Origin of the sequence: Thiobacillus sp. (assembly GCA_024235835.1) — a bacterium.
In the GTDB taxonomy this organism is placed as follows: domain Bacteria; phylum Pseudomonadota; class Gammaproteobacteria; order Burkholderiales; family Thiobacillaceae; genus PFJX01.
This window is the reverse complement of record JACKLQ010000002.1, coordinates 112,504-170,174: the sequence shown is the minus strand read 5'-3', so window position 1 is coordinate 170,174 and position 57,671 is coordinate 112,504. Positions and strand designations below refer to the sequence as shown.

Genomic DNA, 57,671 nt, shown 5'->3' with positions numbered 1-57,671 from the left:
ATGACCAGGTCCACCACCTTGAGGATGATGTAGGTCATGACGGCGGTGAAGACGATGGTGATCACCGTGCCTTCCAGCTGGGTCATGAACTGGCCCATGCTGCCGGCGGTGCCGCCGATGGCTTCCACCGCGAAGAAGCCGGTGAGCAGGGCGCCCACGATGCCGCCGATACCGTGTACACCGAAGGCGTCCAGGGAATCGTCATACTTCAGCATGCGCTTCAGAGAAGTGGCGCCCCAGAAGCAGGCTACGCCAGCCACCAGACCGATGATCAGGGCGCCCGTGGGATCCACGAAACCGGAGGCGGGGGTGATGGCCACCAGGCCGGCCACGGCACCGGAGGCGATGCCCAGGGCGCTGGGTTTGCCCTTACCGATCCATTCCGCGAACATCCAGGACAGGGCAGCGGCGGCAGTGGCGATCTGGGTCACAGCCATGGCCATGCCCGCACGGCCGTCAGCAGCCACGGCGGAACCGGCGTTGAAGCCGAACCAGCCCACCCACAGCATGGCCGTGCCGATCAGGGTCAGGGTCAGGTTGTGAGGCATGAGAGCATCCTTGCCGTAGCCGATGCGGGGGCCCAGCACGATGGCTGCCACCAGACCGGCCACGCCAGCGTTGATGTGCACCACGGTACCGCCGGCGAAGTCCAGCACGCCCATGTCCCAGAAGAATCCGCCGTCACCAGCCCAGACCATGTGGGTCATGGGGGCGTACACCAGCAGGGACCACAGGGCGGTGAACACCAGCATGGAGGAGAACTTCATGCGATCGGCGTAGGCGCCAGCGATCAGGGCCGGGGTGATGATGGCGAAGGTCATCTGGAAGGTCATGAAGACGGATTCCGGTATGGTGCCCGTGAGGCTGTCCAGGCCCATGCCCGCCAGGAAGGCCTTGTCCAGGCCGCCGATGAAGGAGGCCAGGTTGGTTACCCCCTTCTCCATGCCGGCGGTGCTGAAGGCCAGGCTGTAGCCGACGATCATCCACAGCACGGAGATCATGGCGGTGATGGCGAAGCTCTGCATCATGGTTGCCAGGACGTTCTTCTTGCGCACCATGCCGCCGTAGAACAGGGCCAGACCAGGGATGGTCATGAACAGCACCAGGGCAGTGGAGATGAGCATCCAAGCGGTGTTGCCGCTGTCAGCCTTGGGCGCTTCTTCCACAGCAGGCGCTTCCTCGGCTGGAGCGGCCTCCGCCGGCATGGCTTCGGCCGGCATGCCCGCGGCTTCCATTGCGGGTGCCGCACCTTCCATGACTGCGGGAGCCGCAGGCACGGGGTCTTCAGCCCAGGACACGCCGCCGAAGGCCAGCGAACCCACCAACATGAGACTTGTGATGAGGCGTTTCATGTTCATTCTCCTTAGATGGCCGATTCGCCGGCTTCGCCGGTGCGAATGCGCACGACCTGTTCCAGGTCCCAAACAAAAATCTTCCCGTCGCCGATCTTGCCGGTCTGGGCAGCCTTGGAAATGGCCTCGATGGCCTGGTCAAGCAGATCGCTGCGAATGGCCACTTCGATCTTCACCTTGGGCAGGAAGTCCACGACATATTCAGCGCCACGGTACAGTTCGGTGTGGCCCTTTTGGCGACCGAAACCCTTGACCTCGGTGACGGTGATGCCGGATACCCCCATGCCGGAAAGGGCCTCGCGGACCTCGTCCAGCTTGAAGGGCTTGATGATGGCGGTAACGAATTTCATGTTGTCTCCAATCAAGACAAGGAAAAGGGTGGAGCGACGTGGGAGCCGCTCCGGATCGTCAGCGAATTACAGAGCCTTGGAGATCCACACGATGAAGGTGTCCTCGCCCAGGTTCATGGCGTTAGGTGCCGCTTGGTTCCACGTGGGACCGGCGTCGGTGTCGGTGTATCCAACGCCAACGGTCATGCCGGAGGTCTTGCTGCTGAGCTTGCCCAGATCGTAGGTGACGCTGAGCTTCCAGTCGTCGTAATCCGCGCCACTGTTGTTCTCGAAGGAGAACGTGCCCCAGTGGGCGCCCAGGGTCAGGCCGGTATCGCCCAGGGGCAGGCTGGCGGAAACGTCAACGTAGTCGGAGCCGTCGGCATTGCCGAAACCGAAGACACCTTCGCTGATGTAATAGGAATACTTGAGGGTGAACCATTTCCATCCCAGGGCACCATAAACCTCGGTGGTATCTGCGGCGGTGACGGCTCCCCTGTAGCCGGGGTACATGTAGCGGATGCCACCCACGTCAAAGGTAACGGCGTCAGCAATGTTGCCGCGATAACCGCCGTAAAGGTCGATTTCCATGTTGCCGTTGTTGTAACCCTGGAAATCCTCGAGCCAGCCCACGTTGGAAGCCCAGGTGCCCAGGTAGAAGCCGCTGCTGTGTGTGTAGTCCAGACCGCCCTGGATGGCGGGATCACCACCCGTCTGGGTGATGCCGCGGAAGACGTAATCGGACGTAAGGGTGACGTTGCCGGACAATGTATGGGGGCTGTCCTCCGCGGCAGCCACCAGGGGCGCACCAACCAGACCAGCCAGAAGCATCAGATGGGTGAAGATTTTCATGAAGTTCTCCATTGCAGTAATGGTGCGGTATTGCACGCTGCTCAAATAGCACGTGCTGTGCCAAAAATTATTCCTATAATAAACAGATAGTTATGTAGAAAATGCTGGAATGGTGCGGTCTTTTGCATGATCTTGGTGCATGCGGTGGGGTGCGGTGCACCGTAATGGTTCCTTCAACCTGAACAGGGATCGAATGGGTTGTCCCCGCTTTGGTAAACTGCTTCGTCAATCTGAAAGGAGCCCAAGATGCTCAAGCAAAAGCTCGTGGCGGAAATGGCCGGCAAGGTCTCGGAGGTGTTGGCCGTGAGTCCGGCCCGGGACATGGAGAAGAACCTCAAGGCCTCCCTCTCCGCCTGGATGTCCAGGCTGGATCTGGTGACCCGTGAGGAATTCGACGTGCAGGCCCAGGTGCTGGCGCGTACCCGGGAAAAGCTCGCGGAGCTTGAAGCCCGGCTGACCAGTCTCGAAAAGGTGTCTGGCGCGGATTGACGGGCCAGGCATGAACCCAGGCAAGAAGACCGGCATCGCCGTTTTGTTCGCCATGCTGGCCCAGGGCGTCGTGGCGGTGGCCGCCGTGGACCCCAGCGACCGGCACCAGAATTCGCTGATGCTGGGGGGCGCGGACAACGTGCGCGACATCACCGCCGGTGGCAACACGCCATCTCCCAAGGCCCTGACGCTCATCCCCATCCCCTCCGGGGAAGCGGGTAAGGACAGCGCCGGAAAAGACTGCCGTTGAGCACGTCCCCTGGCATCGTGGAGGTGTCGGCCGCCGTGATCGAGCGGCCCGACGGCGCCTTCCTGATGGCGCGCCGTCCCGAAGGCAAGCCCTATGCAGGCTGGTGGGAGTTCCCGGGCGGGAAGGTAGAGCCGGGGGAGACCCCCCGTCATGCCCTGGATCGGGAACTGGCGGAGGAACTGGGCATCCGGGTGACCCAGGCCTGGCCCTGGCTCAACCGCGCCTTCGTCTATCCCCATGCCCACGTCATGCTGCGCTTCTTCCGGGTGACCGCCTGGGAAGGGGAACCCCATCCCCACGAGGGCCAGGTGCTGGCCTGGACCCATGCGGCGCGGCCGGAAGTGGAACCCATCCTGCCCGCCAACGGGCCCATCCTGAAAGGCCTGCGCCTGCCCCTGGAGTACGCCATTTCCGCCCTGTCCGACCTGGGCCGGGAGACTTTTCTGGAGCGACTGGAACAGCGACTGTCCCAAGGCCTGAGGTTCGTCCAGCTGCGGGAGAAATCCCTGTCCCGGGAGGACCTTGCCCTGCTCGCGCGGGAGGTGGCCGCCCTGTGCCGCAGGCATGGCGCGCTGCTGGCCTTGAACGGGGATGCCGCCCTGGCCGAAGTCCTGGGCGTGGGGCTCCATCTTCCTTCAGCCCAGCTCATGACCCTGGACCACCGTCCCGCACTGGAATGGGTGGGCGCGTCCTGCCACGGTCCGGGGGAACTGGCCCGGGCCGCCGAGCTGGGGCTGGACTGGGTGGTGCTGGGGCCAGTCCAGGCCACCTCCAGCCACCCTGGTGCCCAGCCACTGGGATGGCAGATCCTGGCTGAGTGGATCCGTGATTACCCCCTGCCCGTATTCGCGCTGGGAGGGCTCGTTCAGGAAGACCTGGCAACGGCAAGGCAACTGGGAGCCCACGGCCTGGCACTGCGCGGTGGCGCCTGGCTGCCTGATATGAAGAACGAGTGAACATGAAAACAAAACTCTGGCGACTGTTTCCCCTGCTGCTCCTGGTCCTGGTGGGGCTGGTGGTCTGGCAGGGTCATTCCCCACAAGGCGATGGCCGGCTGCACGTCATGAAGTGCCCCGATGTGCACAAGGGCTGCCGCATGGACCTGTCAGGCGCCAGCGTGGCGGTGTCCATGGTGGGGGAATTGAAGCCGCTTCAGGCCTTCCTGGTCCGGGTGGAAGCCCCCCATGCTGACAAGGTGGAAGCCCGTTTCACCATGGAGGGCATGGACATGGGATTCAATCTCTACACCCTGCGGGCCGATAAGGATGGTGTGTTTGAATCCAGCATCACCTTGCCCGTCTGTGTCACCGGGCGCCGGGACTGGATCATGGAACTCTCCCTTGACGGGGAACGCTTGGCGGTGCCTTTTGTCACCGACTTGTAATACATCGGTGGCCCGGCACCCCTATAATCGATTGAACCTGGTGGGGGTTCCCGCCGGAGTGGCGGTCAATATGAAGGATGAGAGATGAGCGAACATATCTATAAACAGTTCGATACCGACATGGAAGCCGTGCGGGCGCGCGTGCTGGAAATGGGCGGACTGGTGGAGGAGCAGGTCAACAAGGCGGTGGATGCCCTGATCACGGGCAACGCGGTCATGGCGGAAGAGGTCATTGCCAACGACCACCGGGTCAACGCCCTGGAAGTGGCCGTGGACGAGGCCTGCACCAACATCATCGCCCGTCGCCAGCCCACCGCCGGCGACCTGCGCATGATCCTCACCATCATCAAGACCATCACCGACCTGGAGCGCATCGGCGACGAGGCCTCCAAGATCGCCCGCTACGCGGTGAAAGTGTACGAGGCCGACCGCATGGTCACGCCCCGCTACAACGAGATCAAGTACATGTCCGGGCTGGCCATCAAGATGCTGCGGGAGTCCCTGGACGCCTTCGCCCGCCTGGACGTGTCCGGCGCGGCCAACGTGGCGCGCCAGGACATGGAGGTGGACGAGGAATTCCACCTCATCACCCGCCACCTCATCACCTTCATGATGGAAGACCCCCGCACCATCTCCACCTTCATCGACCTGCTGTTCGTGGTGAAGGCCATCGAGCGGATCGGCGACCATGCCAAGAACATGTCCGAGTACGTGGTGTTCATGGTGAAGGGCAAGGACGTGCGCCACACCACCATCGAGGAACTGGAACGGGAAATCCAGTAAGTCCGGTTTCTCCCAACAAAAAAGCCGGCTGAACTCGCCGGCTTTTTTGTTTCTGGGTGTGCTGTTTCAGTGGTGATGGGCCATGCCCCCGGCACGCATGGCCTGGGCTTCCACCTGCAACTGCTGCTCCTTGCCGGCGGCATTCTTCACGGTCAGGGTGACGGGCACCTTGTCGCCCTCCCTGATCCGCTGCTTCAGGTCGATGAACATGATGTGCAGCCCGCCGGGCTTCAGGCTCACCGTCTTGCCCTTGGGCAGAGCGATCTCCGGAATCTGGCGCATCTCCATCACCCCGCCATCCATCTTCATCATGTGCAGTTCCAGGGTGCTGGAAGCCGGGCTGCTGCCACCCACCAGTTTCATGTCCGCGTCGGCGGTCAGGTCCAGGAAGCCGCCGGCCACCTTCTGGCCGGGGGCCGTGGCCCGCACCCAGGCGTTGTCCACCTTGACGTTGTCCGCCAAGGCACTGGCCGAAAGGGTAAGGCCCAGCAGGGCAAGGATCAGTGTGCGTTGCATGGAAGTTCCTTTCTTGTGTCCAGGGGCCCAGGATACGCCCCTCAGAATTTCACGTTCAGGCCCGCGTAAACGGAGCGTCCTGGTCCGGGTACCGGGGTGCCCCATTGGGGCTGGTTGGGCGCGGGCGGAATGGTCATGGTCGTACCCTGGCCCACGTAGGCGCCACCCAGGGGCATATAGTAGAAACGGTCGAACAGGTTCTCGATGCCGAAGTCCACGTTCCAGTCCTTGCGTTCATAACGGCTACGCAGGTGGACGAGACCATATCCCGGGGTTTGCATTTCGTTGCGGACACTGGAGACATCATCCTTGCGGGCCACAAACTCGCCTTCCAGGGTGTTGCGCCAGGGGCCCATGCTTTGCGTCAGGGCCAGCTTTGCGTTGAGGGGCATGACGTTGTAAAGGTTATCGCCCGTATCGCGGTTTTCCCCCTTTGTGAAGTTCACCACGCCCTTCACGTTCAGGTCGCCGAAACCGGTGCCGGTCACCAAGATCGTGTGGGCAGAAAGGTCCACGCCATACAGCCGCGCGGACTGGTTGAAGTACTTGAGCACGGTGAAGTTGTTGGCTACGGGAACGGCGCGGGGGGCGTTGGTGGCAGGATCCCACTGCACCGCGTCGATGTAGTCCCGAACATGGGTGTAGTAGGGCGTAACCTTGACACCCCAGCGCTCCTTGCCCGCATCGTGCCAGTCCGCGCTCAGACTCAGGGTATGGGCTACTTCGGGCTTGAGGTCCAGATTGCCCACATAGCCGTTGCCATCGCCGACGAAGTTGTTCATCAGCGCTGCCATCTGCCAGGTGGACCAGGTATAGCGTTCATAGAGGTTGGGCGAACGGGTTTTTTGCGCAAGGCCAACTTCATAGGTTCGCGTGGCGTCCGGTACATACCGGGCCAGCCAACTGAGATCCCAGTTGTGGTCAGTCCTGTCATGGCTCAGCGCGTTGAAGGCGTTGGCGTCCCGCATCTGGAAATGGAACATGGGGGCCATGCCATTTGTGGTGGAGTCGTAGCCCTGCACGTTGCCCGCATCCATCTTCACGGTTTCATGACGCAGGCCCAGCAGGCTGGTCCAGGCAGGGGTCAGGCGGGCTTCCCATTCGCCGAAAACCGCATAGCGGTCACGCTGGCCGTCGCTGATGTTCCAGAAGGTGTTGGGCCACATGCCGGCCCCGGACGGGGTCCACCAGTCGTCCAGGCTGTAAGCCTGGTATTCGGCGCCGATGCGAAGGATGTCGCCCTGTTTTAGCCGGATGTCGGCGCCGATGTTGAGGCCGGTGTTCTTGCCATCGGTATACATGGGCATGCCCGCGGCGCACAAAGGACCAATGCCGCCGGCGGAACAGTCTATGCCATTGCCCCCGGGCGGATTGCTGCCGCCGGAGGCAGCGCCATACCAGTAACGCTTGTCGGCGCCGAAATCCATCTCATGTTCCGTGTGTTCGTAGTACGCACGGGCCTTAAGCGTTCCCCAATCCTGCTGGCCCGTATAGGCCAGGTTGAACTGATCGCTGACGTTGTCCGTCATGTCCATGCGTTGGTTGGGATAGTTCTCGTAGGGGATGTGCTGGCGGCCGTATTTGAAGGAAACCAGGTGGTCGTTATTCCTCCAGGCCAGGGACATGGACTGGTTGGTGGCCTCGTAGGCGGTGGAGCCCACTTCGTCAAGATCCAGCGTATGCCCGGAACGCCCGGTGAAAGTGTATGTCTTGAAATCATCGCCGGCCTTGTAATTCTCTGACTTGGCGTAGGCTCCGGTGTAATTGATGCTGGCGTATTCGTTGGCCAGTGTGGCCTTGAGGTTGGCCCCATAGGCATTGCCGTTGCTGCGATAGAACGCACCAGCTTCGCCCTGGATCACCTTTCCCTGGCCTGGTTGGGCAAATTCCGGCGGTGCCGATGCCACGACGATGCTGCCGCCGATGCTGTCGCCCCCCACGCTGACGGGGCTGATGCCTGCATAGATATGGGCCTCCTGCACCGCGCTAGGGTCGATATAAGACAACGGCGAGTTCATGTGGTTGGGACAGGCGGCAATGAGATCCATGCCATCTACCTTGATACGCAGTCGGTCGTCGGCCAGGCCGTGCATGACTGGCAGGCTGGAAACCCCGCCAGCACCGAAGGCGCTGACGCCTGGTACCTCCCGCAGCAGGCTCGCCGTATCGCTGGTGGAGGCCCGCTGGGGGGACATCTGCTGTGCTCCAAGACTGACTGCGCCAAGGTTGTCTGGACGAACGCGAGTGGCCGTGACGATGATTTCGTCCAGGGTAGTTGGAGTGGCGGAAAAAGCGGGGGAGACGGATGGGGGGAGGGCCAGGAACAGGGCCAGGGGCTTGAGTTTCATCTTTTCCGATGTGGCTGTCGTAAATCCTGGCCATGTTAGGAAAGCCCGGTACCCGCGTGAATGCGACAAATTGCCGCACTGATCATGAACCTTGGAGAAAAAACGGCCCGCGAACGCGGGCCGAGAATACGTTTGACCTGACAGCAGCCTGTGAAAAACGTATGGAAGCAGCTGCATCTTAGTTGGTGATGCCGGTCCGGAACATGCGACATGATGTCGCAGGGCACGGGACGGTCCCTGGATACAATTGCCGCCATGGGCTTCCGATTCATTCAGACATCTTCCCGTCCCGGCATGGCAGGCCGGGAGCGCCCCCCCGCCGAGGCCCTGGTCCTGTTGCTGGGGGGGCGCGGCGCCCTGATCCTGGGGGAGGCGCTGTTGCTGGCTCTGGCGGTGATACTGGTGGGTGCGCGCCTGCCCTGGTGGCCCCTGCTGGCCTTGATGGCCCTGCACCTGGCATTGCTGGCCTGGGGTTTCGGCCTGCGCCGCCTGGGGCTAACCTTCCCGGAGGCAGCCCTGCAACTGGGTACGGACGCTGCCCTGTTGGGGGGGCTGGTGTATTTCACCGGCGGATACGCCAATCCCTTCATTTCCCTGCTGCTGGTGCCCCTGATCCTCGGAGCCGTGGTGTTGCCGCCCCGCCTGGCCTGGGCCCTGGCCGCCTGGGTGGGGCTCATGTATACCCTGCTCATGGGCTATTACCAGCCCCTGGCCCTGCAGGTTTCTCCGGAAGCAGCAGTGCATCTGCACCTCCAGGGCATGTGGGTCAATTTCCTGCTTACCGCCGTGCTGGTGGCGGCCTTCACCGGCGCACTGGCGGCAGCCCTGCGGCGTCGAGACAGGGACCTGGCCCGGGCCCGGGAGCAGCGCCTGCGGGATGAACAGCTTTTCTCCCTGGGCCTCCAGGCCGCCGCCGCCGCCCACGACCTGGCCACGCCCCTGGCCTCGGTTCGCCTGACCCTGGACGACCTGCGCCAGGACTTTGCCGGGGACGAGGACCTGTCCCCGCCCCTGGAGCTGATGGCGGGCCAATTGCAGCGGGTGGAGGCGGTGCTGGCCCGCCTGGGCCGGGCCGCACGCTCCCGGGAGAACGTGGCGGGGCCCGCCATGCCGGCCAGGCAGTGGCTGGGGCGCGCCCTGGAGCGGTGGGGCCTGCTCCATCCCCACGCCAGCGTCGCAATGGACGTGGATGCGGAGCTGCCCGCCGTCGAAGACGATCCCGTGCTGGAAGCCGTGCTGATGACCCTGCTCAACAATGCGGAAGAGGCCTCCCCGGGAAGCGTGGCCGTGGCCGCCAGGGTGGAGGGCGGCTACCTGCGGGTGGAAGTGGCGGATGCGGGTACCGGCCTGGGGGGCAAGCCCGCGGGATGGGGGGTGGGCCTGGAACTGGCCAAGGCAGCCCTGGCCCGCCTGGGTGGGAGACTGGAACTGTTGGACCGGGGGGAGGGCGGCGTGCTGGCCCGTGCCGACCTGCCCCTGGCGGGGACCGGGCCATGACAGGGGGGTGGCGCATCCTGGTGGTGGACGACGATCCGGTCTATGCCCAGGCCCTGGCGGGCTCCCTGCGCCGCCGCGGCCATGGCGTGGAAATCGCGGCGGACGCGGTTTCTGCCCAGGCCGTCGTGGCTGGGATGCGCCTGGATGCCGTGATCCTGGACCTGCGCCTGGCAACGGAATCGGGCCTGCAACTCATCGCCCCCATGAAGGCCGCCAGTCCAGAACTGCGTATCCTGCTGCTGACGGGCTATGCCAGCATCGCCACAGCGGTGGAGGCCATCAAGCTGGGGGCCACCCATTACCTGGCCAAGCCGGCGGGGGTGGAGGAAATCCTCGCCGCCCTGGGGCGGGAGGAGGGCGATGCGGAGACGGAACTGCCGGAAGCCCCCCTGTCCGTGGACCGGCTGGAGTGGGAACACATCCACAAGGTGCTGGCGGAACACGACGGCAACCTGTCCGCCACGGCCCGGGCCCTGAAGATGCACCGCCGCACCCTCCAGCGCAAGCTGGCCAAGCGGCCCGTCAAGGAATAGATACAGGTTCAAGGGGCTAGGGCGGCACTGCGCGCCTGCAAGGAAAAAGGCAAACAAACAGGTGTTGTGGGATTGGTTAGACTTTGCTTGCCCCTTGCCCCTTGCCCCTTGCCCCTTGCCCCTTGCCCCTTGCCCCTTGCCCCTTGCCCCTTGCCCCAGCTACAGCTACAGCTACAGCTACAGCTACAGCGTCTCCAGGGTGAGGCTGCGGTTGGTGTAGATGCACAGGTCGGCGGCGATGCCCAGGGATTCCCGCACGATGGCTTCCGCCGGCAGCTCCGTGTGGTCCAGCAGGGCCCGGGCGGCGGACTGGGCGTAGGCGCCGCCGCTGCCGATGGCGGCGATGCCGTATTCCGGCTCCAGCACGTCGCCGTTGCCGGTGATGATCAGGGTGCTCTCCTTGTCCGCCACGATGAGCATGGCCTCCAGGCGGCGCAGCATGCGGTCCGTGCGCCAGTCCTTGGCCAGTTCCACGGCGCTGCGCACCAGATGGCCCTGGTGTTTCTCCAACTTGGCCTCAAAGCGTTCAAAGAGTGTGAAGGCATCCGCCGTGCCGCCGGCGAAGCCCGCCAGGATGCGTTCCTGGTACAGGCGGCGCACCTTGCGGGCGCTGGCCTTGATGACGATGTTGCCCAGGGTGACCTGGCCGTCGCCCCCCAAGGCCACGGACACGCCCCGGCGCACGGACAGAATGGTGGTGCCGTGGTATTGCTCCACGCTCATGCCCTCTTGCGCGGCTTCAGGGTGGAAAACTGGCTGACGCCGACGATCTGAAGCAGTGTATTCACAAGTTCGTTTCCGTCCCGGAAGGTGACACGGCAGCCCTTCTGGTTCAATTCGATGACCAGTTCCAGCAGCATGCCCACCACGGCGAAGTCGATACGGCTCAGGTCCGACATGTCCACGTCCACTTCCTGCTTGCCCTCGGCGAAGCGCCGGAATTCACGGATCTGGGCATCGGTGCCGGGCGCGATGGCACCTGTCAGGCGGAAAGTGTTTTCCTGGGTGGCGTCCTGTTCGTTGACAAAAGCTTCAGCCCGGCCGGGCAGCGGCAGGGGAGGCCTGTAGGCGGGGGGTGATACCTCGAAGGCCACGGCGTAGTCCACGGCCACGTTGTCGAAGTCCTCCTCCTTGCCCATGAGACGCAGGATCTCCAGCAGGAACAGCCAGGCCTCCGCCTTGAGCTGGTCCGCCTGGCGCGCGGCATCGAGGCGCACCGCGAAACCGGGGCCGCCGATGAGTTCGATGGGTTTGCCCATGGCATGAAGCCGGGTGATTTCGCCCAGGATGGCGGTGGCGGTTTCCTCGTCGGGGGTCTGGAGCCGGGTGATGTCCAGGCGCACATAGGGGGCGTTGGCGGCATCCTGGAAGAACTTGGGCTGCTTCACCCGCTCCATGCTGCCGTACTTTTCGCTATAGGCCATGAGCGGCGCGGGGGAGGAGGCCGTGGGGCCCTGGCGGCGGGGGTGCCATGTGGGAGGCGAGCGTTCGAACTTCACCGCGAAGTCCACCGCCGCGTCCTCGAAAGGGGCACGCTGGTTGCTGGCCTCGTAGAGGTCGAACAGCATGTACCAGGGCAGGGGGTCGCGATTGTCCGGATGGTCCAGCAGGTAGCGGTTCAGCAGGGTGGCAGTGTCGCCGACCTTGCCGTTGGCGAACAGAACCGCAGCCTCCTCGAATTCCGGCGCGAGGCCTCCTACGGCCTCCATCACCTCGATGCCGGTCTCCGCGGCGGCCTTGGGCTTTACGGCGGTATAGGCCGGACCCTCATTGGCACTGGGCAGGCCTTCCTTGAGATAGGCCATGAGGTCTTCGGTCTTGTTCTTGCGAAAGAAGGAGAACACGTACTTGCTCAGTCCCTGAAATGTTTATGCCTACCAACAATATACATTGTGAAATAGTTCAGCATATTGCCAAGGGGGACTATGAACTTGATCACGGTGGAGGTACAGGATCATGCCCGCCAGGGTGGAAGGGATGGCAGCGGCTGACCCGTCTGATGGCCATCCAGCTGCCCCTGAGGGCGCCATGCCTTTCCACCGCCTCCCTAGCGTATTGGGAACAGGTGGGGGTGAACCTGCACTGGTTGCCGATGAAGGGTGACAAAGCCAACTGATAGAGGCGGATGAGGGCGATGAGGAGGCGTTGGGCGGGGTTCACGTGCTGCTCCTGCGGTAACGTTTGGCCACCCGCTCGGCGGTCTTCAGGTCTTCCAGGGTGTTGATGTTCAGGAAGGAGTAGGGGTCTTCGCCGAAATACAGGGTTTCAACCGGGTGGTGTGCCTGCCATGTCTGGACCTGTCGCCCACCTCCGGCGACGTAGTTGGTCAGGTCGGGCATCAGGTCGCGGTGGACCAGCATGATGGCGTAGTGGGTGCCGGTTTCGTCTGCCACCCGCACCAGGGGAACCTGGCTGGCCAGGGCCTGGTCGTGCAGGCGCATGACCAGATCCAGGGGCAGGAAGGGCACATCGCAGGGCACGCTCAACAGCCATTCCTGCCTGGCCGTGCGGGCAGCAGCCAGGAGCCCGGCCAGGGGGCCCGGCTGGCCGGGCAGGTGGTCCGGCACCACGGTATGACCCAGGGTTGCGTAGGCTGCCAGGTTGCGGTTGGCGTTCAACAGGATCTCGTGGGCGTGGCCTTCCAGGCGCCCGGCCACCCAGGCCACCAGGGGGCGGTCGTCGAGGCTTAGCAGGCCCTTGTCCTCGCCGTTGAAGCGCCGGGCCTTGCCTCCCGCCAGGATGACGGCGGAAACGGGGCGTACGTCATTCATCACGCAGCCGTTCCAGGCGGTAGACCTGGTTCTTGTAGCGGGGCCTGGCGCCCTCCCAAACCACCCGGAGCGCCGAGGTATCCGGGGGCACCTGAACGACATCGCCCTTCCTGCGGGGTTCCAGGCTAAGGCGCCAGGCGCAACCCGCCGTGGGGGGAGCCTGGAGGCGGTCGGCTAGGTGGTAGCGCACCATGGCGTCCATGGCGGGATCCACCCGCGTTTCCATGCAGTCCGCAGCGGGGACCCTCCGCGCAATTTCCTCCACCAGGGGGCGGTAGCCCCAGCCCGCCTCCGCCCAGGGACGGAACAGGGCGGCCAGTAGCACCCAGACCAGTAACATGCCGGTGCTCCAGACCAGCACGGGCCGGGTCTGGGCCCTGGGAAAGAGGGGGATGGCGACGAGCCAGACCAGGGTGGTGACGGCTGCCAGCCAGATGGCGCTGCTGTCGACGCTGCCCTGGGCGTACAAGGGGGTCAGTTTGGCCACGTGGGCCGCCAGTTTGGCGGGGATGCCCCACTCGATGGCCGCGAAATACACCCAGAAGGCCAGGGCGAAGAACAGGAAGCACAGCACGCCGAACCAGTAGAAGGCCTGAGCCGCGCCTCGCCGCAGATGGGCCAGGGCCTGGGCGGCCAGCAGGGCCAGGGGCAGCAGCAGGGGGAGCAGGCCGCCCAGGCGGGACCATGCGGGCATCAGTGCAGCCAAGGCAAGGACTGCCAGGACCACCAGGGGGAGGTGCAGTTCCCGGCTGCGGCCCAGGCGCCGATGGTCGTGCCAGACGGCGGCCAGGGCCAGGGGCCACAGGGGCCAGGCGAACCAGGCCAACTCGGAGAACAACCGCGTAACGGGGAGGTTCGGTGCGAAGCGTCCGATGCCATGCCACTCCAGCCAGGCCGCCCCCTGGCCCGAGGAAGTGATGAGGGCCAGGCCGGCCACGATCAGGCCTCCCCCCAGACCCAGGGCCAGCATCAGGGCCTGGCGATAGGGGCGTTCACGCCAGGGCCTGAAGGCCAGGGGCAGCAGCATCACGGCCAGGCCGGCCACCAGGTCCGGCATGCCCCGCAGGCCCAGGGTGAGGGCCGCCAGGCTGAGGCCCATGATGACGCCTCCTGCCTTGGGGCGGGCATGGGACCAGCCCAGGCCCCACAACATCATGGCCCAGGCGGCCAGTAGGGCGGTCTCGGGAATGAAGGCATGGGCCCGCAGCAACAGGCCGAAGCCGCCCATGAGGGCCAGGGTGGCGGCGGCGCCGTAGCCCCGTCCCAGGAGCCGTCGGGCCGCCAGGCCGATGGCGGTCAGGCCGATGAGGATGAAAACGCCGCTGGCCAGGCGTGCGCTGTCCTGGATGTCCAGGCCGAAGGGCGTCCAGCGGGCCAGCAGGCTTGCCACCAGGGTGTACAGGGGGGCCGGGGTGGCCCACAGGGAGCGCCCGGTCTGCAGCTGGTCCAGCACGTCGCCCAGGGCCAGGGCTTCCTCTGCCTGCCATGCGCCCCGGCCCGTGAGACCAAAGAACGCCCAGAAGGCGGCCAGGACCACCAGCCAGAAGACCTTGCCGGGTTGGGTGGGGTTCATGGACGCTGAATGAAAAAAGGCAGCGCCAGGCTGCCTTCTTGCACCGGAAAGGGTGCGGTCACCGTGGGTGGGTTACTTCTTGATGCCGTACTTCTGGCGGAATTTCTCGACGCGGCCGGCGGTGTCCACGATCTTCTGCTTGCCGGTATAGAAAGGATGGCAGGCGGAGCAGACTTCCACGTGCAGGGCCTTGTTCATGGTGGAACGGGTCGTGAAGGTGTTGCCGCAGCTGCAGGTCACCTGGATTTCGTTGTAGTCGGGATGAATGGCGGCTTTCATGATTTTTGTCTCGGGCTAAAGACGCGGGAAAGCGCAGGATTATCCACAAAAACCCCTTGCAAGGCAAACAGTTATGCGGCTTCAGCGTATTTCTGCCAACAATCGCGACGCCAGCTGCTCAGCCTGGCTGCCATAGCCGCCGCCGAACAGGTTGAAGTGATTGATGATGTGGTAAAGGTTGTAAAGGGTCTTGCGCACGCCATAGCCCGGGTCCAGGGGCCAGGCCTGCCGGTAGGCCGCATAAAAATCGGCCGGGAAGCCACCGAACAGTTCGGTCATGGCCAAGTCCGCCTCCCGGTCGCCGTAGTAAACCGCCGGGTCGAACAATACGGGCTCGCCATCGGCGTAGGCGTAGTTCCCGCCCCAAAGGTCGCCGTGGAGCAGGCTGGGTGCCGGCGTGTAACCCGGAAAGAAGGCGTTCAGGTCCGCCATCAGCCGCTCGCCGCTTTCCAGCAGGCGTTTACCAGCGCCGTTGCTGCGAGCCAACTCCAATTGGTGTTCAAGCCGCCGCCCCCGGTAGAACGCGATCCAGTCGGAATTCGGGTCATTGGGCTGACGGGTGGCGCCGATGGTGTTGTCCCGGTGCCAGCCGTGGGTCTTGCCGGTCACGCGGTGCAGGGCCGCCAGCCTTTGCCCCAGGTCCGCGCCGCTGCCACGCCCCCCTAGATCCAGATATTCAAGCACCAGCCAGGCCTCGGCTTCGGCAATGCCGTGGGCAATGGCCCGGGGCACGCGGATGGCGCCGCTGCGTTCCAGTTCAGCCAGGCCCTCGGCCTCGGCGGCGAACATGTCCGCCTTGTCGGCGCTGTTCAGCTTGAGGAAGAAACTGCGTCCGTCCCGGCCCAGCAGTGCATGGGCGCGGTTGATGCACCCGCCACCTGCCGTTTCCTGCCGGGCCGGTACGAAGGTTTGGCCTGTGGCGGAGCCGATGGCATCGGCGATGTCCGCAATCAGCCGCCCCTGCAATGGCATGGCTATTTGATCAGGGTCTTGGGTTCCCGGGACTCGCCCGCCTCTTCCATGCGGCGCAGGTAGTTTTTCCAATAGAAATCCTGTTCCATGCCCAGGTCGTACAGATAATCCCAGGAGTAGATGCCGGAGTCGTGGCCGTCGGAGAAGACCAGCACCACGGCATATTGGCCCACGGGCTCGATGGCGGTGATTTCCACGTCCTTCTTGCCCACCTGCAGGGTTTCCTGCCCGGGGCCATGGCCTCGCACTTCGGCGGAAGGGGAGTAGACGCGCAGGTACTCGCAGGGCAGTTCGAATCGCTTGCCGTCGTCAAAAGCCACTTCCAGGATGCGGGACTGCTTGTGGAGCTTGATCTCGATGGGAATCGGGGTGGATTTGGTCAGGCCGCCCATGGCATTTCCTCTATTAGGATTTGATGATGCAAGCGAGTTTGCCAGTCCGGCACGAATCAAACAAGCCCGAGTTATTTGGTCGGGTATTCCGGTTCGCCGGGCAAAGGCCAACCGTGCTTTTCCTTGACGGGGTCTCGGTTTTTGGGCTTAAATGCGCCCCTCTTTGCGCCGGGCTTCCCCGGTCGCAAGTAAGGCCAGGTAGCTCAGTTGGTAGAGCAGCGGATTGAAAATCCGCGTGTCGACGGTTCGATTCCGCCCCTGGCCACCATTTAAAATCAATAGGTTATGTTAATTCCTGTTGGTTATGAAGCCAAATCCGTGTGCAATGCATTGCACACGAGTCCGTACGAAAAGTACCTTCCGCCAGCAAAATCCTCCAGCCGAAGGCGTGCATTAGGCGCCCCGTTTAAGGTCGGGGCCACACCTGAAATGGGCGTATCGCAGCTACGCCAAAAGCTGTTGCGGACCAAGCCGCAGTCAATGTCCTCCTCTCAAGTTTGGTGCGTTCCACCCCGCCAAGGGCAAAACAGCCTGGAACCACCCACCGCCAAGCGGGCGGGCCCCGTTACAAGCATTCGCGCCGCCAGGCGCATCAAGTCTCGTTTACTCCTGCCGTCTTTCAGCCGCTGACCGAAGTCAGCCGTCACCCCCATGCTTCGACCACATCGCATGAAGGTTTCCGACGCCTACTCAACAACGCTCCCAGTCTTCCAAACCGCTTTTATCGGCGGTTCCGCTCTCTGGTCCGGTGCCACCCGGACCGCGTGAAGACCTTCCCACGTTAGCGTGTCGCTACTGCGTACATGAACGCCATTGCCTCACAATTGCACCTAGCCATTCCGGCTTTCCGTAGATTTCCCCCGCTCGATGTTCCATAGCGGCTGGGGTACTCGGTGCAATGCTTCCAGCTGTGATCTCCGGGAACTGAAGTCCCGAATATGGCTTCCATGTACTCCCAAACGCACCCCCAGATGGGTGCGATTAGACGCTTGAGCTATCCAGCGATCTCGGCGGCTTGCGCCCCCGAGTACCACCTGGTCCACCTTTCGGCTCCCAGGCTCGATCCCCTCGCGGGGAACGCGTGCAGCCCACGTCTTGGGCACAGGTAATACCGTTTCCGGCACCCCCTGGGCGGGTCTGTCCCGCTTTCGCTTCACGCAGGGATTTTGGCCATGTCACCATGGCTCCCGTTTCCGTGTCGCCCAACATTCAAGTCAAGGATTGGGTCGAAGGAGGTTGGCACCTCCAGCGCCCGTTGCCACGCAGCGAGCCTGATTAGAGGCACTGCGCGACGGGAGTAATGCTGCCAACCATGGCGGGTCGGCAGAAAGACACTTGCAGGGGGACGTTGGCGTCGTCCCCCCGCAGCTTGGCGGCGAAGACGTTGGCGCGTCCCGGTGCATTCCTGTGTGGCTGATGGCCTTATTGAGTATATGCACCCTTCGGCAGGTCGTCGGTGGGGCAACCCCATCCGGGTTTCCCCACACCCCTTCCCCTTCTGGAACATCTAGTAGTGTGCTTCGAAGGCTTTCGAAGCACATCATGCAATCAATGGCTTGGGACATCCGTCCCGCTAACTATACCCAGTGCCGGCATGTGCCGGCTCACTGGAGAAAGCCATGCTGTTTCCCAAACTGGTCCCGGCCGGGAGCTCGTACGTCAAAATCCCTATCAGCAAGCGCGCAGCTATGCGCATCCTGCTGGAGACCGTGCAACGCGGCAGCCGGTACTGGATTGCCGGCAGCGTATCCCCGGACAAGGCCCTGGGCTTTGCGGCCAAGATGGCAAAGCGGTATCACGCCGATGCCACCCAGGCACAGCGGGCTTATGCCAAGTCCCAGGACAAGGCCAACACCACGCTTCTGATGTATCCCGAACACGCGGGAAGCATCCTGTGGTGGTTGCTGGCGACCCCCGGGAAAGGGGACGTACATGAGCAGGAGCAACTCCTGGATGCGCACCACAAGCGCACACCGCTGACCTGGGAGACGCAGTACGAACTCGTGCACGCACAACGCCCACGACCCCAGGGCGGCGGGCGTCACTGGACGTGGCGACTGGCTGATCAGCGCTACGCCGAGTTGGACGCCGCAATGCGTGAGCTGGCGGCCTCACCTGGCCATGCCCGGGCCCGGCATGACGACCTGGATGGCCTGGTGCAAGCCCTGATGCGCATGCCGGGCTTCCATGGAATGCGTATGCAGGTGTTGGAACTGTTGAGGGTCGGCAAGGAGGCCTGGTCTCGTACCCATGCTAAGGGGCACGTCTACCCTTGGCCGGAGAATGTGTCGTATCTCGACAAAGGGTTTGTCTGTTACCACGCACCAAACCCCCTGCGTCTGGATGTGCTGGCGCAGAGTCTGGCAGAGCAACCCGGGCGGCATAGTCAGCCGATGAAGGTTGGACTCCGTTTCTGAGCCTTGCCGGGGCGACGAAAGTGCAACTGACGGTTCAGCATTTGCCGTTCGTGCACCAGATTGCTGGCACTGCTGTAACGCCGCCCGGAGGTGCTGACGTACACCGTCTGGAATGTACCGTTCGGGGCAGTGCCTGACCAGACGGCATGCAATGGGGCAGTGAACCAACCCGGCTTTCTAGTCATGTATGGGGGAAGCAGCACGTCGAGCGTCACGAGTCGACCGCCGGCTATCTTGGCAAGCTGTGCTAGCTCCGTCACATCGGTGAGCTCATGTACGCGTGTCACGGATAGGTCGCCATCCTCATCGACCTGTGCGATGCCGACTAGGAATACGGGGACTATCAGCTGCAGTTCCACATGTTGCCATAGACGACTGCCGTCATCGCTGAATAAGTCATGGAAATCGGGGAACTCGAACTCAGGGTGGGTAATGAACATGCCCAACTCTCCGCAACAAAAAGAACACTATAGGACGTAGTGCGATAGTGTTCAATGCTGTGTATTGGAGGACCTGATTCCATGGGGTCCGCCATGAACATTCGACAAGCCTTTGCCCACAGCTTGCGTCGCTTCAGACAGCTGAAGCATGTGTCCCAGGAGGATTTCTCGGAGGTTTCGAGCCGGACCTACATCAGCCAGCTTGAACGGGGACTAAAGAGTCCGACGCTGGATAAGCTGAACGAACTGGCTGGCCCCTTGGGGGTACACCCCCTAAGCCCTATTCTCCTGGCGTATCTGAAAGCAGAGGAGGGGGCTGACCTAGATAAGTTATTGGCCCGGGTACGTGCGGAGGTGGCTGAATGCCTATGACTGGCACAAAATGTGCCTGACGTCGGTATTCGGCAAAGAGCTAGGCGTGGCTGGATATCGGCCAATGCAGCCGATAGGGCCACGCGCGTTGAATGACGGCTTTCGCCTCAGAGCCGCCGCACAGTTTTCCGGGGCTCCAGCGGCAAGTTCCTGAGTACAGCGTTCACTCGGGAAGCCTGATGACTGAGTACTCGTCGGCCGGAGCCGCCGCCTGGGCATCACGACCAATCTGGCTGCGATCGCATAAATACCTGCCTCCCCAGGCTAGACGATCAGCGATCGGCAGCTTTCGGTGTGGCTAACGCGAACTCCCGACCCAATCCCGCCGGTGGGCGCGTCGGCAACTCAATGGCAGGTTACGGAGGACAGCTGACGTCTCAAGTAAAGTGCTGGTAACAACTGCCATCCAAAGCTGCCTTCGCTGAAACGCGACATCCGGACCGTTTCAGCATTGGCTGATCGGCTAACGGCGCACAACTCGTCTAAACCGCCCAACTGTCGTGGTCGAATAGGTTGAGTTGCATACAAAGTTGAGAGGTAGAAGGCTGTCTAGCCATCACCCGAATTCCCCCGGGGCGCTCCGAACGCTTCCCAGAGTTTGTCTGCTGCCATTTGACTTTGCAACATTACGCCTAATTGGCGTTTGTCTTGTGTCGTCGAAAGAAAGTTGTAGCTCGATATAACGGCCATGTCGTCATACACGAAAACGCGGGCATGAGTGCCTTTGCCAAGGCTAATAGAGCCGCCAACGCCGTCGCTCAATTCTTCAAGCCTTTTTTGATCTGCCACAGTCCAGCTATCGGCTTTGGGTGACCGGCCTGAGACGAGGGAAAACTGAAGTCCATCCTTTCTATCTCTGAGGGCCAACCACTCCAGTTTTCCTCCACCGTGAATTGGATCTCCCGTGGCGCTACGGTTGAGCTTGTGACTCGTTACTAGCAGTCGTTGACCAGCATTCATTAGCCCCTCGCGGAGCATTTGGGCATGCTCCTCATCAAAAATTACGCGCGCCCTACTCACCTTTTCGTTATGCTCAACGACGGATGCTTCCAGTTGGGCCAGATGCAAACCAATCTGGCGCCAGCGGAGTGGGATACCGCTTGATTGCTGACCGCTGGCATCAAGCCACCCCGCCAGTGTGGAGCAAATGCTGCCCACCAGTCGCGGGTCGTTGATGCGGACGCTGGCCTCCGAGCCACGCTCTTGGGCAACAGACCCGTCCAGCCCGTAGAGCCAGTTGTAGCTGCCAACGATGGCTTGGAAAGATCCATCCTGCATATCCCAAACCAAAACCTTGGCATCCGAATTGAGCGGTTCCGCATTGACGGCCAAGTAGTCGCCCCAACTGCCGGAAGATTTGCGCATCGCCTGAGACCAACTCCTGGTTGTTTTTCCATGAGGCTCGCCGCCTTCGTCAAGGGAAGGCAAGCCCCATAACACATCCACGCGCACGCCGCGCTGCATCGCCGCTGTGATGGGGGCTTGGAGCGTATTCAGCATTTTTTCCGAAACATGGGATGAGACGATGAGGAGATGGTTTTGGGCTTGATTGATGGCATCAAGCAGTGTGGATTCATGGATTGATGCCGTAAGCAGCAGGTCGCTTTCGCCTAGACTGGTTTCGCACCACGCCACATCCTCAATCGGTTCATGGCGCTGCGACACGCCCACATAGCTGACACCCCGTTTTTGAGCCTCCGCCACGAGCAGCGGCTGAAGATGACACCACTGGCTCGGCAGCCCGGAAATGCTGCCTTTGTCCACAGTTACCTTGAAACTGATGCCATCACGCACGGGAACGATGGAATCCACCGAGTGCAGATGCCTACCCTGATAGTCTTTGTTTGCCTTGAACTCCTGGAGAAGAAGCCGCTCCATCTCTCCGAACGAGATATTCCCCTGCACCGTTCCCGGCGGCATGTCACCTTTTTCACGCGCATACCAAACAATGCGTCTCGGGCCGATGCGGCCTGTCAAATCCTCGCGCAGGAAAATCAACTCGTCTGCGTCGTCCAGTTGTTCGCCGAAGGTTGTCAGGTGTAGCTCCAGGCTCCGTTTTCCAAATTCTGTCAGGCGAAATCCGTCGCCGTGAACGTCCAAAGCAAGCAAGGCCATGTCCATCAAATCAATCAAACACTCGACCAACAATCGTTCGGGAAGTTGGAATATCGGTGTGAGACTATTGACCGATTTTGCACCGGCGGCGATTGCCTGCATGACCAGACGATCCAGTTCCGTTATGGGGCGACGGCTGCCTGCGCGGAACTTGACCCTAATCTCGGTAAGAGGTATGCGTAATTCTGTGCTCATTGCAGTACCTTTTGCGCGGAGATCTGCAAAGCTCGGCCATCCTTGAACATGGCACTGAGTTCCTCAAGTGTTCTCTTGAAAGGCCCGTAATCGGGATCGTAGTAGTTCCCGCTAGCATCCGTGGCGGACGAAACACCAACCACACAGGCTGAAAGGAAATCCCAGCAGCCAACGATGATCAATAGGCGTTTGGGTCTGGACAGCATTACATTCAGCCGGTCAGGTTGGGCAATAAATTCAATGTTGCTCGCCGACAGTGTTTCTTGCGCCCGCGTCGGTTTGTTGCGCACAAGGCTCACGATGATGACATCCGCCTCGTCGCCTTGGAAGGAGTCCACCGAATAGGCTTTGGCTATGTTTTCATCGACATCACGGTTCTGCGCGCTGCCGAATTGGCAGCCCGACGGGGGCGTAATCTCTGAATTGCGATTGATGGCGATCTTCTGCATGTTGTAAGGGGTAAGAATGGCGACGGTGTATGGTTGCCCAGTTGTCTGAAAATCTTCAATCTCCATCTTCCCCAAAAGATGCTGGATGACCAGCTGTTCACTCTTGTTGGCATAGCCGGTCTTTTTGTCCTCCTTGTGTTCCTGATCCCAAGGAATGTTCACCCAGACCAAAGATTTTCCAGCAAGCCAGTCCGGTGCAACAAAGGGATTACGATGGTCTTCGTTAGGGCCACCTTGGGCGTCAGCGGTTGCATTGCTCACCGCGCCCTTGTAAAAAACCGCTGAATTGAGGTCACCAACCACGGGCGGCATCCGGTACTGTTTTGTCAGCAAGCCTGCGGAAGCGCCGATGGTCTGATTTTCAGTAATACCCCTGAGCTTCCTGCGACCCTCAAAGATGCTTTCAAAGCTGGCGAGCCATCGTTGTGCGTAAACTGGGAAGGACTTGGCCCAGTTCCTATCGGTATCAAGTTTTTCCTTGAGCCACTCGATGTCAATGAGCCGAGCATTGCCCGGCTTGCGACCGAGTTCTTCAAGGATGCCGATGACGCCACCCGTTCCATCCTCTCCTCTGAGTTGATTGAAACAAGCCGCGAACTCGTCATAGAGAAAGGGACGCAACTGCTTGTGGTCGCCAAGCAGCAGCCAGCGGTGACCGGCCTGAAGCGGCAGCGCCAAGTCAAACCCGTGGGTTTTGCCTGCCTCCTCGACGATAGACCAGTCGAACGAGTGCGCCCCTTTGGCCAATTCTTCAAGGTCGCCGGAACTGGTGGTGCAGTAAGTAATGCTTGCGCCGCGCCGTACCAAATCAACGAGCGCATTTGACAGCACTTGGGCAGATTCACTCTGGCAATCACTGCTCCATGCCTGGAGAAGGGCGCGCCAATCGCGCTGTATATTCGCGCAAGCAGCCATGTCATGTAGGGCATTCTTGCTGATTGCGTCAAGCGCAGTCTGCATCAATCCCTGGGCTTGCTCCTTTGCATGGTCATTCCCGTCACGGCGATTCAGCCGAACGGCCAGCGGGAGTTGCTCCTTTGAGGAGCCTCTGTATGCTTGCCGCATTACTTTGTCGAGCAGCACATCCACGGCGGCATGATCCTTGGCTGTGACCAGAATTTGCGCCATTGGATCGTCTTCCAATATTTGCCGCAAAAGATGGGCGACCAGTGTGCTCTTGCCTGTTCCGGGCGGGCCTTGCAGCGCATATTTCGGGCGCATCCTGAGGATGTCCTTGATGGACGCGAGCTTATTTTCATCAACGTCTCCACCTTCCTCGATCTGCGGCCAAGGAAATTCACTTTCACCGGCATCAATGCTGGTAAACCCCGGCGTAGCGAGCGTTCGCAACAAAAAAGCGTGAGAAGACAAACGGTCAATGGATTGTTTGCGCCGCTCAATCAGCCGAATCTGACCGTAATGGCCGAGTGTGCGCAAATACCCCGCCTGTGGCGGCGGGGCAACACCCTGCGCGTTTTGCCGAAACAGCGTGAGGGTTTCGTTCTCTTGGTCAATGCCTTTGACCGTCCACTGCTCCCTGCCCACATCAGATGGCGCACTGGTTGCACTCGCGCCAGCCCGCCTGAGAAACAAGGAATCAGCATCGGTCAGCAAAACCTTGTCGCAGTCCCGCTGTCCAGATTCCATTACCTGCTGAATGAAATCAGGCATCCTCTTATCGGCCTTGAAAAATTTCCGCGAGGGGCGGCTCTCATCAGCAGAAGCAATGATGATTTCCGTGCTACCCGTATCCTCTTTCAAATGGACGATCTTGTATTTGAAAAGCTCGGCATCGCGGAGTAAGACCTCAAACTGGTTGGATACATTGAGAAACTGCCGCAGGTTCTCTGAATCCGGCCCCAACCCTTGGGCATCTTCTTGTTTGGGAGCAAAGTTGTCCCATGAAATGAATCCCGTTCCAGGGCCAATTCTTTTGTTGACTTCATGAGGCATGAACTCAACCTCGATGCGAACATCGTCAAAGCCATTGGCCGGCACTGGCTCCGGCAAACGCGATATGTTGCTGAGATTAGCCTTCGCTGCTTTCCAGGATTGTTCCTTGCTGCTCCCGTAGTCCATCCACTTATTGCCTCGAATGAAAAGGCTGCCGCCCCTCACTTCAAACCAGGCACCACCACGGCTCCAACTCAATGTTGCGTTACGCAGTTGGCCGACGATAAAGTCCTTCAGGCGGACACTATGCGCGGGCGAATCAGGATCAAACCCTTCCAAAGGGTCGTCCGGGTTGACCACAAACCCCACCCTTCTTGCCGAATCAGTGGTATCTGGATTCCTGTGATCCAAATGAAGCAACACTCGGCGGTCATCCCTTTTCCCTTGCTGGCCGAAATAGAGCGATTCGATGATTTTCTCGATGCGCTCCAGGATGTCCGTGGCGCGTTGCAGGCGATCCAGGCGCTTCGGGGCGGTGACGGCCTTGATGAAATCTTTCTCCAGAGGCTCAAGGTTGCAAGGGTTTTCTCTGGAAATGGTCGAGGCCAAGTCTTCTGCAAGGTCAGCGTTTTGATTGTTGAGATGTTCCACCTTATGGAAACACCGGGCGACTGTAGTACCGAAGCCATACCAGTCGGAAGCAAATGAATAGCCCACCTGTTGAAGTTCTGGGGGCGTGGCCCACGAACTACGCTCGGAGATATTGGCTACATGCCCGATGCGAGCACTCCAATCAAAACCGCTCAAGCGCAGTGATTCAGCCCCTCCACCTTGGCGGCCCCAGATTGCCTCTGGGGTGACATTGCGATGTATAAGATTCTGATCGTGGAGCGATTTCAGGCCATAGGCCACGCGAAGAAGGGAACCCCACAACTCCCGCCTCACATGACGTTCTTTCAGCTTATTGAGTGAAAGCCAGTCTTTCTGCTCCCGTTCGCGCGCTCGAAGCATCTGAGCAAAAGTAACATGTTGACAGCCCTCATAGATGAGGATCATCACGCGCTTATCGGCATCAATGCCGGCGTCTTTCATGACCACGAGCCGCCTGTCTGCTCCTGCACTGCTGCTGATGCGATACATCACCCGCAGATCGTTGTCCCACAAGCGGAGAATTTCGGGCGGGGGCCTTGCGCCAGAGTAGGGGGTGATTTTAAGGGTGTAGGTATTGCCTTCGCTGTCCATTGCTTCCCAAAGCTCGACTGACTGCATGCCGGGCTTGGCGAGGACGCGCTCAGTCAGCGTGTATCGATCATTAAGCACGGTGTCGTGTGCGTTCATTTTCAACTCCTCACGCGAGGGGTGAGCTTCCCCTGGTTTTTCGTCTTCCAACGGGTGGGCTTCATGCTACCTGCTGCACTCGTTTCTGAGTGTCGATCCAATCCTTCATGAACCGCGCTGGCGACTTGTATCCGAGGGTCGAGTGCAGGCGTTTCCGGTTGTAGAACACCTCGATGTACTCGAAGGCCATCGCCTTCACCTCCTCGCGCGTCTCGAATGCTTGGCCATGCACCCGCTCGTTCTTGAAGCTGTTGAACCAGCTCTCGGCGGGTGCGTTGTCCCAGCAGTTGCCACGGCGCGACATCGAGCAGGTCATCCCATACCCGCCCAGCTTGGCCTGGAAGGCATGACTGGCGTACTGGCTGCCCCGGTCGGAGTGATGCAGCAGCCCCGGCGCCGGCCGCCTGCGGAACCAGGCCATCGTCAGCGCATCCGTCACGATATCCGCCGTCATCCGGGGTTTCAGCGACCAACCCACGACTTCGCGGTTGAACAGGTCCAAGACGATGGCCAGGTACAGCCAGCCTTCGTTCGTCCACAGGTAGGTGATGTCCGAGGCCCAGACTTGGTTGGGCGCCTCTGGGGTGAAGTTCCGATCCAGCAGATTCTGCGCCACCGGCAGGCTGTGCTTCGAGTCCGTCGTGGCCTTGTAACGCCGCTTGTGACGAGCCCGGATGCCGTTCTCCCGCATCAACCGCTCGACCCGTTCCTTGCCCGCCGAGAAACCACGATCCCGCAACTCCAGAACCATCCGCGGGCTACCATAGCTGCCCTTGAGTTCGGCGTCGATGGCGCGGATCAGCACCAGCATCTGGGCGTCCGTCAGGCGCTTGCGGTTGGGCGTGCCGCCACGCTTCCAGGCCCGGTAGCCGCTGACGCTGACGTTCAGCACGGCGCACATCTCGGCCAATTCGTAGGTTTGCCGCTGCGCGTCGACCCAGGCGTACTTCACAGCGCATCCCTCGCGAAGTACGCCGTCGCTTTTTTTAGGATTTCGTTCTCCCGCTTGAGCCGGATGTTCTCAGCACGCAGCCGCGAAAGTTCCATTTCCTCCGGGGTCACCACCTTGGCGCCAGCGCCATTGAGCTTGCCAGCCGCTGCCGATTTGACCCAGTTACGCAGCGTCTGCTCGACCAGCCCCAACTCCCTGGCCACTGCGCCGATCGACTGCCCTTCCTTGACTCGCTTGACCGCCAGCTCCTTGAACTCGGCGGTGTACTCCTGCTTCGGGATCTTCATCGTCTTCCTTTCCTTCGTGACGTCCATCTTATGTCACCCTTGGAAGACGAAATTCCGGGGGAACCTCAGGGTGCTCGGCAAATACTGTGCTTGCCGGAGCAACTCCATTCCTCAATTCCTGTTCTTCGAAATCACGATGTTCGGCATTGCAGCGGTAAACATCAGGGATAACATTGCACCCCTCTCAGCCGAACAGGCTGCGCACAAGCGCAATGCCTCCGGCCAGTACTGCTACCGGCACAACTATTGGGACTTCTATCGTAGCTACCGTCGTGAGACCAACGGCCTCTAACCAATGACAGCGCCAGTGATGGCGCGGGAGAGCTTTTCGCCAGCCAAGCCGGCGGGAAGGGCTTTGTCGATCATGGTCGATCCTTTCTTCGTTCTTTCCCATGCGGGAGTGCGTTCGGTGAATCGAACTGAAGGTGTCCATGCATCGTTGTTAGCGGAGAACTACCGGAGCACCGTCACACCAGCGATGTGTCGGAGAGCCTTTTGAGCCCCTCGACCAAGCTCGTGACGTTACCTTTGGTGCTCCACAGTCTGCGCAGCCCAACACCCCTTACCCCACCCCCAAGCTGTTCACGCAGAGATCTTTCCCAATCACCGTCAGGTTCATCACCTTTTTCGAGAGCCCGCAGCGCGGCCACGGTGTTCCCATTGATGTTTCGCTCGTAGACATTATTTCCCAGCCTTCCCCAAGGCGTTACAAGTTCAAGGCGTTCAAACCAGAACACTCCGCCCGTGCTGTTGCTGCCCTGTATCTGGTAACGGAACAGGTCAGCAGGGAAAAGCAGGGCGTCAGGCGCAATACTCATGGACACAAAGCGGTTTTCCCTAATCTCCAACAAACCGGGCAATACGGGCTGGATTTTTTCGTGCAGGCTGCGAGCGAGTGACACAAGGCCCCGTGCCTCAATCCAGCCATTGCCCAGTAAGCGAACCCCGGCGTCGGCGTTCATCCGCATATGGAAGTCCCGGGCATGCCATCCCAGGAGTATGAGCAGTTGCCATTCAGCTTTCCCCAACGCTTCAATTGGGCGTACGGGTTTCTCCTTGCCCGGCTTGCCAAGTTGAAACGACGCGTCGGGGGTGCCTGGCAAGTCCAGCATCATGGACTCTCCCGTGAATACTGGCTGGCTAACCCTTGAGTCGGGGGCCGTGGCTAGGTTCTTCCCTAAGTTTTTACCCCACGCTTGATGCAATGCATCCACATATGCGGCAGCGCCGTCCGCACGCTGTGGCGCAGCGATTTCGGCGGCGGAAAACCATGTCAGCCGTTCATCCCCTGCAACCTTGGCGAGCAAATGCGTCTCACCCATTGGAGTGAGTTTGACTTGAAAAAGATGGAATCTGTAGGCGCTGTAAGCATGCCGGTTGCCCGCGCCGTTGACTTCCTTGTAGGTCGGCAGTGGTTTCCCAAAATCCTCGAAGGAGTAGTGCTTGGCCATGAGCATTCCTGTTTCTTCCTCCAACTCCCGCTTCAAGGTGGTGGCGATATGTTGAGCGACGACTGTGGAGTCAAGCTGAAAAGTTTCTTGAAGAATGTCCGCTTGTGTTTGGATGGGGGACGGCAGATCGCTCAGATTGAAGCGACCGCCAACCATGCCGTAGCCTTTTTCACCCGGTCTGCTTTTGTCCTCCCGCCTGAACAGCAGGAACTTTTCACCCCAGCGAATGATCGCCCATGCGACGTGGACAACGCGGATTGGCTGGGCCTCAGGGTTAAGTTGGGTGCGTTCTGTTTCAATTCTGTGCAGTAGCGCGCGCTGCTCTTCCTTGATTTCATCAGGGCGATGATCGCCTTGCTCCCAATAGTCCTGCGGTAGCAAAGATTGGCCGGGCGTTGCCAAGGTAGTGAGCCACGAGCGCCCCAGCAAAGAAGCCGGAAACGAAACAAACGCCCACTTGCCATGCTGAAGCTCGCGTGGATCAAGCAGCGACAACGCTTCAAATTGGCGTCGTAGCGTGTAAACCAGGGACAGTGCGGTTTCCTCTGTAGTTGCGCCTTGAGCAATAAGAGCTGCAACGAGTGCAGCTTCAGGAAGGCTATCGCGATGAGGCCCCTCTTCAGCATGTAGCGGAAGCATCGCAAGCGCGATTTTGAGCTGCATCAAAGGAAATGCCCCGATTTCGCAGACGTCCTTCGCATCGTAGTTGCTCACCGTCTGCCGATTTCCACCGCTCATCTCCGCTAAGTCTCCGCTAACGATTCGATTTCCCCGCCCATAGTGGCTTCCAGCAAGCAGCACATGTCGTGCGCTAACCCAGAAAGGATCGTCATGGCGAAAGACTACTACGACGGCAGCGTTTGGACCATAGGAATGCCGGCCACGAGCCCACCCCCCAGCAACGCACGCGGTACGTACGGAGAGACGCGCACGAGTTTTGATCAATCCCACAAGGAGCACGAAATGAACCGGAAGACCCTTATTTCCCAGACCCAGTTTGTAGCCGCCGCGCTCGCCTTGAGCGTAGGCCTGATGCTGCTGCCGACCGCTCCTGCATCTGCCGCGGGCGTCGCTAACTTGACTCGACTCGCACCGTATGTCGTGACTGCCTTGCGCGTGGTCGCCCCTGCAATGGGTCTTATCAATAGCGGTGACTCTTCCGCTGCGAGCACCGATTCGAAGATCGCAGTACTGCTTTCCCAGCAGCGCATTGACATCGTGGGCGGAACGATCACGGACGCCACCATCGCAGCGAATGCAGCACTGTTGGGCGGTAGTACGGTCCTGCTGCTCGATTCGGACCAGACCTTCACGCTTCAGAACTCAAACCTCGTCAACCAGAGCACGGTGGGCGCCAACCTGATCGTCATCGACGCGGCGATGGTTGGCGTCGCGTCGATCTCGCAGATCGCCGAAGCCATCGGTGCGTCAATCGACAACACCGACATCCAAGTGAACGTGGTGCAAATCAACTCTGCGGCGGTAGGGGCGGCGAAGATCGATCAGACCTTCCAGATCCGCGGCGGAACTCACCTCTCCACCTCGCTGGTCCGCGGCAACGTGGTCCATCTCGGAGGTAAGCCGAAATGAGCCCCGCGCGCGCACTTCCCCCAATCCTGAACTGGGTTCGGAACTGCGTGCTGGTGCTCCTGCTACTGGCGGGGGCATATCCCGCCAGCGCAGATACCGTCATCGACGCGCGTCGCAACCCTGAGGCCGCCGCCGACGACTACCGCAAGGTCATTGCCCACGGCATTCGTCATGGCCGTCTTCAGGAGAGGATCACGCTGCTCGTCGATGGGCGCCGTGGGTTCGATGGTGGCCTGCTGCGTTTGCCGAACGAGTTGCGAACCCTGGATGTGCGGATCCGGATCGTTGTCTTCGGCTCAACCGTGCGGCGCGAGATCGTTGTTGGCGAATTCGAGCTGCGCGATCCCCGCCGTCTCCATTTCATCACTCAGCAGCTAACCGTTTATTAGGAAACCGTCGCTATGAAGACCAAACTCGCATCCGGACTGCTGGCCTGCATCCTCGCCGGCTCGGTTCAAGCAGGCCTGGATGGTATCCAGCCTGGCAATGAGCTTAGGGATCGGGGGCACGTCGTGCCGCTGCCCGTCGATGAGGAAGCGCTTTATGACGTCATCGCCCGCTTCAACCAGATGGCGAGGGACCGCAGCAAGACCGAAGCTCTTTTGATGGTTCCGCCGGCGAAGAACGAATACGCAGGCGTCTACGCCGCGGCCCCGCCTGCCGGCCTGACGAGTCGCATGCCGTTCAATGCGGCCTTGGCACTTTTTCGCGGGTCCGGCGTGCGCGTGCGCCCGGGAAATTGCGCCAACGCGACCAACCCGAACTTGCAGCATATCCCAGCCTACGAGCTGAATTTCTCGATCAGTGGGTATCAACCCCAGTGGCAGATGCGGCGCGATGGAATCGAACTGTCGGTAGATAAAGGGTCTGGTTATGGAAACACCGATACCAGCGACTCATTCACCCGGGACATCCTGCAGGTGGCATGGACCTTAACGGCCTGTGACCCGGCCTCCGACTTCGAACCGGCCGCCGGCATCCATGGCGTCGTCGGAACGTCGGTTACTGACGCCGCGACCATCGCGGTTCTCGCCAAGGTCCTGGGCTTCTACTACGTCGACAGTACGACGATCGCAGCCAATATCGTCGAGGCGAGGGAATCGCTGATGCAGTACGGCGTCGTCGAGGCAGCCACCCACCTCCTCGGCATCTCCAGAACCGAGGCCGATCTCATGACGTTTGGATGCACCGCGGCTCTCCAGTCTGAACGCGGGGCTGTCCGGGTGATGCCGCGCTGTGACATCGCCCGGTTTGATCCCAGCAAGGCCCGGCTTCTCCTCAGGGTCGAGCATCACAGCGATCGGCCGCCCGAGGAGCACTTCCTGGACGGCTGGTATGACCTGAGAATTGATCGGCTTGGCAGCGATGTTCGGAGAGCCTATCTCACGATTCTCTATCACGACAGGGCCATCTATGTCACCCGCATCGATGACACCAACAATCACCACTTCCAAGGACACACGAGATGAAAACGCCCGCCCCTCAAACCAGCATGGTGTGCCGTCGCAAGTTTCTGGTCCAGGCGACTGCAACGCTTGCGGCCGGCATCCTCACCGGCTGTGGCACGACCTATTCACGCTTCGGCGCCAGCGCGATCGGAGACGCCACGCGCCACAATGGATCTTTCACTACGCGGGATCTGACGGTGCGAGTGCTCGACAACGCGGCTACCGACACGGTCGCGTGGATGAACCGCGTCGCAAGTGCCTACACGGCACAGGATTTTCAGGGCTTCGGGCTCGCACGCGAAGGGCAACTGGCTCGGGTCGGCAACGATGTGCCCATCAAGTTTGCCAAGACGCTGGTCGCCGACCGTCTCGAACTGGGAAAGACCACTGGAGTCTCCATCGAGGTCCAGGAAGCCCCGGAAATCTACTACCCCGCTGGGTCCTTCATTTTGCACAAAAAGGACTCACGCGGTCAGCGGCTGATCGACCCGACGACGCGTCTGATGGTTGAAGGGATCATCGCAATCGTCACCAAGACGCGGGAGACCATGTCCCGCGATGGCCTCTCGAATAAGCTTGAGCTGGAGGCTACCTATCGCGGTGGCGCCGATGCGGCTCCTATCCGGGGCGCCGGCATCCGGTACGCCATCGGCGCGGGCGACTTCGCCGGCACCTTCCCCGTGAATGGCCTGCCCCGCCACATTCAGCTCGATGAGGGCGGCATGTTGGTTTCCAACGAGCAACTGGCACTCGCGCGCGCCTGGGTCCTTTCGCAGGAGATCGACCGTCGCCTTGCCGAACGGCCCGGGCAACCGCCATTAAAGGCCAAGTTCGAGCTCGAGATCGGCTCACAGGGTGCCCAGTATCGTTTTGTGAAGGTGACCTTCCAAGTTGCGGAGGCTTAGAAGATGCGCGCACTCATTGTTACAAAAGCCGTCGCGGCCGCTCTCGTTAGCGGCTGCGCGGTGCCCTCGTCCCACGCACCCCTTCAGGCTTTTGAAGAACTGAGCCTCGACCTCGGGCCGGTGGGGCTCTCGGTCGTTACCATCGAAGTAGTCGAGACGGAGGGGAGCAAGAAATTCAGCTCCGTCGCAACGGGTGTGGTTTATGCCCGCGATGAAACCCGCTGCATCGTGATCACGGCAGCGCATGCGCTCGCAGACAAGGTTGAAGAAATTCGGGTCACTCCGTGGGGGACTAACCTCCCCGCCAGACTGGCCACGAGACTTCATCCGAAGACCTATGTACCGATCGCGGACGTCGCCGCGATCGCCTATCCGGCTGACCCATACGGCTGCCCGATCCTGCGTTCACCGAAGGCGACGGGCCCCGTTACGCTGGGCCAGCCGGTGCTCGCCTATGGATCATTACGCGTCATCTACCCCGGACGCCCGCAGGCAATCGAGACCACAGTGTCTGCGGGCGTGATCACCGGTCTGGTTCCTCCCGATGGACGGGACGGACCAAGCCTGATCTCAAGTGCGGCCACGCCTCCGGGGTTCTCTGGCGGACCGGTCCTGTTCTCCGACGGTTCGGGACGTTCATCTACACTGGTCGGAATCACGAGCGCCATGCTTGGCGACGCAAACAATCCAAAGGCACCGGTCTCTGGCTTCGGCAATCGTTCAGTCATCACACCTGTTTTGGAGATCGAACGGTATTTGGCCGCGCTGCTGGGGAAGACGGTTGCCGTCAATTGAAGTGGTAGGACTGCCTCGGGTGTCAATCAGCGCGCAATATTGACCACCTGTCAGCGTTGAATTTTGACCAGGGTCAGCGTGGCTGATTGCGGTGCTTGAAACGGAAGGAATCGTTACCGGTTTCGAGGATGTCGCAGTGGTGGGTGAGCCTGTCCAGGAGCGCGGTGGTCATCTTCGCGTCCCCGAAGACCTGGACCCATTCCGCGAAGGCCAGGTTGGTGGTGACGATCAGGCTGGTGCGTTCATAGAGCTGGCTGATGAGGTGGAACAGCAAAGCCCCACCCGCTGCCGGGAACGGCAGATATCCCAGTTCATCCAGAATCACGGCATCCATCTGGGCAAGATGCCGGGCCAGGGCGCCCGCCCGGCCCTGGGCCTTCTCCCGCTCCAACTGGTTCACCAGGTCCACCGCATTGAAGAAGCGCACCCGCTTGCCGGCATGGATGGCCGCCACCCCCAGGGCGATGGCCACATGGGTCTTGCCGGTGCCGGTCCCGCCCACCAGGATCAGGTTATGGGCCGCTGCCATGAACGCCCCGGTGGCCAGTTGCTGAACCTGGGCCTGGTCGAGGCTGGACTCCTGCCAATTGAAGGTAGCGAAGTCCCGGTGCATGGGGAACTTGGCCACCCGCAACTGATAACGCAGGGAACGGGTCTGGCGATCCACCTGCTCGGCCTCGATCAGGCGTTTGAGCCAGACCTCCGGACTGGGGGGGATGCGGGACCGCTCGGCCTCCAGTTCCGCCAGTGCGGTGGCCATGCCATAGAGGTGCATGGCCTTCAGGGACTGGATGGACTCGGTCAGCATGGAGACCTCCCGCGCAGGGCATCGTAGCGGGCACAGTTGGCTGCGGGGGCTTCCTTGAGCATCAGGGCGGTCACCACAGTGGAGAGGGGCGGCGGCGGCGCCACCAGGCGGGCCACGTGGTTGAGAATGACCGGCGCCGTGACGGTACGGTGTTCCAGGGCCAGATCACAGGCCACGGTCAGGATCTCGGAGCCGTGTTCCCGCAGGGCCAAGAGCACCTCCACGAAGGCCCGGTCGCCCTGGGGCTGTTTCAGCAGGCGTTCCTTCACCGCGAAGATGGGCGCGGGCAGCTTCCAACCCTGGAAGGGGGCGCCATGGCGCAGGGCCCCAGGTTTGCGTTCCAGCACCGGCAGGTAATGCCAGGGGTCGAGGATCAACCGTTCCCGCCCGAAGTTGCGGACATGCTCGGCGATGAGACGGCCTTCGGCCACCACCCCGATTCGATCCGCCCAGGCGCGCAGGGACACCCGTTGGCCGGCAAACTCCGCCGGGACGCTGTAGCGGTTGCGGTCGTAGCTCACCAGGCAGGTGCTGGACACCCGGCAGGGTTGCTCGAAGTAGCCGTCGAAGGGGGCGGCGATGGGGCGCAGCCGGGCCTGTTCCTCGGTGAACACCTCGGCGATGGGGCGGTCCTTCTGCTCGGGGTGGGGACGCTTGGCCAATTCCCGGCAGCGGACTTCCAGCCAGGCGTTGAGTGCGCTGAAGTCAGCAAAGGATGGTCGGGGGGTGAACAGCCATTCCCGGACGTTGCCCACCTGGTTCTCCACTTGCCCCTCGCTCCGCGCCCCACGGCCCGGTCTGCATACCGGGCCGGCTGCGGCAGCGCAAAGCATGCTTTGCGAAACCCTGCCTCGCCCCAACCTGAAGCCGGAGTACAGGCCACGGGCTCAAACAGGTAGTGGCTGGCCAGGGCCAGGAAGCGGCGGTTGAACTGGCGTTCCTTGCCCGCGTAGATGGCCTGGACGATGGTCTTGGGGTTGTCGTAGACCATCCGCTCGGGTACGCCTCCGAAGAAGGCGAAGGCCCGGTTGTGGGCGTCAAAGACCATCTCCTGGGTTTCCCGGGGGTAGGCCGCCAGGAACGTCTGGCGGCTGTGGGCCAGGCGGAAGTGGGCGAGCTTGACGGTCTGCACCACGCCGCCCAGTTCCACCTGCTCATGACTCCAGTCGAACTGGCAGGTCTCGCCCGGGGGGGAAGCTCAGGGGCACATAGGCGTCGCAGGCGGGGGTGGGGGCTTTGCCCTTCCAGTGCTTCACGAAGCGCTGCACGCTGTCGTAGGCGCCGGCATAGCCCTCCCGCTGAAGATCTTCGTACAGCCGCCGGGCAGTGCGCCGTTGCCCCTTGGGGCGTTGGCCGTCCTGTTCCAGCCAGGTCTCCAGTTGCTGACGGTACTTGCCCAGCTTGGGGCAGGGTTGGTGACTTCTCTGGTAGACCGGCTCCATCTCGGCCTTGAGGTACTTCTTGACGGTATTGCGCGACAGGTTCAGGTCGCGGGCGATGCGGCTGATCGGTTCCCCCTTGACCAGGGCTTTTCGCCGCAGCTTCAACAAACTCTCCATGCTGATCACTCCAGGTTGCTCCGCCAAAAGGGCGGCATCTTGACTCAACCAGGGTGGTCAAATTTGCACGCTGTTTACCCCGGTTGCCTGGTCAGAATTGCACGCTGATTAACATGCCTCGGGAATCGTAAGCACCCTCAGCCTACCAACTTGCCAGATCTTGGAAATAGATATGAAGGTAGCTGCCGTTCGCACGGCACGTTGGGACGTAATTCTGAGCCGACCTCGAATGTCCGCTCGCGGATAATCAAAGTCGTCGACTGACAAAAAACGAAATACAGGTCAGGCCGAGAAGCGGTAGTCCCAAGGCCTCTACTGTAAGGTCCGGAACGAGACGTCTCCAGACCGGGGCAACCCAAGGAAGCAGACCACCGGCCGTTGACCTGAGCCAACTTCACAGTCCGCAAAGGCCGAAGTAATGCCACACTACTAGTAAATCAAACCATCTGGGTACAACTCAGGGAGATGGGGATGCAGGCTTGGGGCAAGCTACTAATTCAACCCGGCACTCAAGTAGTTACTGATCAACTATCTCTAGTCAATCATTGTGTTGATGTTGCAAGTGTATTTCGTGAACTCTGCAACCTGCCAAGCGTCCGCCGCATCCTCGTGGTAGAAGCGGGTTGCCAGCTAAACGAAATCCATCTCGACCGCCTGGCTGTCTTCGCACTATTCCACGATCTTGGAAAATGCAACCGGGGATTCCAGGCCAGGATTGACGCCCACGGCGAGCTCAAGTCCGGACACGTGAGGGAAACCGCCGCGCTATTCTCTAGCGATGCGGATGAAGACCTACGTCTTAAGGCCGTTGCCGCACTAGGCCTGGAAGGCATGGTTGACTGGTTTACCAATCCACAAGAAGACCTGTTGCGCCTGCTTCTCTCGGCCATTTCCCATCATGGGGAACCAGCCTACAGGTTTGACGGCTGCAGCCCTATCGACATCGCCCGTTGGCACAAGCTCTGGCTGTCACATGCAGGCTACGATCCATTCGCGGCTATGTCCGAACTGGGCGAAGCCGCGCGAAACGCATTTCCTTTGGCGTTCCAAAGAACCGCCGCGCCACTACAACTGACTCTCGCACTCGAGCACCGCTTTGCCGGACTGCTGATGCTGGCCGACTGGCTGGGCTCGCACCGCGAAGCCTTCTTCCCCTTCCATCAGGAAGGCAGACGCATCCCCTGGGGCAGGCAGCAGGCCAGGAAGGCACTTGCCGCAGTCGGCCTGGACGTCGCCGACAGCCGACGGACCCTGCAAGGCGCTCGGGCTGGCTTCGGCGACATCTTCGCTATCCAGGGCGAACCCAAGCCGCTCCAGGCCGCGCTCGACAATGCCGGTCTGCCGCCCCTGCTCATTGCCGAATCCGATACTGGCTCAGGCAAGACCGAAGCCGCCCTTTTGCATTTCCTCGCCCTGTTCGCTGCGGGCGAGGTGGACGGCCTCTACTTCGCACTGCCCACCCGTGTGGCGGCGCGGGAACTCTATGATCGAGTCTGCCGCGCCATGCGCAACGCCTTCGGCCCTTCGCATCCCCCCGTACTGCTTGCCGTGCCGGGCTATGTCAAGGTAGACGGCGAGCCGCCGGACTTACTACCCACCCCTGCCCAACTCTTCCACGAAGCCGCGCAGATGCAACGCGAACGCGCGTGGTCGGCGGAGCGGCCCAAGCGCTTTTTGGCCGCGCCGGTGGCCGTGGGCACCATCGACCAGGCCTTGTTCTCGGTTATCCAGGTAGCCCATGCACACTTGCGCGCCGCATGTCTCGACCGTTCCCTGCTGGTCATCGACGAAGTGCACAGTTCCGACGTCTACATGCGATACCTCTCCCGCCGCCTTCTCGCCCGTCACCTCGCCGCAGGTGGCCGTGCCCTATTGCTCTCCGCCACGCTGGGCAGTAGCGCCCGGGCGGAATATATCTCGCCTCAAGCCAGACTGACCGAGGCCGAAGACTTTAACCATGCCGTAGTTCAACCCTATCCCTCGCTATGTGCACCGGGCGCCGCCATGCGCCACCTGCCTGACCCGGCGAGTCGGTCCAAGCGGGTGCTTATCCAGCCCCGAGACGATCTGTTTGGCCTCGAAGCCCTGCTCCCGGGCCTGCGGGACAGCATGGCCGCCGGGCAGCGGGTAATGGTGGTAACGAACACCGTCGCCCGCGCTATTTCGCTCTCCCGGTTGGCCGATGCCGATCCTGACCTAGCACCTGTACTATTTAGCCTCAATGGTCAGCGTTGCCCGCATCACGGCCGCTTCGCCCGCGCCGACCGGGAGTTGCTCGACAAGGAAGTCAGCCGCCGCCTAGGCAAACAATCTCCCTCCGGCGCGGTGTTGCTTATCGGCACCCAGACCCTGGAACAGAGTCTGGACATCGACGCCGACTGGCTGATCTCCGACCTCTGCCCGATGGATGTTCTGTTGCAGCGCATCGGACGCCTGCAACGACACGACCGTGGGGTACGGCCAAAGGCGGTGTGTACCGTATTACTCCCAGCCGAAGAAGATTTCTCCGTCTATCTAAAAGCCAACGGCGAGCTCGCCCGCGGCGGCCTGGCCGGCCTGGGTTCCGTCTACGAAGACCTGCGCATCCTGCAACTGACCCGCGACTGGGCGGCCGGCAGGCCGGAGATCGAAATCCCCCGCGACAACCGTCTGCTGGTGGAAAGCACCACCCACCCGGAAAGGCTCGCCAGCCTCGCTAGTCCCAAGTGGCAGGCACATGGCGGCCGTCTCACCGGCGCTGCCTTGGCCCAAACGATGGCCGCCCACCATGCCCTGATTCCGGACCATCACTTCGGCGAGTTTCTGTTCAACGAAAGACTCGAAGAACGTCTCGCCACCCGCCTGGGGCTGAACGACCGCGTTCTCGACCTGGGCGGGGCCTATGTCTCCCCCTTCGGCAACCTCATCCACGAACTCAATTTGCCCGGTCATCTCGCTCGGGGCTTGGCTTCAGAACAGGCTCATCTGGTGAGCCAGGTCGAGCGTATTTTGGACATTCATGTCGGTGCCCTGCATTTCCGTTATTCCCGATTCGGATTGGAGAAAGTCGATGAACCTGCTCACTGACCCACTGTTCCGCGTGCGTCTGTCAGAAGGCGCGACCCGCGCCAGCCTGCCCGAACTCCTCGCCCTGCTGGGTGAAGACAGGGTGGAAAGCCTGCCCGGCCTGCAACGTCACCAGGAAGACGCCCTCCACATCTTCCTCTGCTACCTCGCCGGTGCCGTGCTCGACCGCCAGGGTGTGGCCGACCCGAGACAAACGGCGGACTTTTGGTTGCAGAGCATCCGCACACTCACCACATCCGAAGGGTGTGACAACGATGACGCATGGATACTGGCTGTGGCCGACCCCACCCGCCCCGCGTTTCTTCAACCGCCGGCACCCAGCAAGGTCGTGTTCGACAAGGACTACAAACCCAAGGCAGCCAGCCCGGACGCCCTGGATGTACTGCAAACGGCGAAGAACCACGATATCAAGGCGAGTCGTGGTGATGTCATGGATCTTGAGGGCTGGGCATATGCGCTGCTTTCTGCTCAGACAATGACGGGGCTACTTGGTAGGGGGAGTGGTGGCGGGATGAACCGTGGTATTAGCCGTATGAACTCTGGGTACGGTAGCCGTCCTAGAGTCGACTGGTTACCCTCGTTCCGACTGGGCAAGCAGTTCACTTGGAATATCGAGAATCTACTTAGGCACCGTCCAGTTCAGCTTAGCTTACCCTTCGGCTACCAACCCGATGGCAAGGTGCTGCTCTGGATTCCATTATGGGACGGCAATACAAGCCATTCCCTCAGTTCGCTTGATCCATTTTTTATCGAGATCGCTCGTCGTTACCGTTTAGTGTTTGTCGGGGCAAACATTCAACTCTGGGCAGCAGGGTCAGCACAGACATTCATAGGTGGGGCCGACCTATTAAAGGGTAACGTCGGCGACCCCTGGATACCCATCAGCAGCAAGACCAATGGCGCCCTCACCGTTCCCGCCTCCGGGCTCACCCCAGAGCTCCTGCGTAACCTCATGTTCGCCGACGCCGGCTTCCAGCCCGCCGTCATGCAGCAAATCCCGACTGGCCAGGGCGCTGGATGGTTCGCCGCGTCCGTCTTGGTACGAGGCCAAGGCACCACCGATGGATTCCATGAGGCCGCGATCCGCATCCCGGAAAAAGCCAGACCAGTGCTGTTCGGCAAGAGTCCGGTCCGCGACCGCCTCGCTGTTCTGTCGAAACTAGGCCTAGACATGGCTTCCGCCATTCAATACCGCGTCCTGCAACCAGCTCTCTATGCCCTCATGGAAGGCGGCCCCGTTTCCATCAACCTCGATAAACGGGAGATCAGCCAATGGGTCGGTAGCACCGCCAGCTCCTTCACCCGTGACTGGCACCCCCGCTACTTCGACTGGCTCTGGACTACTCTCGACCAGCCCAACGACAGCGGGGCGATGAAGCCCTGGTTCGAACAACTGCACCGCCTGGCCGAAACCGTCCTGGAGCAGTCCATCCGGCGTGTACCCATGCGCCACGGACGCGACTACCGGGCCAAGGTGCGGGCGCGCGGCATGTTCTATGGCTCCCTGAAAAAGCACTTCGAAACCTACCTGGAGACACCCCATGAGCACCCCTGAACCTCGCTGGCCTGCCGCTCATGTGCCGGCTCTCTCCCGCACCCTCGGCGATCCTCACTTTCCCAATGGAGAACGCGCCGCGCTAAAGCGCATGGCCCTGGATGGGGCAGCCCCCCTGGCACTGCACCGCCTCCTGTTGCGCCATGTGGACGAAGCCTGGCAGGGCGAACGCTGGCTGCCCGACTGGCGCCTATTGGTCTGCGCGCTGGCCATCCAGCGCGACGGTGGTTTCGATCCTGCTCGCCCCTTGGGCCAGGCCCTGGCCGAAGCGCGCTATGCCGAAAGCCGGCTGGAACGCTTGTTGTCAGCTGACGGCGACACCCTGCGCGCCCTGGCCCTGCGTGCCGCCCGCCAGATCGCCGCCAAAGGCATCGCCTGCGACTGGCGCCACCTGGCTGACCTCCTCTTCGCCACTAGCCCGGAGGCCCGCGAACGTATCAACACCCGAATCGCCCGTGATTACTACCGCAACCTCAAGGAGGACTGACGTCATGTTCCTGCAAATCCACACCCTCACTTCCTACGCCGCCGGCCTGCTCAACCGAGACGATGCCGGGCTCGCCAAGCGCATTCCCTTTGGCAATGCAGAGCGGATGCGGGTGTCCTCGCAATGTTTGAAAAAACACTGGCGTGACGACTTCCACCGTAACCTCGATCTTCCTGGCGGCATCCGCTCCCGACTGTTCTTCGAACGGGAAATCCTGGCCCGCGTTGTCGAAGCCGGCATCAACCAGGAAACCGCGACTAAACTCACCGAAGCCTTACTCAAGCGCCTGATCCAGGGCGGCCAGAAGAAGGATGCTCCCTTGCAACTCAACCAGCCCGTCCTGTTCGGCAAGCCCGAGGCGGATTACCTGGTCAGCCTGATCAAGGAATGCGCCGGAGCCGAAAGCGACCCCGTCAAGTTGCTGGACGAACGCCTGAAGGCCGAGAAAGGCAATCTGCAGGCCATGTGGAAGACAGCCGGTGTGAGTCTAGTCGCAGGCATCGAAGGTGCTCTGTTCGGCCGCTTCGTCACCTCCGACATTCTCGCCCGCACCGATGCCGCGGTGCATGTCGCTCACGCCTTCACTGTGCATCCGCTGGCCACCGAAGTGGACTACTTCACCGTGGTGGACGACCTCAAGGAAGCCGATGAAGACGCCGGTGCAGCGCACGCCGGCGATATGGAACTGGGGGCCGGCCTGTTCTATGGCTACATCGTGGTGGACGTGCCCCTGCTCGTCTCAAATCTGTGCGGCTGCGATCCGACTGCTTGGAAAAAGCAACCGAAGGAAACTATCCAGGATGTCCGTGACGTGTTGAGCCGCCTCATCGAAGCCATCGCCACCGTCAGCCCCGGTGCCAAGTTGGGCGCCACCGCCCCCTATGCCCGCGCCGCTTGCGTCCTGCTGGAAACTGGCAAGACCCAGCCGCGCACCCTCGCCAACGCCTACCTCGAGGCCTTGAAGCCCAAAGGCAACCTGGAACGGCAAGCGGTGGAGGCCCTCGGACAGCACCTGGCCGCCCTCGACGCCATGTATGGCCGTGAGGAAAACCGCTTCGTCTCCACTACCGTTACCACCGAAAGCCTGGCCGACGTGCCCCGCGCCCCGCTCAAGGCCAGCATCGCCGCAGTCCTCGACAGCCTGTTCGGAGCCGGCTGATGGACGCCCTCATTCTGCGTTTCGACGCTCCACTTATGAGCTTCGGCGGGGTCATGGTCGATCAGCACAACGTCACCGACCGCTTCCCCGGTCTGTCGCTGTTCGCCGGCCTCCTGGCCAACGCCCTCGGCTGGCACCACCACGACGGGCAGCGCATCGGCCGTCTCCAGGAACGGTTGATCATCGCCTCCCGCTGGGACTTGGCCGGTGAAGCCATGCGCGACTACCACACCGTCGATCTCGGCCAGGAGAAGATGCGCCACCCCGGCTGGACCACCCGCGGCCTGGCGGAACACCGTGACGGAGGAGACGCCAAATTCGGCACCCACCAGCGATTCCGCCATTACTGGGCCAACGGTATCGTCACCAGTGCCCTCGCCCTCGCCGATGCCGACGAGGCCCCGGACCTTGCCGCAATCGAAGCCGCCCTGAGGTACCCGGCCCGTCCCCTGTTCATTGGCCGCAAGACCTGTCTGCCCGCTTGCCGCATCCTGATCGGCCGGCGCAGTGGCGACGACGTCCACGCCATCCTCGGCGCCGAGCCCCACGCCACCTGCCGGGTGCGAAAAAGCGAGGGTGCTATGCCCGCCCGCTGGCCGGCTGATCTGGGGCAGGCCACGGAAGCCCAGATCCACCCCGTCTACGACCAACGCGACTGGCACAACCAGTGGCACGCCGGCAGCCGCCTAGTTGCAGAAGGTCCGCTCAACGAGGTGATGCCATGCACTTGATCGAACTCCCCCTCGACGCCGCCGCCCTCACACGCTTCGCCTGGCAACAGGGCCATGCCGCAATGCAAAGCCAAAGCGACGAAGACTTCGGTTATGCGGCCCACGCCTGGCTTGCAGCCACCCTGGGCGACCTCGCGCCGCGGCCCTACCGGCTCATGGAAAGCCGCCGTGGCTTGCGCCTTCTGGGTTATGCCGCCGAGCCCATCACCCATCTTGCCGAACATGCCCTCACCTTTGCCCAACCTGCGGCCCTCGGCGTCTGCGACTGGAGCACTGCCGCCGGCAAGGCCATGCCCGACGCCTGGAGCGCCGGCCGCCGCCTGGGCTTCGAAGTCCGCGCCTGCCCGGTGAGCCGCGGCGAACGGGAACGCGACCTCTACCTCGTGGAAATCGAGGCCGCCAAAGCCGAAGGCCGCGACCCAGCCAGCCGCGCCGACATCTACGGCCGCTGGCTCATCGGCCAACTCCAGCGCGACGGAGCCGCAGTTGCCGCCCCCCAAGGCATCACCCTCGCTGGCTTCCGCCGTGTCCACAGTCTGCGCCAAATGCGTAGCGGCGAGGGTCGGCGCCACCGCGGCGTGGAACGGCCGGATGCCCTGTTCACCGGCGAACTTCAGATCCACGACCCGGCCGCCTTCGCCCGCCTGCTCGCCCGCGGCATCGGCCGCCATCGTACCTTCGGCTTCGGCATGGTGCTGCTTCGACCACCAACTGCAAGCGGAAGCTGACATGCCGGGACTCCTCGTAGGCCGGCTCGGCCTGGCCGACGCCCGCATCCCCCACGTCGACCGCCACGGCCTGGTCTGGCTCTCCCGCGGGCGACTCTTCGTCGAAGACGGCACCCTGCGCTTCGTCTGTACCGAATCGGCCGACCTCGATGCGGGCGACTACGCCATCCCCTACCAGAACGTCTCTCTCATCCTTCTCGGGCCGGGCTCTACCGTCAGCCACGACGCCCTGCGTATCCTCGCCCGCCACGGCACCCTGCTCGCCGCCGTCGGCGATGGCGGCACCAAGTTCTACACCGCCCCGCCCATGGGCCAGGGCCACAGCGAAATCGCTCGTGCCCATGCCCGCCTCTGGGCCAACGGAAAAACCCGCCTCGACGTTGCCCGCAAGATGTACGCACTGCGCTTTGGTCGCATCCTTCCCCACCGCGACATCAGCGTCCTGCGCGGCATCGAAGGCGGCCGCATGAAAGAGATCTACCGGATCGAAGCCGACCGCCAGCGCATCTCCTGGCAAGGCCGTCGCTACGACCGAAGCCGCCCGGAAGGTGCGGACATCCCCAACCAGGCCGTCAACCATGCCGCCACGTTCGTCGAAAGTGCGGCCGATGTCGCCGTTGCCGCGGTTGGTGCATTGCCGCCGCTGGGTTTCATCCATGAGGACTCCAGCAATGCTTTCACCCTCGACGTCGCCGACCTCTACCGCGCAGAAGTCGTTATCCCCCTGGCTTTCCGTGTCGCCCGGAAAGCGCTCGACGACAAGAGCCTCAACCTGGAACGCACCCTGCGCCGGGAAGCCGCAATGGAATTCCGGCGCTTCAAGCTCATCCCGAAAATGATCGACCGCATCAAGGAGTTGTTCGGTGACCATGACCCTGGTGGTAACCCGCAACGTCAGTGACCGGATGCGCGGTTTCCTCGCCAGTTCCCTGTTGGAGTTGGCGCCCGGTGTCTACAGTGCCCCCCACATCTCCCCGGCGGTACGGGAACGCATCTGGGCTGTGGCAGCGGAGTGGTTCCTTCATGAAACGGACGCCTCCATCGTCATGGTCTGGGCCGACTCCACTATCCCTTGTGGCCAGGGGGTGCGAACTCTAGGCGTCCCGCCTATCAGGGTTGCCTCGATCGACGGCCTACTGACAGGCTACAGGCTGCTACACCCTGATCTTTAACAATTAGAGACAATTCAAGCGTTTGTAATAAAGAGCTTCCCCCGCACCCGCGGGGATCGACCCACCGCCCAGCTGCAGCGGGGATGCTATTCAGTGCTTCCCCCGCACCCGCGGGGATCGACCTGCCTCCACCGCCTCCCTGAAGCTCATGCCCTGGCTTCCCCCGCACCCGCGGGGATCGACCCCTGTCCACCGGCGAGAAAATGCGCGCTCCTGTGCTTCCCCCGCACCCGCGGGGATCGACCCTTTGCAAAAACCACCCACAACGGCCAGATCTGGCTTCCCCCGCACCCGCGGGGATCGACCCGGCACCCAGCTTGTCTTGCTGGAGCAGCATGGGCTTCCCCCGCACCCGCGGGGATCGACCCGCCCTCAAGGACACCAACGACACCACGGTGGTGCTTCCCCCGCACCCGCGGGGATCGACCCGGGATTGGCAACCCGTTCCATTCCATGTGGCAGCTTCCCCCGCACCCGCGGGGATCGACCCGTCAGCGTGGGGGCGTGATGGATTGGGCGGCAGCTTCCCCCGCACCCGCGGGGATCGACCCTCTGGCGATGGCTGGCGCATCCCGGCGCCGCAGCTTCCCCCGCACCCGCGGGGATCGACCCCGCAAGAGCACCCTGGCGCGTGTAGCCGGAAGGCTTCCCCCGCACCCGCGGGGATCGACCTATGTACGTGCCCCTGCCTTTTGGCCCCGTCAAGCTTCCCCCGCACCCGCGGGGATCGACCCCTGTAACCGTTTGACTCCCTGCCCCTTGGGGCGCTTCCCCCGCACCCGCGGGGATCGACCCTCGGCGGCGATCTTGGCGTTCTGCTCTGCCGTGCTTCCCCCGCACCCGCGGGGATCGACCGGCGCTGTGCAAGGTCTGCCTGCTCCTGCTGCAGCTTCCCCCGCACCCGCGGGGATCGACCCGTCCTGCGACACAGGGCGGTCGTCGTACTGTCGCTTCCCCCGCACCCGCGGGGATCGACCCCCGGTTGATCTGCTGATCGTTGGCCACGGCCGGCTTCCCCCGCACCCGCGGGGATCGACCTCCGCCGATGAGCAGAATACCGGCACCGATGGCGCTTCCCCCGCACCCGCGGGGATCGACCCTCGGCGTGGCGGTGGCGGTATGTCAGGGCAAGGCTTCCCCCGCACCCGCGGGGATCGACCTTCCTTGTCCAGATCCGCCTGCAAGCCTTTGGCGCTTCCCCCGCACCCGCGGGGATCGACCTGGTCATTTCGGCTTACCAATGGAACCGGATGGGCTTCCCCCGCACCCGCGGGGATCGACCCTCTGGCGGCACCTCTGCGGTGTACTCGGGTTGGCTTCCCCCGCACCCGCGGGGATCGACCTTCAGGGCGACCTAAAGCGGCGGGTGACCATGAGCTTCCCCCGCACCCGCGGGGATCGACCCGGCCAGAGCAGCGGCGTGGCGGACCTCAATGGGCTTCCCCCGCACCCGCGGGGATCGACCCGAAGGTCTGTCGCTCCGGGTGAAAGACATCGAGCTTCCCCCGCACCCGCGGGGATCGACCCGTGCCATAGGTCAGCGTGCCGCCGGAGGTGTAGCTTCCCCCGCACCCGCGGGGATCGACCCGCCCACGAACTCCTTGACGAAGATGTAGGCGGGCTTCCCCCGCACCCGCGGGGATCGACCCGTGCAGGACATGAGCACCATGGCTGCGGCAATGCTTCCCCCGCACCCGCGGGGATCGACCCTGTACCGGAAGATCCTGTCCCTGCCTGGCCGAGCTTCCCCCGCACCCGCGGGGATCGACCTTTTGAAGCCGATACTCGGGTTGAGTACGGACGGCTTCCCCCGCACCCGCGGGGATCGACCCATCAGGGCCAACGCCTGATCCGGCGTCTTCATGCTTCCCCCGCACCCGCGGGGATCGACCCCTGGTGGGTATGGTCGTCATGACCTGGGTGGTGCTTCCCCCGCACCCGCGGGGATCGACCCCACCACCGGCGCCGGCACGGCCTATGCGATGCGCTTCCCCCGCACCCGCGGGGATCGACCCAAGTTCGTCGACCGCTACGCTGAGGTCATCCGGCTTCCCCCGCACCCGCGGGGATCGACCCCAAGGAGATCACCATGAACGCCCCCGAAAAAAGCTTCCCCCGCACCCGCGGGGATCGACCTCTAGGACGGGATGCCATCGGTGCTTGCTCGATGCTTCCCCCGCACCCGCGGGGATCGACCTGCCGCCGGTGAAACGCTTGCGCTGGGCGGAGTGCTTCCCCCGCACCCGCGGGGATCGACCCGTGGCCAAGCGTGTCCTGCTGCGCCCGGATCAGCTTCCCCCGCACCCGCGGGGATCGACCTCAACCGCAGGTGGCAGCATGATGCCAAGGAGGGCTTCCCCCGCACCCGCGGGGATCGACCCGGGGGAAAAGATGCGCGCCCCTGTCCTTTACGGCTTCCCCCGCACCCGCGGGGATCGACCTCTGGCCGAGTCCGACTATTGATATATCCGTCCGCTTCCCCCGCACCCGCGGGGATCGACCCTGTGAGCAGCGGAGGAAAACGCGAGGGGGCCGGCTTCCCCCGCACCCGCGGGGATCGACCGCGCTGATCGTGTGGCTACTGACCGCGGTACTGGCTTCCCCCGCACCCGCGGGGATCGACCCCCCATCGGCGCGCTCACTGGCACACCTGCATCGCTTCCCCCGCACCCGCGGGGATCGACCCGGACAAAACTGTGGCGTGGCGGACCTCAACGGGCTTCCCCCGCACCCGCGGGGATCGACCCTACGCCGCCAGCCTGGCGGACGTGTCCACCGAGCTTCCCCCGCACCCGCGGGGATCGACCCCCCATCTCGGCAAGGTCAGCGAGCACGCGGACGCTTCCCCCGCACCCGCGGGGATCGACCCCTCTTGGTGTGGCTTTGCCACGGTCCATCTACGCTTCCCCCGCACCCGCGGGGATCGACCCCTTGCGCAGGTCTTCCGTCACGATTCGCAACAGCTTCCCCCGCACCCGCGGGGATCGACCCCCCGTCAGGGCGCGGCCTCCCGGAACATCTCAGCTTCCCCCGCACCCGCGGGGATCGACCCCATCAGGCGCATGGTGGGCCTGTGATAACCCTGCTTCCCCCGCACCCGCGGGGATCGACCCTGATGGCGGCGGGGAACTCCCCGGAACTGTAAGCTTCCCCCGCACCCGCGGGGATCGACCCTGCCCGGAACTGTAACGCAAGCGGCCCCTGTGGCTTCCCCCGCACCCGCGGGGATCGACCTGTGGGCGCAGCCCATCCCCGAAGGGGACAAAGGCTTCCCCCGCACCCGCGGGGATCGACCTGGCCTGAAAACCGTAAGCACTGCTTACGGTGAGCTTCCCCCGCACCCGCGGGGATCGACCCATGAAAACGATGCCCGGCCCGGTCATTTGAGGGCTTCCCCCGCACCCGCGGGGATCGACCCGTAGGACTCCAGCGCTTGCCCAGGCAGATCGGGCTTCCCCCGCACCCGCGGGGATCGACCCTTCTGGCTACTCACAAGGGGGCGGCATTTTGGGCTTCCCCCGCACCCGCGGGGATCGACCCCGGTGGATTCGCCCCTACGCAAGTTGATCCCGGCTTCCCCCGCACCCGCGGGGATCGACCCGCCTGCCTGTTTTCCGGCAACGCTAATATCAGGCTTCCCCCGCACCCGCGGGGATCGACCCATCCTTGTGCTCCGCTACGTCATGCGCAGAAGGCTTCCCCCGCACCCGCGGGGATCGACCGTGACCGGAAGCCGGTTGCTGCGAGGCTGCACGGCTTCCCCCGCACCCGCGGGGATCGACCCAACGGCGGACGGCATCCAGATTGCGAGATGCGGCTTCCCCCGCACCCGCGGGGATCGACCCAGCCCATCGCTGGAGGTCAGGGACTTGAGCGCGCTTCCCCCGCACCCGCGGGGATCGACCTTCCGGCACTGGAAGCAAGTTCAAGGTGTGGGCGCTTCCCCCGCACCCGCGGGGATCGACCCAGTTCCGCCGCATCAGGCAAGGCCCGAATGACGCTTCCCCCGCACCCGCGGGGATCGACCCGAGTCCCGGCCCGCCAGCAAGAAGAAGTAAAAGCTTCCCCCGCACCCGCGGGGATCGACCCTCGCCCAGCAAATAGAGGCACTGAATGAGCGAGCTTCCCCCGCACCCGCGGGGATCGACCTGACACCCAGCACGCACCACCCCCCCATCCCCAGCTTCCCCCGCACCCGCGGGGATCGACCCTTGTCGCAATGTACTGGAAGATCTCTAACTCAGCTTCCCCCGCACCCGCGGGGATCGACCCGTGGATGCAGAGATTGCCAAGGCAGCAGCCTGGCTTCCCCCGCACCCGCGGGGATCGACCCATGTACGTCCCCCTGCCCTTCGGCCCCGTTAAGCTTCCCCCGCACCCGCGGGGATCGACCTTCCCCGTATTGGTGAACCTTTAGGCGCCCCGTGCTTCCCCCGCACCCGCGGGGATCGACCCTGGGTCCTTTAGGTGCCCATGAAACCGCAACAGCCCACCACCCTGAAGCCTGAATCAAGGGGCAGCTACAGGCCCGTCTTATCTCTTCTCCTTCTTGAGGGCCTTTAAGGCGTTATCCAGCAGGCCTAGCACGTGGTCTGTGTCGGCTTGAGGCACATGGCTTGCTCCGATGGAAGAGGCCTCGATGATGTTTGTCAGGTCTGGGCCCGGGTTTGGTTTGCCGGGTTGAGTGAACCCCATGGCCTTGAGCAGTTCCTCCCTAAGTCGGATCAAGGTCTGAAGCCGTTCGTGGGGCGTGTTCCCGGCCCGAACGTTCAGCATGTTGATACGTTGGATGAACTCCGAGTCGAACAGCAACTCGTCCCCGCCGTCATCCAGGCCCTCCTCGGCCAGCTTTTCCCGCTCATGGAGCAGCATCATCTCGATAACCTTCTGGGGCAGGTCCAAGGCGGTGGCCAGGGAGCCGACCCGCTGGGTTCTCCTGGCTGGTTCAATCTCCTCGATCTGGGGACGAAACCGCACGTTCCGGACATGCTTGTACACCTCCATTGAGGCGGGACTGTGGTGTCCAACCAGGGACATGATCCGGGAATCGTCCAGGTCCGTGGACTCGACCAGCGTACTGATGAATTCATGCCGGCCGGTATGGGCGCGGACCCGCTTGTTCAGGAGTCCTTTCTTCTTGATGTCCCGCAATGCGCCGGTGTAGTGCATGGGCCTGACCTCTCCATCCTGGCCCACGGCTGGGAAGATCACGTCTGTATTGCCAAAGGTCTCGAAGTTGTCGATGACCACATCCTGCAGTTGTGAGGTCAGTAGCCGGGCGGCGGCAGCGGTGAGTGGAACAGTCCGTGGCTGTTTCTTGTACTTGGTGTTCCGGAACGTGATGGTGTTCTTGCTGAAGTCGATGTCGTTGTAGGTGGCTCCGCCCCATTCGCCCGGCCGGGCGCCCGTTTCCCGGACCAGCAGGCATAAACGGGCTGCGAACCGGAACCGGGGATTGCTATGGGAAAGGAGGGAGATGAGGGCACCCTCATCCTCCTGGAGCAGTCTTCGCGGGGTAGAGGCTGCAGCTGGGCGCTGGACCCCAATGCAGGGGTTGGCTGCGATCAGACGCTTCTTGCGGCAGAAATTCATCAATGCGGACAGTGAGGCGACCTCCAGACGGATGGCGTCCGAGGAAGGCTTTGGCGTGTCCTTCAGGCGTTTGGTGATGTACCCCTCAACCAGGTCAGCAGAAAATGCAGAGACGGCCAAGGTGCCGTACTTGTCGAGGAGGCGCTTTATGCGGGAGGCCTCGGTGTCCTTGGTGCGCTCCCGCTTGGAGGCATATTCAAGGGACTTGGCATAGAGTTCCCAGGCCTCCTCTAGGGTCATATCTTCGCGGCTCTTGCCACTGGCATGGGTGTACTTGCCGAGTGCCTCCTTGGCCTCCGGTTCGCTGTCATACAGCTCGTCCACCTGAAGGTTCTTGCGACGTATCTGGAGTCGCCATTTGCCGCTTGCCAGCCGACGAATGCCCATCGTTTTCCCCCTGTGCAAATTCATGTGCAATTGCACATGCACCGGCAATAAACCGCATTCCGTGTGCAATTATGTGCAATTCAGGGTGAAGTATGTGTTTGAAAGCATTGCAAATCAATAGGATACGAACGGTGTCATGGGATTGAAAATCCGCGTGTCGACGGTTCGATTCCGCCCCTGGCCACCACTAACAAATCAAGCATTTAGGCTACCCATTGCGGTGGCCTTTTTGCTTTCTGGGCTCACGCTTTCCCCGGCAGCATTCCGAAGTCCGCGTGTCGCTCCATTGACTTCACATCGCTTTGGTCAAATTTGCACGCTGATTAACACCCTCAAGGATCCGATGCCCTGGGCCTGCTCGAGGTCAGGCATGTTGATGCCGACCTGTATGACATGGGACTCGACACCCAAGCCGATCAGATGATGCCCATTGCCTTGAGTCACCCCAAACGAAGGCTTGAACACATGAAATCCTCCGCCCGTCCGGTTTATAATATGAACCATCTATAAACCATATAATTGACATATGACTCATAGATGAATCAATCGTATTGACATGCAGCTCCCGTTCTTTATGATGATTCATCAATGAGTCATTCAGCTATGCCGCGTATTGAGCACAGAACTTATTCCCGCGCCTCGCTCGAGGCGCTCACCTTGCTTGGCAAACTTATCCAGCTTGCCCGCAAGCAGCGCCGGATGACGGCTGCGGAGCTGGCCGAACGGACGGGCATCTCGCGTAGCACCCTGCAACGTATCGAGAAGGGTGATCCGAAGGTCGAGGTGGGCCTCATGTTTGAGGCGGCCGCCCTTGTCGGGGTCCCTCTGTTCGATGCCGGCCCGGGCCGGCTGGTGGACAAAATCGCGCGCGCCGATGACAAGCTCGCCCTGCTCCCCAAGGCAATCCACAAAGCCGACACCGAAGTGAACGATGCGTTCTGACGCCTACACGGAGGCCTTTGTCTGGGTCTGGTTGCCCGATGCGACGGCGCCAGTGGTGGCCGGTCGCCTCTTCGCGGACGGGGACGAATTGCGGTTCAACTACGGCCAATCCTTCTTGTCCCGTCCCGGCGCCATCCCCCTCTACCTCCCGGAGTTGCCGCTTCGTTCGGGCGCGTTGCCCCTGCTCGAGGGCCTGTCCATGCCGGGGTGCCTCCGCGACGCTGCACCTGACGCCTGGGGCCGGCGGGTGATCCTGAACAAGAAATTCGGCACGAAAGGCGCCCAGCTGGACGGGATGGACTTGTCCGAGCTCGTCTTTTTGCTCGAGTCGGGATCCGACCGAATCGGGGCACTGGACTTTCAGACTTCACCAACACAATACGTCCCCCGCAACGCGCAGAACGCCAGCCTTGAAGAGCTGCAACAGGCTGCCGAACGTGTTGAGCGGGGTACCCCGCTCACTCCCGAGCTTGATCTGGCCTTGCGACATGGCACCGCCATCGGCGGTGCCCGTCCCAAGGCACTGATCGAGGACGGCAGCCGCAAGTTCATTGCAAAATTCTCGGCATCGACCGATCTATACAGCGTGGTGAAAGCCGAGTTCGTGGCCATGCGGCTGGCCTTGCTCGCGGAAATGGAAGCCGCTCCCGTTTCCATCGTCCGCGCCGCAGGCAAGGACGTCCTGCTGGTCGAGCGGTTCGACCGGGTGCGGAACCAGGCTGGCTGGGTGCGCAAGCCGATGGTTTCTGCCCTGACCATCCTCGGCCTGGACGAGATGCTGGCGCGCTACGCCAGCTACTCGGACTTGGCAGCCGTCATTCGAAACCGGTTCACGGGTTCAAAGGCCACGCTGCGGGAACTGTTCAGCAGGATGGTGTTCAACATCCTGTGCGGCAACACGGATGACCACGCCCGAAACCACGCCGCCTTCTGGGACGGCGAACAGCTCACCCTCACACCGGCCTACGATGTCTGCCCCCAGGCCCGAACCGGGCAGGAGGCGAGCCAGGCCATGCTCATACACGGCAACGACAACATGAGCCGCTTGAGCACCTGCCTGGCGGGGGTGGAGTCATATCATTTGAATTTGGGCGAGGCCATCACCATTGTCGAGGCCCAACTGCATGCCATCCGGGAGCATTGGGATGACGTATGCGCCGAGGCGGGCCTGACCTCGGTAGACCGCAACCTGCTCCAGGGCGGGGTGTTCCTCAACCCGTTCGCATTTACCGGCTTGGAGGGCGACGCCGCTTCGCTGCGCCGTCTGGCTGACGAAATTCGGACGGGATTCTAGGTTTCAGTGCTTGCAATACGCAGTTGATGGCATGGGACGTGGATGGTCCGCCACCGCGCCCGGGAAACCTTGCTGGGCAGGGCGGCTGGTACTTCTCCTGGATGTCGCGAGATGCACAACAGCCTGAACACACTCGTTCAATGCCCGGGCCCTGCGGCGGGGGCACGCCCTGACAGTCCACGGTTCGGTAATGGCGGGGGATGCCCCAGAGGAGCGAGCCTACCCTTGCCAGGACTCCTGGGCGGCAAAGAGCCGGTGTTGCCACCGGTCAACTGCCGCCGTACTCCATTACACGTGCTTGCCGATCCTGACCGGCGGCGGAAACTGCCCGCCCTTGGTCATGTATTCCAGGGTGCGGGGCGAGATCGCCAGGCGCTTGTACACCGCTTGCTTGTCCATGAGCGTGGATTGGGTTTGGGTTTCCATGGTTTGGCTTTAAAGTGGATGGAAACCAATGTAGCAATGGGTCGGGCGAGTTTGATCTGGGAGCCGGAAAAGTGGGTAAACCGCGATCGCGCGGACCTCTACAGGCCGTGCCCGGGGACTGTGGGGCAGGAACACCGGCCGGGTCGCACAGGGTATTCCGATACCCAATGCATCGCCTGGGGCGAGGGTCGGTTATAGCGTGTGGGCGATGGTCAGCGTCTGACGATTTTCTGACACTGCCATCGTGAAAAGCCTGTCCTGGGTGCGTTCAGTTGCGTTTGAATTCGCTCAAGTGCTTGTTTATTAACATAGTTGCGTATGGCTGCGTTTCAAAATTTTTTTGAAAATCCGCGTGTCGACGGTTCGATTCCGCCCCTGCCACCAGATTCCATGCGGGTTTCACTAAACCCGCTTACTGCTGAAAATTCCTGTGTAGGTGCTGCTTAGGTGGGTCGAAGGAAAGTGATCCTGCTTCAGTCGCAGTCATGCGATGACCAGCCTGGCCAAGCCGGATGAATCTGGACATGCCGATGGGTGACGGCCGCCCTATCCCCTAGGGGTGTCCTTCGGGTACGTGCGCAGGGCGTCGGTGGCAATGGCGTGCACCGGCCAGTCAGTTCCCGGTTCAACTGGTCATCGTCCTTGATGACCGGCACGCCGTCATCAAGGACGGAAGTGGAATGCCAAACCAGGGTGGTGGCTAGGGTGAGGGTCAGTAGCAGGCGCATGGAGTTCTCCAGGGTGTGGAATCGAAATCTCGCCTGCTCACAGCGCCCCGGTGGGCATAAGGCTTTTGCTCAGTTCGAACTCCAGCTGTTCCAAGGCCCACTTGGCTTCCGCGTGGGTGGAATCCAGCATCAGTACCTTCTGGAAGGCGGCGGCGGCGTCCTCCGCCTGATCCCGGCCCCGCAGGGCGCGGCCCAGGGCCATCCAGGCTTCGGGGTTGTTGGGTTCCTGCTCGCACCATTCCTCCGCCAGGCGTTGCAGGGCGCGCCAGTTCTCCTTGGCGCCCAGGTCGCAGGCGGTCAGGAAATAGCCGCTCTCCCTGCCGGGGGCCTCCCAGAAGGTCTGATGCCCGGCGATGGGTTCCAGCTTGCTCTCCGCCATGTGCCGCAGCCAGCCCACCGGCAGGGCGAAGTGGAAGTTGCCCCCCGCCTTGGCCTTGAAGGTGAGGATGCCCACCAGGCGGCCGTCGTGGTCGAACAGGCCGCCGCCGCTGGCGCCCCGGTCGAAGGGGGCGGAGGTCTGGATGACCCGGCCGCCGTCGCATTCGCAGGCGTGCAGGCCGATGACCCGGCCCCGGCTCACGGCGAACTCGCCCGCCGGCCAGCCCACCGCCGCCACTTCCAGCCCCACCCGGGTCTCGCCCAGTTCGATCATGGGCATGGGGGAGGCATTAAGGCCCGGCAGGGTGAGGAAGCATAAATCCCGGTAGGCGTCCGTCAGGTCGGTGCGGGCTAGACGCGCCTCGTCGCCCACCTGCACCTCGATGCGCGCCGCATTGCGAAGCACGTGGCAGTTGGTCACCAGACGGTCTCCCGCCAGGGGCACGGCGGAGCCCAGCTCCTGGGTGCCATCGGCGCGGGTGACTTCCACCCGCAACACCCTGGCCTGCCAGTCCTGGTGCCAGGCCAGGGCTGGGCCGGCCACCAAGACGCCGATCAAGGCCATGAATTTAAAGATGGCATGCGGCATGGTGATCTCCATATCTGTCATGCCCGGCAGCTTCACTTAAGTTTCATCTAACCCGCGGCGCATCAAACGGGCGCCTAGCGGAACTGCAAAGCAGGAACCTACGCTATTAGTCGAGGATAACCGCCGAACCTGACAATGCCAGTCAGCAATTCGCGCCTGCCACGACTCACATGGGCAAACACACTTAACTGGAGGCAAGCCATGTTCCCGAGTCACGCATTCGTCATGCAGGCCCTGGAGTTTCTCGCCGCCCTGTTCGTTTTCGTGGTGGGGCTGGCCGCCCTGGCCCTGGTGGTGGTGTATGTGCTGGACGTGACCCAGACCCGCCAGGCCCTGCGCCGCAACTATCCGGTCATCGTCCACTTCCGCTATCTGTTCGAGCGCCTGGGCCAGTTCTTCCGCCAGTATTTCTTCGCCATGGACCGGGAGGAGCTGCCCTTCAACCGGGCCCAGCGGTCCTGGGTGTACCGGGCCGCCAAGGACCTGGACAACACCGTGGCCTTCGGCTCCACCAGGGACCTGACCCGGCCGGGTACGGTGCTGTTCGTCAATACGCCCTTCCCCACCCTGGGGGAGGACGCGGTACCCCCCCGGGAGGTGGTCATCGGGCCGGGCTGCCGCTCGCCCTATATCACCCGTTCGCTGTTCAATATCTCCGGCATGAGCTTCGGCGCGATTTCCAAGCCCGCCGTGCTGGCCCTGTCCCAGGGCGCGAAACGGGCTGGTTGCTGGCTCAACACCGGCGAGGGCGGCATCCTGCCCGGGGCCAAGGTGACGGCGGAGATTGCCGCCATCCGGGGGATCGGCGTGGGAGAAGACGCCATCAGCCCCAACCGCCATCCGGACATCCGCGACAACGGCGAGTTGCTGGACATGATCGAGCGGGTGCGGCGGGTGACGGGCAAGCCCACCGGCATCAAGGCGGTGCTGGGCGGGCCGGCATGGCTGGACGCCCTGTTCGCCCTGATCCGGGCACGGGGCCCGGACAGCGCGCCGGACTTCATCACCGTGGACGGCGCCGAGGGCGGCACCGGCGCCGCCCCCCAGGCCCTCATCGACGATATGGGCCTACCCTTGCGGGAGGCCCTGCCCCTGCTGGTGGACAAGCTGGCCGAATACGGCTTGCGAGAACGGGTGAAGGTCATCGCCTCGGGCAAGCTGGTCACCCCGGCGGACGTGGCCTGGGCCCTGTGCGCCGGAGCGGACTTCACCTGCTCGGCCCGGGGCTTCATGTTCGCCCTGGGTTGCATCCAGTCCCTGCGCTGCAACCGCAACACCTGCCCCACGGGCATCACCACCCACGACCCCCGCCTGCAGCAGGGGCTGGTACCCGCCGCCAAGGCGGAGCGGGTGGCCCACTACCAACGCAACATGACCCGGGAAGTGGGCGTCCTGGCCCACGCCTGCGGCGTGCGGGAACCCCGGGAACTGAATCGTTCCCACTGCCGGGTGGTGGACGCATCGGGCCAGTCCGTGCCGCTTTCCGAGATGCATCCGGCTACCCCTGAAAAAAATCTGTAAGGAATGCTTTGGCCACCCGACCAATCCACGGACCGAAAGCAAACACCGATGCAAACACCGATGTCAGGTTTCGGAAAGCAAACCGGTCTTAATCGCCAGTACGGACAACTCCCGTACTGACCTCAACCGAAGAGAAGGAGAACATCATGAAAAGCACGACACTCATCACCAGCCTGATCGCTTCCGGCCTGTTGGCCACCTCCGCCTTCGCCGGCACCTATTGGGGCGGCGACAGCAATCCCGATGCGTATGGCTATGTCCTCAACGACCTCGACAAACCCGCCTTCGTGGGCACCGGCTTCAGCATGGCCTCACCCCGCATCGATGCCTACAACGGCTTCACTGCCGGCAACGGGGATATCGACCAGTCCGGCTTCGCCATCGGTGCCGCCGGCCCGGAAAAAGGCCATGGCGACAACTACGGTTGGGCGGTGCTGGATGTCAGCCGCTGATCGTTTTCACCCCCACCAAGGCCGGAAGCGATTCCGGCCTTTTTCATGCGCGCCCGGCACGGGCGCACTCTTGTGGGTGCAAGTCCCACCGTAAGTTGATCACAGCGAACGAAGCGAAGCGCAGCTGCATGAGGGCGACCGAGTGTGGGGAGGAAGCGTGGAGCGAAGCTGCGAACCGATGGACAAGAACCGGATAGAAGGCGTTGCCGAGCAGGGCGAACGGGCATGAAACCGAGAAGCTCTCGTGATCAAGGCGAGGCGGCGTAAATCCGGCGGTTGTGCATTGAAGGAGTGCGTTCTTACCCGGGGAGATCTCGCCTTACGCCTGAAAGGGCGACGCCGGAAGGCGGAGCGAGAAGTCAGCAGAGGCCGTAGTAGCTGCCAGTCAAGGAGCGAATGGCCGAACGAGGAGAAGTGTTCGAGGCCATGTCGATGTTGAACGCCAGGCGTCAGAAGTCCGCGCAAGCGGAGCGGGCGGGGGGAGCGCACGGTGAAGCCGGACGCGATCCTGTCAGCGACGAAGCGGCCAACCCGCGACGGGACACCGAGAGCACAGGGTCAGGGCTGCTCGCTGCGGCCCTGACGAGAGACAACCTGCGGCAAGCGTGGAAACGAGTCAAAGCCAACAAAGGGGCGGCGGGGGTGGATGGTCTGGACATCGAGCAGACCGGACGCCACCTCGTCACGGCGTGGCCGGAGATAAGGGAACAATTGCTGCGGGGGACGTACCGGCCCAGACCGGTACGACGGGTAACGATTCCGAAACCGGACGGCGGCGAGCGTGAGCTCGGCATCCCGACGGCCACGGATCGGCTGATCCAGCAAGCCCTGCTGCAAGTGCTGCAACCGATACTGGACCCCACCTTCAGCGAACACAGCTACGGCTTCCGGCCGGGACGGCGGGCACACGACGCGATGCTTGCGGCGCAGGGCTACGTCCAATCCGGCGGAGGAATGTGGTCGATGTCGATCTTGAGAAATTCTTTGATCGCGTCAATCACGACATCCTTATTGACCGTTTGGGGAAACGCATTGACGACGCCGGAGTGATCCGGCTGATTCGGGCGTACCTGCCCAGCGGCATCATGAGCGATGGCGTGGTGCTGGATCGGTACCAGGGCACGCCCCAA

Annotated in this window: 48 protein-coding genes, 1 tRNA gene, 3 pseudogenes and 1 CRISPR repeat array (2 of these 53 only partly in view); of the genes and pseudogenes, 29 read left to right on the top strand and 23 right to left on the bottom strand. The window is 62.4% G+C overall.

The window, feature by feature from the left end; translation table 11 throughout:
- The 3 genes from H6935_09035 to H6935_09025 form a co-directional block, all read right to left on the bottom strand.
- Positions 1–1,352: the 5' portion of an ammonium transporter gene (locus tag H6935_09035; GenBank protein ID MCP5278492.1), read on the bottom strand. It extends 73 nt beyond the left edge of the window; only the first 1,352 of its 1,425 coding nucleotides appear in the window; it begins with the start codon at positions 1,350–1,352; the stop codon falls past the left edge of the window.
- An 11-nt stretch (positions 1,353–1,363) separates the two neighbouring features.
- The gene (gene glnK, locus H6935_09030) at positions 1,364–1,702 is read right to left on the bottom strand and encodes a P-II family nitrogen regulator (protein MCP5278491.1); all 339 of its coding nucleotides are present in this window, start codon (positions 1,700–1,702) and stop codon (positions 1,364–1,366) included.
- Positions 1,703–1,768: 66 nt separating this feature from the next.
- The gene (locus tag H6935_09025) at positions 1,769–2,533 is read right to left on the bottom strand and encodes a hypothetical protein (GenBank protein MCP5278490.1); all 765 of its coding nucleotides are present in this window, start codon (positions 2,531–2,533) and stop codon (positions 1,769–1,771) included.
- Positions 2,534–2,779: 246 nt separating this feature from the next.
- On the opposite strand from H6935_09025, the gene H6935_09020 reads away from it, so the two are divergent.
- The 5 genes from H6935_09020 (at position 2,780) to phoU (ending at position 5,439) form a co-directional block, all read left to right on the top strand.
- A complete protein-coding gene (locus H6935_09020) occupies positions 2,780–3,022 on the top strand; it encodes an accessory factor UbiK family protein (protein MCP5278489.1) in 243 nt (80 codons plus the stop codon).
- 10 nt (positions 3,023–3,032) lie between these two features.
- Positions 3,033–3,272 carry a hypothetical protein gene (locus H6935_09015; protein ID MCP5278488.1) on the top strand — a complete coding sequence of 80 codons (240 nt, stop codon included), beginning with the start codon at positions 3,033–3,035 and terminating at the stop codon, positions 3,270–3,272.
- Entirely contained in the window at positions 3,269–4,228 is a 960-nt protein-coding gene (locus tag H6935_09010; protein MCP5278487.1) for a Nudix family hydrolase, read from the top strand. The genes H6935_09015 and H6935_09010 overlap by 4 nt, the downstream gene beginning before the upstream one ends.
- A gap of 2 nt (positions 4,229–4,230) precedes the next feature.
- On the top strand, positions 4,231–4,656 hold the full coding sequence (locus tag H6935_09005) for a hypothetical protein (GenBank protein MCP5278486.1): 426 nt from the start codon (positions 4,231–4,233) through the stop codon (positions 4,654–4,656).
- An 84-nt stretch (positions 4,657–4,740) separates the two neighbouring features.
- On the top strand, positions 4,741–5,439 hold the full coding sequence (gene phoU, locus H6935_09000) for a phosphate signaling complex protein PhoU (GenBank protein ID MCP5278485.1): 699 nt from the start codon (positions 4,741–4,743) through the stop codon (positions 5,437–5,439).
- 66 nt (positions 5,440–5,505) lie between these two features.
- Here the strand turns inward: phoU and H6935_08995 are convergent, their stop codons facing one another.
- Both H6935_08995 and H6935_08990 read right to left on the bottom strand, forming a co-directional pair.
- Positions 5,506–5,955 carry a copper chaperone PCu(A)C gene (locus tag H6935_08995; protein ID MCP5278484.1) on the bottom strand — a complete coding sequence of 150 codons (450 nt, stop codon included), beginning with the start codon at positions 5,953–5,955 and terminating at the stop codon, positions 5,506–5,508.
- A 41-nt stretch (positions 5,956–5,996) separates the two neighbouring features.
- Entirely contained in the window at positions 5,997–8,303 is a 2,307-nt protein-coding gene (locus H6935_08990; GenBank protein MCP5278483.1) for a TonB-dependent receptor, read from the bottom strand.
- A 255-nt stretch (positions 8,304–8,558) separates the two neighbouring features.
- Here H6935_08990 and H6935_08985 point away from each other — a divergent pair, with 255 nt between their 5' ends.
- A complete protein-coding gene (locus tag H6935_08985; GenBank protein MCP5278482.1) occupies positions 8,559–9,800 on the top strand; it encodes a sensor histidine kinase in 1,242 nt (413 codons plus the stop codon).
- Entirely contained in the window at positions 9,797–10,333 is a 537-nt protein-coding gene (locus tag H6935_08980) for a response regulator transcription factor (protein ID MCP5278481.1), read from the top strand. The genes H6935_08985 and H6935_08980 overlap by 4 nt, the downstream gene beginning before the upstream one ends.
- 183 nt (positions 10,334–10,516) lie before the next feature.
- Here the strand turns inward: H6935_08980 and hslV are convergent, their stop codons facing one another.
- The 8 genes from hslV to H6935_08940 all read right to left on the bottom strand — a co-directional run bounded on the left by hslV (position 10,517) and on the right by H6935_08940 (position 16,320).
- On the bottom strand, positions 10,517–11,050 hold the full coding sequence (gene hslV, locus H6935_08975; GenBank protein ID MCP5278480.1) for an ATP-dependent protease subunit HslV: 534 nt from the start codon (positions 11,048–11,050) through the stop codon (positions 10,517–10,519).
- A 2-nt stretch (positions 11,051–11,052) separates the two neighbouring features.
- Entirely contained in the window at positions 11,053–12,177 is a 1,125-nt protein-coding gene (locus tag H6935_08970; protein ID MCP5278479.1) for an STAS domain-containing protein, read from the bottom strand.
- 91 nt (positions 12,178–12,268) lie between these two features.
- Positions 12,269–12,493, bottom strand: a complete 225-nt coding sequence (gene yidD / locus H6935_08965) for a membrane protein insertion efficiency factor YidD (GenBank protein ID MCP5278478.1) — start codon at positions 12,491–12,493, stop codon at positions 12,269–12,271.
- Entirely contained in the window at positions 12,490–13,104 is a 615-nt protein-coding gene (gene mobA, locus H6935_08960) for a molybdenum cofactor guanylyltransferase (protein MCP5278477.1), read from the bottom strand. Before mobA ends, yidD begins: the two co-directional genes overlap by 4 nt.
- On the bottom strand, positions 13,097–14,677 hold the full coding sequence (locus H6935_08955) for a hypothetical protein (protein MCP5278476.1): 1,581 nt from the start codon (positions 14,675–14,677) through the stop codon (positions 13,097–13,099). The genes mobA and H6935_08955 overlap by 8 nt, the downstream gene beginning before the upstream one ends.
- A gap of 72 nt (positions 14,678–14,749) precedes the next feature.
- Positions 14,750–14,956 carry a 50S ribosomal protein L31 gene (gene rpmE / locus H6935_08950; GenBank protein ID MCP5278475.1) on the bottom strand — a complete coding sequence of 69 codons (207 nt, stop codon included), beginning with the start codon at positions 14,954–14,956 and terminating at the stop codon, positions 14,750–14,752.
- Between the two features lie 81 nt (positions 14,957–15,037).
- A complete protein-coding gene (locus H6935_08945) occupies positions 15,038–15,928 on the bottom strand; it encodes a fructosamine kinase family protein (GenBank protein ID MCP5278474.1) in 891 nt (296 codons plus the stop codon).
- Positions 15,929–15,930: 2 nt separating this feature from the next.
- Positions 15,931–16,320: a DUF971 domain-containing protein gene (locus H6935_08940; protein ID MCP5278473.1), complete on the bottom strand. Its 390-nt coding sequence runs from the start codon at positions 16,318–16,320 to the stop codon at positions 15,931–15,933.
- Positions 16,321–16,512: 192 nt separating this feature from the next.
- Here H6935_08940 and H6935_08935 point away from each other — a divergent pair.
- Positions 16,513–16,588: transfer RNA gene (locus H6935_08935), tRNA-Phe, on the top strand.
- 1,351 nt (positions 16,589–17,939) lie between these two features.
- Positions 17,940–18,737: a hypothetical protein gene (locus H6935_08930; GenBank protein ID MCP5278472.1), complete on the top strand. Its 798-nt coding sequence runs from the start codon at positions 17,940–17,942 to the stop codon at positions 18,735–18,737.
- Here the strand turns inward: H6935_08930 and H6935_08925 are convergent.
- Positions 18,707–19,177: a hypothetical protein gene (locus H6935_08925; GenBank protein ID MCP5278471.1), complete on the bottom strand. Its 471-nt coding sequence runs from the start codon at positions 19,175–19,177 to the stop codon at positions 18,707–18,709. The genes H6935_08930 and H6935_08925 overlap by 31 nt on opposite strands.
- Before the next feature lie 93 nt (positions 19,178–19,270).
- On the opposite strand from H6935_08925, the gene H6935_08920 reads away from it, so the two are divergent.
- The gene (locus tag H6935_08920) at positions 19,271–19,549 is read left to right on the top strand and encodes a helix-turn-helix transcriptional regulator (GenBank protein ID MCP5278470.1); all 279 of its coding nucleotides are present in this window, start codon (positions 19,271–19,273) and stop codon (positions 19,547–19,549) included.
- 549 nt (positions 19,550–20,098) lie between these two features.
- Here H6935_08920 and H6935_08915 read toward each other — a convergent pair.
- From H6935_08915 to H6935_08905, 3 genes are all read right to left on the bottom strand, one after another.
- A complete protein-coding gene (locus H6935_08915; GenBank protein ID MCP5278469.1) occupies positions 20,099–21,766 on the bottom strand; it encodes a hypothetical protein in 1,668 nt (555 codons plus the stop codon).
- A gap of 89 nt (positions 21,767–21,855) precedes the next feature.
- A complete protein-coding gene (locus H6935_08910; protein MCP5278468.1) occupies positions 21,856–25,539 on the bottom strand; it encodes a protein kinase in 3,684 nt (1,227 codons plus the stop codon).
- A gap of 61 nt (positions 25,540–25,600) precedes the next feature.
- Positions 25,601–26,778, bottom strand: a protein-coding gene (locus tag H6935_08905) for an IS3 family transposase (protein ID MCP5278467.1) whose coding sequence is annotated in 2 segments (ribosomal slippage) — positions 25,601–26,526 and positions 26,526–26,778 — 1,179 coding nt in all. Because the reading frame shifts where the segments join, the coding sequence is not laid out codon by codon here.
- 70 nt (positions 26,779–26,848) lie between these two features.
- Between H6935_08905 and H6935_08900 the strand changes: the two genes are divergently transcribed.
- Entirely contained in the window at positions 26,849–27,070 is a 222-nt protein-coding gene (locus H6935_08900; protein MCP5278466.1) for a hypothetical protein, read from the top strand.
- Between the two features lie 175 nt (positions 27,071–27,245).
- On the opposite strand, the gene H6935_08895 is transcribed toward H6935_08900, so the two are convergent.
- Positions 27,246–28,943 carry a hypothetical protein gene (locus H6935_08895; GenBank protein MCP5278465.1) on the bottom strand — a complete coding sequence of 566 codons (1,698 nt, stop codon included), beginning with the start codon at positions 28,941–28,943 and terminating at the stop codon, positions 27,246–27,248.
- A 249-nt stretch (positions 28,944–29,192) separates the two neighbouring features.
- Between H6935_08895 and H6935_08890 the strand changes: the two genes are divergently transcribed.
- Genes H6935_08890 through H6935_08870 form a run of 5 tightly spaced genes read left to right on the top strand, consistent with a single transcriptional unit; the run spans position 29,193 to position 32,967 of the window.
- Positions 29,193–29,819 carry a hypothetical protein gene (locus tag H6935_08890; GenBank protein MCP5278464.1) on the top strand — a complete coding sequence of 209 codons (627 nt, stop codon included), beginning with the start codon at positions 29,193–29,195 and terminating at the stop codon, positions 29,817–29,819.
- 47 nt (positions 29,820–29,866) lie between these two features.
- Complete coding sequence (locus H6935_08885) at positions 29,867–30,208, top strand: hypothetical protein (GenBank protein MCP5278463.1); 342 nt, start codon at positions 29,867–29,869, stop codon at positions 30,206–30,208.
- Positions 30,209–30,220: 12 nt separating this feature from the next.
- Entirely contained in the window at positions 30,221–31,288 is a 1,068-nt protein-coding gene (locus H6935_08880; GenBank protein ID MCP5278462.1) for a hypothetical protein, read from the top strand.
- Complete coding sequence (locus H6935_08875) at positions 31,285–32,172, top strand: hypothetical protein (protein ID MCP5278461.1); 888 nt, start codon at positions 31,285–31,287, stop codon at positions 32,170–32,172. The genes H6935_08880 and H6935_08875 overlap by 4 nt, the downstream gene beginning before the upstream one ends.
- A 3-nt stretch (positions 32,173–32,175) precedes the next feature.
- On the top strand, positions 32,176–32,967 hold the full coding sequence (locus H6935_08870; GenBank protein ID MCP5278460.1) for a trypsin-like peptidase domain-containing protein: 792 nt from the start codon (positions 32,176–32,178) through the stop codon (positions 32,965–32,967).
- 73 nt (positions 32,968–33,040) lie between these two features.
- On the opposite strand, the gene H6935_08865 is transcribed toward H6935_08870, so the two are convergent.
- Entirely contained in the window at positions 33,041–33,775 is a 735-nt protein-coding gene (locus H6935_08865; protein MCP5278459.1) for an ATP-binding protein, read from the bottom strand.
- Positions 33,769–35,343: pseudogene (locus tag H6935_08860) on the bottom strand (IS21 family transposase). The gene H6935_08865 and the pseudogene H6935_08860 overlap by 7 nt, the downstream one beginning before the upstream one ends.
- Positions 35,344–35,799: 456 nt before the next feature.
- Here H6935_08860 and cas3 point away from each other — a divergent pair.
- Genes cas3 through cas2e form a run of 8 tightly spaced genes read left to right on the top strand, consistent with a single transcriptional unit; the run spans position 35,800 to position 44,232 of the window.
- Positions 35,800–38,400 (top strand): CRISPR-associated helicase Cas3', encoded by a 2,601-nt coding sequence (cas3, locus tag H6935_08855; protein MCP5278458.1) that lies wholly within the window; start codon positions 35,800–35,802, stop codon positions 38,398–38,400.
- Positions 38,384–39,955: a type I-E CRISPR-associated protein Cse1/CasA gene (casA, locus tag H6935_08850; GenBank protein ID MCP5278457.1), complete on the top strand. Its 1,572-nt coding sequence runs from the start codon at positions 38,384–38,386 to the stop codon at positions 39,953–39,955. The genes cas3 and casA overlap by 17 nt, the downstream gene beginning before the upstream one ends.
- A complete protein-coding gene (gene casB / locus H6935_08845; protein MCP5278456.1) occupies positions 39,942–40,442 on the top strand; it encodes a type I-E CRISPR-associated protein Cse2/CasB in 501 nt (166 codons plus the stop codon). Before casA ends, casB begins: the two co-directional genes overlap by 14 nt.
- 4 nt (positions 40,443–40,446) lie before the next feature.
- A complete protein-coding gene (gene cas7e / locus H6935_08840) occupies positions 40,447–41,601 on the top strand; it encodes a type I-E CRISPR-associated protein Cas7/Cse4/CasC (protein MCP5278455.1) in 1,155 nt (384 codons plus the stop codon).
- Complete coding sequence (gene cas5e / locus H6935_08835; GenBank protein ID MCP5278454.1) at positions 41,601–42,332, top strand: type I-E CRISPR-associated protein Cas5/CasD; 732 nt, start codon at positions 41,601–41,603, stop codon at positions 42,330–42,332. Before cas7e ends, cas5e begins: the two co-directional genes overlap by 1 nt.
- A complete protein-coding gene (gene cas6e, locus H6935_08830) occupies positions 42,323–43,060 on the top strand; it encodes a type I-E CRISPR-associated protein Cas6/Cse3/CasE (GenBank protein MCP5278453.1) in 738 nt (245 codons plus the stop codon). The genes cas5e and cas6e overlap by 10 nt, the downstream gene beginning before the upstream one ends.
- Before the next feature lies 1 nt (position 43,061).
- Entirely contained in the window at positions 43,062–43,961 is a 900-nt protein-coding gene (gene cas1e / locus H6935_08825; protein MCP5278452.1) for a type I-E CRISPR-associated endonuclease Cas1, read from the top strand.
- On the top strand, positions 43,924–44,232 hold the full coding sequence (cas2e, locus tag H6935_08820; GenBank protein ID MCP5278451.1) for a type I-E CRISPR-associated endoribonuclease Cas2: 309 nt from the start codon (positions 43,924–43,926) through the stop codon (positions 44,230–44,232). The genes cas1e and cas2e overlap by 38 nt, the downstream gene beginning before the upstream one ends.
- Positions 44,233–44,266: 34 nt before the next feature.
- A CRISPR array of direct repeats spans positions 44,267–48,686; the repeat unit is 28 nt; unit sequence GCTTCCCCCGCACCCGCGGGGATCGACC.
- Between the two features lie 79 nt (positions 48,687–48,765).
- On the opposite strand, the gene H6935_08815 is transcribed toward cas2e, so the two are convergent.
- The gene (locus tag H6935_08815) at positions 48,766–50,211 is read right to left on the bottom strand and encodes a tyrosine-type recombinase/integrase (GenBank protein MCP5278450.1); all 1,446 of its coding nucleotides are present in this window, start codon (positions 50,209–50,211) and stop codon (positions 48,766–48,768) included.
- A 603-nt stretch (positions 50,212–50,814) separates the two neighbouring features.
- Here H6935_08815 and H6935_08810 point away from each other — a divergent pair.
- Positions 50,815–51,153 carry a helix-turn-helix transcriptional regulator gene (locus tag H6935_08810; GenBank protein ID MCP5278449.1) on the top strand — a complete coding sequence of 113 codons (339 nt, stop codon included), beginning with the start codon at positions 50,815–50,817 and terminating at the stop codon, positions 51,151–51,153.
- Positions 51,143–52,447, top strand: a complete 1,305-nt coding sequence (locus H6935_08805) for a type II toxin-antitoxin system HipA family toxin (protein MCP5278448.1) — start codon at positions 51,143–51,145, stop codon at positions 52,445–52,447. The genes H6935_08810 and H6935_08805 overlap by 11 nt, the downstream gene beginning before the upstream one ends.
- Positions 52,448–52,666: 219 nt before the next feature.
- Here H6935_08805 and H6935_08800 read toward each other — a convergent pair.
- Both H6935_08800 and H6935_08795 read right to left on the bottom strand, forming a co-directional pair.
- A pseudogene (locus H6935_08800) lies at positions 52,667–52,873 on the bottom strand (DNA-binding protein).
- A gap of 765 nt (positions 52,874–53,638) precedes the next feature.
- On the bottom strand, positions 53,639–54,568 hold the full coding sequence (locus H6935_08795; protein ID MCP5278447.1) for a trypsin-like peptidase domain-containing protein: 930 nt from the start codon (positions 54,566–54,568) through the stop codon (positions 53,639–53,641).
- 225 nt (positions 54,569–54,793) lie between these two features.
- Between H6935_08795 and H6935_08790 the strand changes: the two genes are divergently transcribed.
- The 3 genes and pseudogenes from H6935_08790 to ltrA all read left to right on the top strand — a co-directional run.
- On the top strand, positions 54,794–56,089 hold the full coding sequence (locus tag H6935_08790) for an FMN-binding glutamate synthase family protein (protein ID MCP5278446.1): 1,296 nt from the start codon (positions 54,794–54,796) through the stop codon (positions 56,087–56,089).
- A 146-nt stretch (positions 56,090–56,235) separates the two neighbouring features.
- Complete coding sequence (locus H6935_08785; protein MCP5278445.1) at positions 56,236–56,541, top strand: hypothetical protein; 306 nt, start codon at positions 56,236–56,238, stop codon at positions 56,539–56,541.
- Between the two features lie 426 nt (positions 56,542–56,967).
- A pseudogene (ltrA, locus tag H6935_08780) lies at positions 56,968–57,671 on the top strand (group II intron reverse transcriptase/maturase) (it continues 660 nt past the right edge of the window).

What these genes read in the sequence shown, in the direction of transcription:
- glnK (MCP5278491.1), bottom strand. Translation starts at nt 1,702, where the DNA reads ATGAAATTCGTTACCGCCATCATCAAGCCCTTCAAGCTGGACGAGGTC.
- H6935_09025 (MCP5278490.1), bottom strand. Translation starts at nt 2,533, where the DNA reads ATGAAAATCTTCACCCATCTGATGCTTCTGGCTGGTCTGGTTGGTGCG.
- H6935_09020 (MCP5278489.1), top strand. Translation starts at nt 2,780, where the DNA reads ATGCTCAAGCAAAAGCTCGTGGCGGAAATGGCCGGCAAGGTCTCGGAG.
- H6935_09015 (MCP5278488.1), top strand. Translation starts at nt 3,033, where the DNA reads ATGAACCCAGGCAAGAAGACCGGCATCGCCGTTTTGTTCGCCATGCTG.
- H6935_09005 (MCP5278486.1), top strand. Translation starts at nt 4,231, where the DNA reads ATGAAAACAAAACTCTGGCGACTGTTTCCCCTGCTGCTCCTGGTCCTG.
- phoU (MCP5278485.1), top strand. Translation starts at nt 4,741, where the DNA reads ATGAGCGAACATATCTATAAACAGTTCGATACCGACATGGAAGCCGTG.
- H6935_08995 (MCP5278484.1), bottom strand. Translation starts at nt 5,955, where the DNA reads ATGCAACGCACACTGATCCTTGCCCTGCTGGGCCTTACCCTTTCGGCC.
- H6935_08990 (MCP5278483.1), bottom strand. Translation starts at nt 8,303, where the DNA reads ATGAAACTCAAGCCCCTGGCCCTGTTCCTGGCCCTCCCCCCATCCGTC.
- H6935_08985 (MCP5278482.1), top strand. Translation starts at nt 8,559, where the DNA reads ATGGGCTTCCGATTCATTCAGACATCTTCCCGTCCCGGCATGGCAGGC.
- H6935_08980 (MCP5278481.1), top strand. Translation starts at nt 9,797, where the DNA reads ATGACAGGGGGGTGGCGCATCCTGGTGGTGGACGACGATCCGGTCTAT.
- mobA (MCP5278477.1), bottom strand. Translation starts at nt 13,104, where the DNA reads ATGAATGACGTACGCCCCGTTTCCGCCGTCATCCTGGCGGGAGGCAAG.
- H6935_08955 (MCP5278476.1), bottom strand. Translation starts at nt 14,677, where the DNA reads ATGAACCCCACCCAACCCGGCAAGGTCTTCTGGCTGGTGGTCCTGGCC.
- rpmE (MCP5278475.1), bottom strand. Translation starts at nt 14,956, where the DNA reads ATGAAAGCCGCCATTCATCCCGACTACAACGAAATCCAGGTGACCTGC.
- H6935_08945 (MCP5278474.1), bottom strand. Translation starts at nt 15,928, where the DNA reads ATGCCATTGCAGGGGCGGCTGATTGCGGACATCGCCGATGCCATCGGC.
- H6935_08940 (MCP5278473.1), bottom strand. Translation starts at nt 16,320, where the DNA reads ATGGGCGGCCTGACCAAATCCACCCCGATTCCCATCGAGATCAAGCTC.
- H6935_08930 (MCP5278472.1), top strand. Translation starts at nt 17,940, where the DNA reads ATGCTGTTTCCCAAACTGGTCCCGGCCGGGAGCTCGTACGTCAAAATC.
- H6935_08925 (MCP5278471.1), bottom strand. Translation starts at nt 19,177, where the DNA reads ATGTTCATTACCCACCCTGAGTTCGAGTTCCCCGATTTCCATGACTTA.
- H6935_08920 (MCP5278470.1), top strand. Translation starts at nt 19,271, where the DNA reads ATGAACATTCGACAAGCCTTTGCCCACAGCTTGCGTCGCTTCAGACAG.
- H6935_08915 (MCP5278469.1), bottom strand. Translation starts at nt 21,766, where the DNA reads ATGCAGGCAATCGCCGCCGGTGCAAAATCGGTCAATAGTCTCACACCG.
- H6935_08910 (MCP5278468.1), bottom strand. Translation starts at nt 25,539, where the DNA reads ATGAACGCACACGACACCGTGCTTAATGATCGATACACGCTGACTGAG.
- H6935_08890 (MCP5278464.1), top strand. Translation starts at nt 29,193, where the DNA reads ATGAACCGGAAGACCCTTATTTCCCAGACCCAGTTTGTAGCCGCCGCG.
- H6935_08880 (MCP5278462.1), top strand. Translation starts at nt 30,221, where the DNA reads ATGAAGACCAAACTCGCATCCGGACTGCTGGCCTGCATCCTCGCCGGC.
- H6935_08875 (MCP5278461.1), top strand. Translation starts at nt 31,285, where the DNA reads ATGAAAACGCCCGCCCCTCAAACCAGCATGGTGTGCCGTCGCAAGTTT.
- H6935_08870 (MCP5278460.1), top strand. Translation starts at nt 32,176, where the DNA reads ATGCGCGCACTCATTGTTACAAAAGCCGTCGCGGCCGCTCTCGTTAGC.
- H6935_08865 (MCP5278459.1), bottom strand. Translation starts at nt 33,775, where the DNA reads ATGCTGACCGAGTCCATCCAGTCCCTGAAGGCCATGCACCTCTATGGC.
- cas3 (MCP5278458.1), top strand. Translation starts at nt 35,800, where the DNA reads ATGGGGATGCAGGCTTGGGGCAAGCTACTAATTCAACCCGGCACTCAA.
- casA (MCP5278457.1), top strand. Translation starts at nt 38,384, where the DNA reads ATGAACCTGCTCACTGACCCACTGTTCCGCGTGCGTCTGTCAGAAGGC.
- casB (MCP5278456.1), top strand. Translation starts at nt 39,942, where the DNA reads ATGAGCACCCCTGAACCTCGCTGGCCTGCCGCTCATGTGCCGGCTCTC.
- cas7e (MCP5278455.1), top strand. Translation starts at nt 40,447, where the DNA reads ATGTTCCTGCAAATCCACACCCTCACTTCCTACGCCGCCGGCCTGCTC.
- cas5e (MCP5278454.1), top strand. Translation starts at nt 41,601, where the DNA reads ATGGACGCCCTCATTCTGCGTTTCGACGCTCCACTTATGAGCTTCGGC.
- cas6e (MCP5278453.1), top strand. Translation starts at nt 42,323, where the DNA reads ATGCACTTGATCGAACTCCCCCTCGACGCCGCCGCCCTCACACGCTTC.
- cas1e (MCP5278452.1), top strand. Translation starts at nt 43,062, where the DNA reads ATGCCGGGACTCCTCGTAGGCCGGCTCGGCCTGGCCGACGCCCGCATC.
- H6935_08815 (MCP5278450.1), bottom strand. Translation starts at nt 50,211, where the DNA reads ATGGGCATTCGTCGGCTGGCAAGCGGCAAATGGCGACTCCAGATACGT.
- H6935_08810 (MCP5278449.1), top strand. Translation starts at nt 50,815, where the DNA reads ATGCCGCGTATTGAGCACAGAACTTATTCCCGCGCCTCGCTCGAGGCG.
- H6935_08805 (MCP5278448.1), top strand. Translation starts at nt 51,143, where the DNA reads ATGCGTTCTGACGCCTACACGGAGGCCTTTGTCTGGGTCTGGTTGCCC.
- H6935_08795 (MCP5278447.1), bottom strand. Translation starts at nt 54,568, where the DNA reads ATGCCGCATGCCATCTTTAAATTCATGGCCTTGATCGGCGTCTTGGTG.
- H6935_08790 (MCP5278446.1), top strand. Translation starts at nt 54,794, where the DNA reads ATGCAGGCCCTGGAGTTTCTCGCCGCCCTGTTCGTTTTCGTGGTGGGG.
- H6935_08785 (MCP5278445.1), top strand. Translation starts at nt 56,236, where the DNA reads ATGAAAAGCACGACACTCATCACCAGCCTGATCGCTTCCGGCCTGTTG.